This is a genomic window from Algoriphagus sp. NF (assembly GCF_028823735.1).
GTDB classification, from domain to species: Bacteria; Bacteroidota; Bacteroidia; order Cytophagales; family Cyclobacteriaceae; genus Algoriphagus; species Algoriphagus marincola.
The window spans coordinates 1-56,507 of record NZ_JAPEIB010000012.1 but is presented as its reverse complement, the minus strand read 5'-3'; the positions used below and the strand labels follow the sequence as shown (position 1 = coordinate 56,507).

The window sequence follows — 56,507 nt, the reverse complement described above, 5'->3', positions numbered from 1 at the left end:
GGAGATTAGTTGAAATTATTGAAAGGGCTAAATAATCATGATACAGCAAGAATCAAGACTAAGCGTGGCGGATAATTCCGGTGCCAAAGAGGTATTGGTGATCCGTGTTTTGGGAGGTACGCGAAAGCGTTATGCTTCCATTGGCGACAAGGTGGTTGTGACTGTTAAATCAGCCCTATCTTCCAGCAATATGAAAAAAGGTACCGTTTCTAAAGCGGTTATCGTCCGTACTCGTAAAGAAATACGACGTAAAGATGGATCTTACATTCGTTTTGAAGACAATGCTGCGGTATTGTTGAACAACAACGATGAGCCAAGAGGTACCCGTATCTTTGGCCCAGTTGCTCGTGAGCTCCGTGAAAAGCAATATATGAAAATCGTTTCCTTGGCCCCTGAAGTACTATAATCATGGCAAGTAAAATCAACAAGCAGACTAAACTGCACGTGAAAACCGGAGACACCGTAAAAGTGATCGCTGGTGATGATAAAGGGAAAACAGGCAAAATCCTGGCTATTGATACCCAAAAGCAAAGAGCATTTGTAGAAGGAATCAATATGGTGACCAAGCATGTCAAGCCTACTGCCGCTAAACCACAGGGTGGAATCGAAAAGAAGGAAGCTTCTGTACACATCAGTAACTTGATGCTAGTAGACCCTAAAAGCGGTGAAGCTACCCGAATAGGTCGCAAAATGGGCGACAACGGTAAATTAGTAAGATACGCAAAGAAAACTGGGGAGGTGATCAATGGCTAATCCTAGAATGAAAGATAAGTACCTGAGCGAAATCGTTCCAGGTCTAAAAGAGAAGTTTCAGTACAAGTCTGTGATGCAAGTTCCTAAGCTGAGCAAAATTGTTATCAGTAAAGGTATCGGAGCTGCAGTAGCTGACAAGAAGTTGGTTGACCAGGGTGTAGAAGAGCTTTCATTGATCAGCGGTCAGCGTGCCGTTGCTACGATTGCTAAGAAATCCGTATCCAACTTTAAGCTTCGTGAAGGAATGCCTATCGGAGCGAAAGTGACTTTGCGTGGCGACAGAATGTATGAATTCCTTGATCGTTTGATGACAGTGGCTTTGCCACGTGTACGTGACTTCAAAGGAATTTCTGACAAAGGTTTCGATGGAAGAGGAAATTATACTTTGGGAGTAACTGAGCAAATCATTTTCCCTGAAATCTCTATCGAAAAAGTAAATCGAATCTCAGGCATGGACATCACATTCGTGACTTCTGCACCGTCAGATGAAGAGAGCTTTGCACTTTTAAAAGCTTTCGGAATGCCTTTCGTAAACAAAAATAATCCAGAATAATATGGCTAGAGAGTCCATCAAAGCTCGTGAGAGAAAAAGAGAGCGCTTGGTAGCCAAGTATGCCCAAAAAAGAGCTGAGCTGAAAGCAGCTGGTGATTATGAGGCGCTTGACAAGCTTCCGAAGAACGCTTCTCCGGTAAGACTTCACAACCGATGCAAACTTACCGGTCGTCCGAAAGGATACATGAGAAAGTTTGGTATCAACCGTGTGACATTTAGGGAAATGGCATCTGCCGGTAAGATCCCTGGTATCACGAAGTCCAGCTGGTAAAATCACGACAGTAGTTTTTATTTAAAAAATCAATTCGTAACTTTGCACGCCCAAAAATAGGGTGGAGCTAGACTAAAATACCATGACTGATCCAATAGCTGATTACTTGACTCGATTGAGAAATGCCATCAAGGCTTCTCATCGTATCGTGGAGATCCCTGCTTCTAACATTAAGAAGGAGATCACCAAAGTATTGCATGACAAAGGATATATCCAAAACTATAAGTTTGAAGATAACGGACCTCAAGGCACAATTAAGATCGCTTTGAAGTACAATCCTACTACTAAGCAAAATGCAATCGTAAACCTGACTCGCGTAAGTAAGCCAGGTCTTAGAAAATATGCAAAACACGATGAGCTACCCCGCGTGATCAACGGTTTGGGTGTGGCCATCATCTCTACCTCTAAAGGGGTAATGACTGATAAAGAAGCTCGCTCCGAAGGGATCGGAGGAGAAGTACTTGCCTACGTATATTAATTTACTATCATGTCACGAATAGGTAAAAAACCAATAAATCTACCCAGCGGTGTTACTGTAGACGTGTCTGCTCATGGAGTAGTCACTGTTAAAGGTCCAAAGGGTACACTAGTACAGGAAGTCAATCCTGACATCAAAGTGACAGTAGAGGGAAATGATATTGTCGTTTCTCGTCCTACTGAATCCAAAAGACATAAGTCGCTTCACGGTCTTTACAGATCATTGATCAATAACATGGTCATCGGCGTGTCCGAAGGATATAAGAAAGAACTTGAGCTTGTGGGTGTAGGTTACAAAGCCACTAACCAAGGACAAGTTCTTGAGTTGAACTTAGGGTATTCACACAATATCTTCTTCGCTTTGCCGGAGACTATTAATGTGAAGACTGAGACTGCTAAAGGTAAAAATCCGATCATCACCCTCGAGGCAATCGATAAGGAATTGATCGGACAAGTAGCTGCTAAAATCAGGTCTCTTAGAAAAATCGAGCCTTACAAAGGTAAAGGTGTTCGATTTGTTGGTGAACAAATTAGACGTAAGGCTGGTAAAACTGCCGCTAAAAAATAATAGGTTATGGCATTTAATAAGAATTCCAGAAGACTTAGAATCAAGCAGGGTATCCGTAGAAAAATTTCCGGTACCGATTCCAGACCTCGTTTATCTGTGTTCAAAAGTAACACGGGTATCTATGCACAATTGGTCGATGACCTTAAAGGACATACGCTTGCGCATGCATCTTCCAAAGAATTGGGAGTTGAGCGTAATATCAATGTAGAGATTTCTAAGGAAGTAGGTAAGAAACTTGCTGAGAAAGCTACTGCAAACGGTGTAAGTTCTGTGGTTTTTGACAGAAACGGTTATTTGTTTCACGGTAATATCAAAGCCTTGGCCGATGGAGCCAGAGAAGGTGGCCTTAAATTTTAATCAGCGATGTCTCAACTAAGAAAAAAGCCTATCAGGGCTACAGATACAGAACTTAAGGAAAAAGTCGTTGCTATCAACCGAGTAGCGAAAGTAGTGAAAGGTGGACGCCGATTCTCTTTCTCTTCTATCGTGGTAGTAGGTGACGGTAACGGTGTAGTAGGTTACGGATTGGGTAAGGCCAATGAAGTAACTGATGCAATTACAAAAGGAATCGAAGATGCTAAAAAGAACCTCGTGAAAGTTCCGGTACTTAAGGGTACAATTCCTCACGAGCAAATTGGCAAATTCGGTGGTGGTTTGGTTCTTATCAAGCCAGCAGCAGCAGGTACAGGTGTAATTGCCGGTGGTGCGATGCGTGCAGTATTGGAATCAGCTGGCGTCACTGACGTTTTGGCTAAATCTAAAGGATCTTCCAATCCTCACAACGTAGTGAAGGCTACTATCGACGCTTTGATGAATTTGCGTGATGCTATTGCAGTATCTCAGCAGCGAGGAGTGAAAATGTCTAAAGTTTTTAACGGATAATCTCATGGCCAAGATAAAAATCACGCAAGTTAGATCTACCATCAAAAGACCAAAGGATCAAAAAGCTACGATTACTGCTTTGGGCCTTGGACGAATTAGTAAATCTGTAGAGGTAGAAAATACACCTCAGATTGCAGGGATGGTTAAGAAAGTCAATCACCTAGTAAAAGTAGAGGAGGTTTAATCATGAAATTACATACATTAAAACCAGCAGAAGGATCTACTAAAAACCGAAAGAGAATCGGTAGAGGTCCTGGTTCTGGACGAGGCGGTACCTCCACAAGAGGTCACAAAGGTGCTAAATCTAGATCTGGATATAAGAAGAAGCTTGGATTTGAAGGTGGTCAGATGCCACTTCAAAGAAGAGTTCCTAAATTTGGATTCAAAAGTTTGAATAGGGTAGAGTACAAGCCAATTAATTTGGATACCTTGCAGGCCCTTGCAGAAACTCACAATCTAGAAACCCTTGATTTTGCTACTTTGGTTGCACATGGAGTTGCTTCTAAAAATGACAGAGTAAAAGTTCTAGGTGGTGGTGAATTGAATTCAAAAGTTGCTGTTTCTGCACACGCTTTCTCGGCATCTGCTGTTGAAGCTATTGAAAAAGCAGGCGGTTCCGTCAATAAGATTTGATTAAATGAAAAAGTTTATTTCGACAGTTAAGAATATCTTTTCAATCGAAGACCTTCGGGTGAGAATTTTCAATACGATTGGGTTCCTAATTATTTTCCGATTAGGTTCCTTTATCGTTTTACCTGGTGTCGACCCCTCTAAGTTGGGAGGTCCTCAGGAAGGTATTTTCGGTTTGATTGATACGTTTCTAGGTGGTGCATTTAGTAATGCATCCATTTTCGGATTGGGTATCATGCCCTACATCTCTGCTTCCATCGTGTTGCAGCTTTTGACTGTCGGAGTACCCTATTTCCAGAAGATGCAAAAAGAAGGTGAATCTGGTCGTAAAAGAATCAATCAGATAACCCGAGTTTTGACAATTCTGATCACTATTGCTCAAGGTATCGGTTACGTTACTGCTACTATTTTGCCGACAGGCGCAGTTATGGTAAGTACCGGATTGTTCATGTTCAGTTCATTGGTATTGCTTTCTGCAGGTACTATGTTCTGTATGTGGTTGGGTGAGAAGATTACTGAAAAAGGAATTGGTAATGGTATTTCCATGCTGATCATGATCGGTATCATCTCTAGATTCCCAGGTGCAATTATCGCCGAGGTTCTTGAAAAGGGATCTTCTGGTCTACTTCTACTATTGATCGAGGCTGCCGTTCTCTTCTTCGTAGTTGTTGGGGTAGTGGCATTGACAGAAGCTACACGTAGAATTCCTGTGCAGTATGCTAAGCAAGTTGTAGGTGGTAAAGTATATGGTGGGCAGCGGCAGTACATCCCTATCAAGGTTAATGCTTCTGGTGTGATGCCAATCATCTTTGCCCAGTCATTGATGTTTGTTCCTGCCTTGATTGCTCAGATTTGGGCTGGCGAGAGTGATATTGCCAATTACATAGGTACTACCTTCTCTGATTTTACTTCTTGGCAGTACAATCTTGTATTCGCAGTGATGATCATCGTCTTTACTTTCTTCTACACCGCTATTACAGTTAATCCTGAGCAAATAGCTGAAGACATGAAGAGAAATGGAGGTTTTGTACCTGGTATCAAGCCAGGGGCTCCTACCTCTGAATTCATCGATGGTATCATTTCTAAGATCACGCTTCCAGGTTCTATCCTTTTAGCTGTAGTTGCCATTCTTCCTGCTCTTGCGATTATCGCGGGTGTTGGTGGTGAGTTTGCTCAGTTTTATGGAGGTACATCGCTCCTGATTATGGTAGGTGTGATTATGGATACGCTTAGACAGATTGAGAGTTATCTGCTAATGCGTCACTATGAAGGAATGATGAAGAGCGGTAATATGAAGAACAACGCTTCGAATTACCAAGTAGCTTAACATGATTCATTATAAAACCTCTGAGGAGGTTCAAAAGATAAAAGAGAGTGCTGATATCTTGGCTAAAGCCCACGGGGAAGTAGCCAAGCATGTCAAAGTAGGGGTAAAGACCTCTTACTTAGATAAAATTGCTGAGGAGTTTATCAGGGATCATCAAGCCGTTCCTTCTTTCAAAGGTTATGGCGGTTTCCCTTCTTCACTCTGTATTTCTGTGAATGAAGTAGTAGTTCACGGATTTCCCAGCGAGTATGAATTGAAAGATGGCGATATAATCTCGATAGATTGTGGAGTCTTTCACCAAGGTTTTCATAGCGATTCCGCTTATACGTATCCCGTAGGTGAAGTATCATCCCCAGTCTTAGATTTATTGCGCGCCACCAAAGATTCATTATATCTGGGAATTGAAAAGGCAGTTTTTGGCAATCGTATTGGAGATATTGGGAATGCCATTCAGAAGTTTGTAGAGGCCAAAGGTTATACCGTCGTTCGCGAGCTGGTGGGACATGGTCTAGGAAAGAATCTTCATGAAGCACCTGAAGTCCCTAATTATGGCAAAAAAGGTAGTGGTCCATTGCTTAAAGACGGCATGGTCATAGCTATCGAACCGATGGTCAATCTTGGTACACGAAATATCGTGCAAGAACGAGATGGTTGGACTATTCGGACTGCCGATCGAAAGCCGTCAGCACATTATGAGCATACGGTTGCGATCTTTGAAGATCGTACAGAAATATTGACTTCGCATAAGTACATAGAAGAGAACTATAAATTCTAATATGGCTAAACAAACCTCAATCGAACAGGACGGTACTATTATCGAGGCCTTGTCCAACGCGATGTTTAAAGTAGAGCTGGAAAATGGACATCAGCTCATTGCACACATATCTGGAAAGATGAGGATGAATTATATCAAGATCCTTCCAGGTGACCGGGTTAAGCTGGAGCTTTCTCCATACGACCTTTCCAAAGGCAGAATTGTATACAGATATAAGTAAAAGCAGTAAGGTCTGGCGTCAAACCAGGTTTTATATTGCCTTAAAAAAACAACTAATAAGCATATGAAAGTAAGGGCATCTATCAAAAAGAGAAGCGCTGACTGTAAGGTGATCAGAAGAAAAGGAAAGCTTTACGTCATCAACAAAAAGAATCCTAAGTTTAAACAAAGACAAGGTTAAGATTATGGCTAGAATTGCAGGTGTAGATATACCAGACCATAAGCGAGGCGAAATCGGGCTTACCTATATCTTCGGTATCGGTAGAAGCTCAGCCAGAGCGATCCTAAGTAAAGCTGGAATTTCCTTTGACAAAAAGGCTGGCGAATGGGATGACGACGAGTCCACTACTATCCGAAATATCATCTCGGAAGAATTCCGGACTGAAGGTGTTTTGAAATCTGAAGTTCAACTGAACATCAAGCGATTGATGGATATCGGTTGCTACAGAGGCTTGAGACACAGAAAAGGCCTTCCTGTGCGTGGTCAAAAGACCAAAAACAACGCCAGAACAAGAAAGGGTAAGCGTAAAACTGTTGCTAACAAGAAGAAGGCAACTAAATAAAACCTGAATTAGATTATGGCTCAGAAAAGAAACGATAAATCGAAAGGTAAAAAGCGAGTTGTAAAAGTTGAAGCAGTAGGCCAGGCTCATATCAAAGCCTCATTCAACAATATCATCATCTCCATTACCAACAATGCTGGACAAGTGATCTCTTGGGCGTCTGCCGGTAAAATGGGATTCAGAGGTTCGAAGAAAAACACTCCTTATGCTGCGCAAATGGCCGCTCAAAATTGCGGACAAGTTGCTTATGACTTGGGAATGAGAAAAATTGAGGTCTTTGTCAAAGGTCCTGGTTCCGGTCGTGAATCAGCTATTCGTACGTTGCAAAATGTGGGATTGGATGTGACTACCATTATCGACGTGACTCCTATGCCACATAACGGTTGTAGACCTCCTAAGCGTAGACGAGTTTAATTTTAAAAAAGAAAAAGAATGGCTAGATATACAGGTCCTAAATCCAAGATCGCCAGAAAATTTGGCGAGCCTATCGAAGGGCACAGCAAAGCACTTCAGAAGAAAAACTATCCTCCTGGACAGCACGGAAGAGGTAGAAGAAAGAAGCAGTCTGAATACGCAATCCAGCTTGCTGAAAAGCAGAAAGCAAAATACATCTATGGTGTATTGGAGCGTCAATTCGCCAAAATGTTTGACATCGCATCTCGTAAGGGCGGTATCACCGGTGAAAACCTTCTTCAACTCCTAGAGGCAAGACTTGACAACACCGTCTACAGAATGGGAATCGCTCCTACTCGTAGAGGTGCAAGACAGCTTGTTTCTCACAAGCATATCCTTGTGAATGGTGAGGTGGTTAATATTCCGTCTTACTCATTGAAGCCCGGAGACGTGGTTTCAGTACGTGAGCGTTCGAAATCTCTTGAAGCTATCACGAGTAGCCTTGCTGGCAACTCTGGTGCGCAGAGATACTCTTGGCTTGAGTTTGATAAGCCTACTTTGACGGGTAAGTTTGTTAGCATCCCTGTTCGTGACGATATTCCTGAGAATATCAAAGAACAGCTGATCGTCGAACTTTACTCTAAGTAATATTTCCTATTTTCAGCAAAAAACAACGAACAATATATGTCCATATTAGCATTTCAAATGCCCGAGAAAGTGGTAATGGAGAAAGCCGATGACTTCCATGGCCTCTTCACTTTTAAGCCACTAGAAAAAGGGTATGGAGTTACTATCGGTAACGCTCTGAGAAGGATATTGCTTTCTTCGCTGGAGGGTTATGCCATCACTTCCATCAAGATTCCTGGAGTGGTGCATGAGTTTTCTACCATCGAAGGTGTAGTGGAAGATGTGACCGACATTATTTTGAACCTGAAGCAGGTGCGTTTCAAGAAAGTTCACGAAGCTTTTGACGGAAAAATCACTGTGGAGGTAAAAAACCAGTCTGTCTTCACTGCTGGGGACATTGCCAAGTTCACCTCTTCTTTTGAGATCTTGAATCCGGATTTGGTAATCTGTCACATTGACGAGTCCAAAACTTTCGAAATTGAACTCACTATCGAAAAGGGTAGAGGATACCTACCTGCTGAAGAGTCCAAACCAAAGGAGCAAGTGTTCGGTCAAATCGCTATCGACGCCATCTTTACACCGATTAAGAATGTAAAGTATAGTGTAGAAAATACGCGAGTTGAGCAGAAGACTGACTTCGAAAAACTAATCTTGGAAGTTTCTACAGATGGATCTATCCACCCTGAGAAAGCACTTCAAGAATCTGCTAAAATTCTGATTCAGCACTTCATGTTGTTCTCTGATCAGACCATGGTCTTGGATTCAACTGGAATTGCTGAGCCAGAGCCAATTGACGAGGAGTTCCTTCACATGCGTAAGCTTCTTAAAACTTCATTGAGTGATCTTGACCTTTCCGTAAGAGCATTCAATTGTCTCAAAGCAGCTGACGTGAAGACCTTGGGTGATCTTGCTAAGTTGGAAATTTCTGATATGATGAAATTCAGAAATTTCGGTAAGAAGTCACTTGCAGAATTGGAGCAGTTGATCCAAGACAAAGGATTGACCTTTGGGATGGATATTTCAAAGTATAAACTTGATGAAGAATAAATAAAATGAGACACGGCAAGAAATTCAACCACCTTGGAAGAAAGGCAGCCCACAGGAAAGCAATGCTCTCCAATATGGCCACGTCCTTGATTCTTCACAAGCGTATCTCTACCACGCTTGCAAAGGCTAAAGAATTAAAAAAATACGTAGAGCCTCTTATCACAAGAGCAAAAGAAGATACTACTCACAATCGTCGAGTTGCATTTTCTTACCTTAAAAATAAGGATGGTATCAAAGCACTATTTGGTGAAGTAATCGCGAAAGTGGGTACTCGTCCAGGTGGTTACACTAGAATCATCAAAACTGGATTTCGTCTTGGTGATAATGCTGAGATGTGTATCATCGAATTGGTTGACTTCAATGAGCTAATGTTGAAAGACAGCAAGCCAGCTAAGAAGACTACCAGAAGATCTCGTAGAGGTTCAGGTTCTAAGGCTACTGAAACTGCATCTGCAGCTCCAGCGGCTGAGAAGAAGGAAGCAGCTCCAGCAGCTGAAACCTCAACTGAAGAGCCTACAAACGAGGCAGATGATGCTTCTAATGAGTCAAATGAAGAATCTGAGAAAAACTAAATGGTTGATCTCTGAATATAATTAAAGGATTGGACGTTAGTTCAATCCTTTTTTTATGCCCATAGATTCCTCACCTTCTCAGAAATATTTAACTTTGGCCAATCCTTCACATCATGATAAAAAAGAAAGCTACCCTATTACTTGCAGATGGAACAATTTTCCATGGCTCGCTGATCGGAAATCCAGGTACAAATGGTGGAGAAATTTGCTTCAACACCGGTATGACTGGATATCAAGAAATTTATACCGACCCATCCTACACCGGACAGGTGATTGTGACCACTACCTCCCATATTGGGAATTACGGTGTCCATAATGAGGAAGTAGAATCAGACCATCCAACGATTGGTGGTATTGTGGTGAATAGTTTTTCCGAGATCTACTCTAGACTAGATGGTCATGGTTCATTGCAGGACTATTTGGTTTCTAATGGCATCACCGGAATTGCAGATATTGATACCAGAAAACTCGTGAGACATATCCGTTCTCAGGGTGCAATGAATGCCATCATCAGTTCTGAGTATGAAGGAGATTTGGAAGGTCTTAAAGCTGAATTAGAAAAGCTTCCAGATATGAATGGGCTGGAACTTTCCTCTCAAGTCTGTACAAAGGAACCTTACTTTTTTGGAAATGAGGATGCTCTTATCCGCGTTGCGTGTCTGGATTTCGGAATCAAAAAGAATATTCTCCGAAACCTCGCTTCGCGTGGTGTCTACTGCAAGGTTTTCCCCGCTAAAACTTCCCTAGCCGAAATGGAGACTTGGGCACCTGATGCATACTTCCTATCCAATGGACCTGGTGATCCTGCTGCTATGGATTATGCAGTGGAAACTGTTAAGGATGTTTTGGCTACGAATAAGCCTGTCTTTGGGATCTGCCTTGGACATCAATTGCTTGCAGAAGCAGTAGGAATTTCTACATTCAAGATGCACCATGGTCATAGAGGCATCAATCATCCGATTAAGAATCTCTTTACAGGGAAAAGTGAAATTACCTCTCAAAACCATGGTTTCAATATCGTAAGAGAGGACGCCGAAAAACATGCAGAAGTTGAAATCACACATGTTCATCTGAATGATAATACCGTGGCTGGGATTAAGCTTAACAACAAACCCGCTTTCTCTGTACAGTACCACCCCGAGTCTTCTCCGGGACCCCATGATTCTCGCTATCTTTTCGATGACTTTATCGCATTAATCAATAAAAATTAATCTCAAACCTTTTAAACTATGACTTTGATTCAATCAATTCATGCTAGACAAATCCTCGACTCTAGAGGAAACCCTACTATCGAGGTAGACGTCGTTACTGAAAATGGCGCGTTTGGCCGAGCTGCAGTACCTAGTGGTGCTTCCACCGGTGCCAATGAAGCTGTAGAACTTAGAGACGGAGACAAAAATGTATATTTGGGCAAAGGCGTTCTAAAAGCCGTTGCCAATGTCAATGATATCATCGCATCCGAGCTTGTTGGCTTTGATGTCTTTGAGCAAAACTTGATTGATCAGATCATGATTGAGCTTGATGGCACTCCAAACAAAGGCAAATTGGGTGCAAATGCTATTTTGGGTGTTTCTCTTGCTGTGGCAAAAGCTGCTGCTATGGAGTCAGGACAGCCTTTATACCGATACATCGGTGGCGTAAATGCCAATACACTTCCAGTTCCAATGATGAATATCATTAACGGAGGATCCCACTCTGATGCACCCATTGCATTCCAGGAGTTTATGATTCGTCCAGTGGGAGCAGAAAGTTTCTCTGAGGCCATCCGAATGGGAGCAGAGATTTTCCATCACTTGAAGAAGATTCTTCATGATAAAAATTTGGTGACTGCAGTAGGGGATGAAGGTGGATTTGCGCCGAATTTCTCTGGTGGAACTGAGGAAGCACTAGGAAGTATTCTAGATGCAATCTCAAAAGCTGGCTACAAAGCTGGCGAGCAAGTCTCAATCGCTTTGGACTGCGCTGCTTCTGAGTTTTTTGTGGATGGCAAGTACGATTATGCAAAATTTGAAGGTCCATCTGGTAAAGTTCGTTCAAGAGAAGAGCAAGTGGCTTATTTGGCTGAGTTGACTGAAAAGTATCCAATCGACTCGATCGAGGATGGATGTGCGGAAGATGACTGGGAAGGTTGGGCAATGCTGACTGCCAAAATTGGTGATCGAGTTCAGTTAGTCGGTGATGATCTTTTTGTGACTAATGTGAAGTTTTTGGAGCGTGGAATCAAAGAAAAATCTGCAAACTCTATCTTGATCAAGGTTAATCAGATCGGTACATTAACTGAGACGATCAATGCAGTGAATATGGCTCATAAGGCTGGCTTTACCGCTGTGATGTCTCACAGATCTGGTGAAACTGAAGATTCTACCATCGCAGATTTGGCTGTAGCTTTAAATACTGGACAGATTAAAACCGGGTCTGCTTCTCGATCTGACCGTATGGCTAAGTACAATCAATTGCTAAGAATTGAAGAGCAGTTGGGCGAATCGGCTGTATTTAAGGGGCGCTTAAAGTAATTCTAACAAGTAATTTCCCTCTCCAATAAATATTGCTAGGAGGTGGCTTAACAAGAAAAAAGACGGCTTTTTTGCCGTCTTTTATTTTACCCCAAGTCCCTTAAAATTCTTCAAGTACTGGAAAAATAGATGCCCGAGCTTTTCAACTCGGGCTTTTCATTAGTTGTCCAATCCATCAATGGGTGGTGCACCCAATGCTTTTACCCTAGCAGCAAGTGCAGGGATTGTATTTCCTTTCATCTGCTCCAACTCTGCCTTAATTGGAGCAAATTCTGTTTTACCAGCTTCAAGAGCTCCTTTTTGCATGCCTGTTGGACCATAAGTTCCTGTTGCTCCACCGTATGCAGCATAGAGTCTATCAGTGACTGTTGGTGCTTTATTGTCCTGTAGCTCTCGCTTAGCCAGGTTTCCATTCATTTTGCTTTCCAGCATTTTCAAATCCATCTCAGCTTCGTGGAGATCCTTGACCAAAGCTGCATCCATTTTTTCAGACCTGCTGACGGCCACTTGCATTGCCTGAACTTGCTTGAGAGCTTTCTCCAGGTCGGATTCAGCCAAAGTCAATTCGTTGGCAAATTCACTTATCTCAGCTCGGAAGGCTTTTATTTCAGAAAGACTCTTACCAGGAAGGGCACCCTCACGAAGAGGTTTTACTTCGAAAGAGACGGGGGCTCCCATCGGGGTCAATTCCCCATCCTTGTAGGATACTAATTTGGCAGAGTAAGTGCCAGGCAAAGCCATCATACCACCAAAACCTCCTGCTCGAAGACGATCTGGATCAATGACTCCCTGACTAGCCATCGTCAGATCCCAAGTCATTCTATGAATGCCGGCAGCATTTTTTGCCTTCACCCGCTGTACAAAGTTTCCATCTGCATCATAAATTTCCAGATGGATCTCTGGTGTTTTCTCCATCATCTCTGATTCTATAGCATCAAAGCCTGGGAAAGGTATCGAGGCATCACCCATTTCTTTTTCGGCCTTCTGTCGATCGGCCTTTAGGGTACTCATGGCATCTTTGATAAAATAGGTGAAAGTAACCCCAAACTCAGGATTTGGAGCTGACCAATAGTCGTCACCCATATATCGTACAGCGTTTTTGGGTACGTACCAATAGCCATCTCTAGGAGTGAAAAGTTGTGCTTCCTGATCCAGCATCTCCTCTGAGATTTCTCTCAAGGCACTGTAATCATCCAACACGAAGAAGCCTCTTCCAAATGAAGCTCCTACCAGATCATTTTCTCTACGCTGTATAGTGATATCTCTGAAAGAAATGGTCGGTAAGCCACCATTCAGCTCCATCCATTTTCCTCCTCCATTGATGGAAAAGAAAACCCCAAATTCGGTAGCTAGGAATAAGAGGCCCTCTTTTTTATGATCCTGAACGATTCTCCAGGTAAGTAGTGGAGTAGGAAGACCATTTGTAATCAAAGTCCAGCTAGCCCCATAGTTGGTGCTCTTTGCGACATAAGGCTTGAAATCGCCTTCCTTATGATTATCTAAGACCACATAGACTGTGGCTTCATCAAATAAATCCGCACGGATATCGTTTACAAAGGCATTTTCAGGAACGCCAGGGATGCTACTGACAGGCACTTTGTTCCAGTTTTCTCCACCATCTGTGGTGTATTGAATCAGTCCATCGTCCGTACCTGCATAAAGGACATCGGGATTGATTGGGGATTCACCAAGCGAAGAAATAGTGCTGAATTCAGACATGGCATACATATCCCAGGCATGATCCCAACTTTGATTTTTACCCATGATGGGCTCAGTAATTCGATCCCTTCCAGTCGTCAGATCTCCGGAAATCGCCGTCCAGGAATCTCCTCGATCTGTGGATTTCCAGACTCTTTGCGAAGCAAAATAAATGGTGCTAGGTACATGCTGACTTGGCAAAATCGGAGAATCCCAGTTGAAACGCTCTTCCCCTTCATTCGGTCCAGGCTGTGGCTGGATGTATACCGATTCACCAGTGATTCGATCCAGACGATGTAGGTAGCCTTGCTGAGACTCAGCATAGCCGATATCAGGATTACCTGGCTCTACAGCAGACTGATGACCGTCACCACCCAGCACTCTTGACCAGTGGGCATTGCGAATTCCATTTTCATCGTCTGTTCTGGAAGGGCCTCCATGGGATCCGTTGTCTTGTGTACCTCCATAGACATTGTAGAAAGGTGCTGCATCATCCACAGCCACTTTATAGTATTGCGTCACCGGCAGATTTTTAATGTATCTCCAAGATTTGGTGCCGTCAAGCGTCTCGTAAATACCGCCATCTGTACCCAAAAGCATAAAGTCAGGCTCATCGGCAATGAAATTCAAGGAATGACTATCTGAGTGGGTGGCGTCAGTGTTCAAAATAGCAAAGGTTTTTCCATGATCGTAGGAAACCTGCATGCGAACATCGATCAAGTAAATCGCACCGAAGCGATGTGGGTCTGCAATTAGTTCCTGATAGTAGTGAGGGCCAGTGGCTCCAGATACGGTATCCGACATTTTTGTCCAGGAAGCACCTTGATTGGTACTCAAGAATACCCCGCCGGTTCTTCTAATCAATTCAATCGCTGCATATACATAATCTGGGTTTTGAGGGCTGATCGCCAAACCGATTTTTCCTTTGATTCCTCCAGGAATACCATTGGTCAATTCGGTCCAGGTTTTTCCCCCATCTATCGATTTGTGAACTCCAGATTTAGGTCCGCCGCCAAGATATCCGGCTACCGTTCTGTGTCTTTGCCAAGTGGCAGCATACACGACATCAGGATTTCTTGGGTCGATCACAGCATCCGCTACTCCTGTCCATTCCTCATCTCCAAGAGTCTTTTCCCAAGTTTTTCCCCCATCCTCTGAGCGATAGAATCCACGATCTCCACCGCTACTCCAAAGTGGACCCTGAGAGGCAACTAGGATTACGTCTGAATTTTCGGGATGAACGATGATTTTTCCAATGTGCTGCGAATTCTTCAGTCCCATATTTTTCCAAGTGGATCCACCGTCTTCACTGAGGTAAACCCCATCCCCGAAAGAGATGTGTCGACCGCCGTTGTTTTCCCCGGTTCCCACCCAAACACGGTTAGGGTTGACAGGATCAATAGTGACACAGCCAATGGCAAATACTGGCTGATCGTCAAAAATAGGAGTCCAGGTGGTACCTGCATTTTCTGTTTTCCAGACTCCGCCTGAGGCCACTCCCACATACCAGACATTACGGTTGTTTGGGTGAATAGCAATGTCAGCAATTCGGCCTGAGGTAAATGCAGGACCGATATTTCTCCAGGCAAATGCCGAGAAACTTTGAGAAGCGAGATCCTTAGCTTTCTCCTCGGAGTTTTTCTTTTGTGCAAAAGAAGGACTCCAAAGAAGCGCAAAGGACAAAATGATTAGATAAAGTTTACGCATGGTATTGTTGCTAGGTGAGTGATTTTTTTCATTAGCAATTAATATCGCTAAATTTTCTCAACCTAAATAATTCAATTCGCTAGGCGGTGATTTCTGATTGTGTTTTTGGAGAGCATTCATTAAAAAAAATACCGGATGCTCTTCTAAAGATCCTTCAAAAAACTATCAAGAATTGCCAGCAGCGAGATTGATTCAAGCTTGAAATCGGGAAATGAAAATTCTAGTAAAATGATAGAATGTCCCATTTTGAAGCTAAAACTGACCGCTTACGGGTGATTTTTTGCGAATTAAAGTAAAGATTACTTCGTAAAGCTCTTCGCCTCCGAATTCAATTTTTTATCATCGGGATGCTCTCCTGAGTAAAGCAAAATCCGGTATCGAAAGGTGACGGATTCTCCCGGGCTTAATTTGAAATCCAGAATATCTTTTCCACCACTCAGCTCTTTTTGACCCAAAGGATTGGCTGAAAAAAGTCCGTAGCCCCGAGCATGCCAATAGGTGGGATAACCCGGATTGTCAGGGTGATCCAAAATTACTACAGAGACTTTTTCCTGATCAATTTCCCCGTCCAGCGTCACCCATTCCCCTCGCGTTCCCCAAACCTCATCCCCTTCTTTTCCGGCGCTACTTCGATATTTTCCCATAACTCCTTCATTGTTTAGGGAGAGAACCGTGGTTGGATTGCCGTTTGCATCAGTGAATAGCTCGGGCTTGTCAGATGGATGCTCCAATTCCCTAGCTACACGAATTGCAAAGACACCTTCTTTGTTGTCCTTCATGAAAACTGGCTCTCCCTGAGCAGTCAGGGTAGAAATTCGGTCTATACCTCGTTTTTTTCCTTCGGAGAAAAATACAAACCGGGTTTTTTCTTTCAATAAAACTTTGCCATCGGGAGTTAACCAATCCATGGCCACCACTAACTCTGCGCTATTTTTATTTTCCTTTATCTCGGAGATTCCCGTATGCCTGATTGTTCCATACCGCTCTTTTTTATCAGCAGGTATAGCATCTGAATTATTCCAGAAGTCAAGTCCATTTACATCCCCATAATTCATCCAATGTCCAACATGATGAGGATGGTCAACTCGTTCTCCCGGTCTTGGAGCTATGGGAAATCCTCGGGTGATTTCCCTTCCTCCTGAGCTAATGATAGGGTATAATACTGGCTTTGCGATGGATTCTGGATAGTAGTAGCTGGTAAAAAGCTGGTCCCCAATTAGTACCTCCACTTTTTTCTCAGCATCCTTTTGGAGCAGTTTAATTTGATCTGCTTGTGCCTGAAGTGTTCCTTGAGTACCCCAAAAGAGGGACAGAAGTATGGCTGTCCCCCAGTTGATTTTTTTGATCCAAAGCATGGCCTAATATTGGAATGGTTTACCTCCTGCCAAGACCTCTTGCTTTTCCTCATCGAAGGTTACAAACTGACCAGTGCGAAGTGCAGCGGTGGTCATGATATTGGCGATGGAATGATTGTAGCCAGCCATGACATCTGCATTGGGCTTTTTGCGGGAGCGAACACATTCCATCCAGTTTCGCATATGAGCAGAAGTGAGATTATCTACACCCGTATTAGCACCTGTCTCCACTGCAGCAGCCTCTGCTAGGGACATTTCAGGAAGTAGATTTTCTTTCATCCCCATCCGTTTTGCATGATTTTCCCGTAGTCCGCCATTTGGAGTTATTTTATTTGTATCCAGATTGAGCTCTCCCGAATTGGAGTAATAAATCTCCTTCGTTCCGCCGGCCGAATTAGTGAATCGGGACGAATAAATTACCTGAAAGCCTTTACTGGCATCGTTTAAAGGCCCGTAATCAAATACAGCAGTCATAGTATCAAAATTTTCCCGTCCGTCTTTCCAAAGGTAAATCCCTCCATTTGCAGCTACACTTCTCGGGTGTGGCAGGTCTGTAAACCAATGCACGGTATCAATCTGATGAGCCATCCACTGTCCTGGAATCCCGGAAGAAAAAGGCCAAAAGAGGCGGAATTCCAAGTACTTTCGAGGGTCCCAGGCGACTTTAGGTCGATTCATAAGGAATCTATCCCAATCTGTATCTTCTTTGCGGATTTCCTGTGTCAATTCGGGTAGTCTCCAGCGGCCCGGTTGATTGACATTCCAGGTCATTTCCACTGCTACGATATCTCCGAATTTTCCGTCTTTGATAAATTTATTTGCAGCGTGGTAATTGGCGCCACTTCTTCGCTGAGAACCAACCTGTACTATTTTTCCGGTGCGGAGGACCGCCTCTTTTGCTGCCCGATTATCCGCCATTGTTTCGGCAAATGGTTTTTCCACATACACATCCCTTCCGGCTTCCACTGCTTCTTTGCAATGAAGAGCATGCTGAAAATCTGCAGTACTGATGATGACGGCATCCACATCTTTTCGATCGTAGAGTTCATCATTATTTCTACAGGCAGCAATAGACAAATCCGCCTTATCCTTCAGGTAAGCCTGGCATTCGTCTCGACGCCGACTCCAGATGTCTGATACTGCAGTAAACTGATAATTCATCTCTTTGGCGTGGACAAGCATAGCCGGTATCAAGGCATATTTGGCGCGGTCGGAAAAGCCAACTATGCCGACATTTACCCGATCATTTGCTCCAATGATTCGGCTGTAACTTTTCGGGGAAAAAGCCATCGCACCAAAGCCTATTCCGGCAGTGGTCAAAGCGGACTTTTTCAGAAAATCTCTTCTGGATTGATCGTTCATGGTTAGTATGGGTTTTGGTGTTTTGGGTTCTGATTTAATGATAAGGATATTGATCTATTTGACTAGGGCATTAAAAAGCTCGAGTTGCTCTCGTAGGGCTTCTATTCGGTCGGCTGGCTTGGTTCTGGCTTCGAGCAAAATCCAGCCTTCATAATCCATTTCCTTGAAAAGCCTGAATAAGTCCGGGTAGGGGTAATTCCCGACGTTGAATTCCCGTACATGCACGGTATCCCCAAACCACTTTTTCACTGAATGAAAATTGGCTTCCAGGCCAGGGGAAAGAAGATCCTCCTCATTGCAATTCCAGCAGATTTTCACATTGGGTTCGGTGACTTGGTCAAAAATCGCTTTCATAACCGGAAGCTCTTGCGTGTACTGTCCATGAACTTCCACCCGGATTTCCTGCCCATAATCCTGAGCAAATTTTCCTACTTCATTGAAGGAAGCAGCAATCTGGGAGATTGTCTTTTCTCGAGGGATTTCAGGGGGTAAATAGTTGGGCTTGACTTTGATGCCAGTGGCGCCGATATCATGACATAGCTGGATGTAAGCCTTGGTTTCTTCAATATTTTGCTTGAGCTTTTCCGGGTCAGGGCTGTGATACTCGTAATTGCTTCCATAACCTAAGCAAGTGACTGGGCTATCTGTAAATCGCTTTTTGACCTCCTCTCTTTGGGCTTTACTCAGGCTACTTTCTACACCATGGGCATGCTGAGTGCGGAGTTCTACCCCGAGTACGCCTGTCTTTTCACAATTGCTGATGAGGGTAGGAAGGTCCCAATCTTTGCCCCACTCATAGGTAACTAGCCCAAAGCGCATTTTGGACCGCTTTTCTGCCGATAAAGCCGGTGAAAAGGGAAGCAAGCCTAGAGATCCGGTGACCAAAACAGTATTTCTAAGGAATGTTCTCCGATGTATTTTTTCTACTTCCATGCATTTAAAATACAGATAAAAGAGAGGAGAATATTCCTAAAGGCCTGAAAATCTTCGGAATCGATTCGGGAAAATCGGGCTATTTATCATGCATGAGTCAGGAGCTATGATCAAAGAGATTGCGATTCTTTTTTCCACGATCTTTTAAAATTTGCATGAACTTTGCGCTCCTTTGTTTTAAATTGTAGCATCATGAAGAGATTTTTCAAACTCACCACCAATTTCTATTTCTTGGCAGGGGCTTTCTTTCTTTGCTGGATGATTTTTATCGACTCCAATAATTTGATCAATCAATTCAAACTGAGCAGAAAGCTTTCTGAATTGGAGGATAGAAAAGAGTATTACCTGGAGCGGAAAGAAAAAATTAAAGCTGAGCGGGAGGAATTGATGAGCAATCCAGAACTTATGGAGAAGTTTGCCCGTGAAAAATACCTGATGAAGAAAGAAAGCGAAGATCTCTATGTTATTGTCAAAAAATAAATTCCTGGCCATCTTCTTTGGCCTTTTTTTGTTTTCAAGCTTAGCTTTTGCGCAGCGCCCGATCTATAGCGACAGCACCTCATTCAAGGATAGATTGTATTTCGGAGGAAATTTCGGGATGCAGTTCGGAACTGTAACTTTGATCGATGTCTCTCCTTTGGCGGGGGTGATGATTACTGATAAATATTCAGCAGGTATTGGAATCACTTATCAATATTTTGACGACCGCAGATTTATAGGAGGATCCTCTTCCACTTATGGCGGGCGCTTGTTCAATCGCTACAATGTCCTCCCCAATATTTTCCTACATGCCGAGTATGAATCCATCAATTTTGAGAATTACAATCTGGCCTCTGAACGGTTTGAGCGCATTTGGGTAAATGGACTTTTTCTGGGAGGTGGTTATTTTGCACCCTTCGGAGGTGGAAGAGGCGGAGCCAACTTTACCTTTCTCTACAATGTTCTCCATGATAATCGACGCTCGCCATATGGTGAACCTTATGTGATTCGAGTGGGTTTTGTGTTGTAAATGCACATCAAGCCTATTCTATGAATTCATTTCTCGAAAAACTCCATCAATCTCATCAAGAATGCTCGGATTGCCCTTCCCCACAGGTCATCCAACAGTTTTTTGAAAGCTTATTGGGATTGCTTTTTCCAGAGCACTCTGTGCAGAAAATCAAGGAAAAATCCGAGCTCAAAGCCCGAATGGAGGAACTTCAGGAGCGGCTTTCAAAGATTCTTCAGAGAAATACCCATCTGCATGAGCAGGACGGACTGAAGCTAGGAAGACAGTTTTTCGACAATCTAGAGCGAATCTACGATTGGATCAATCAGGATGTGGACGCCATGTATGCAGGTGACCCTGCGGCCAAATCACGCACAGAGATTTTGAGGTCTTACCCAGGGTTTTATGCCATTGCTGCCTATCGGATTGCGCACGAGTTGCATCTTTTGGGGATTAAACTGATTCCTAGGATGATCACGGAGATCGCTCACAGTCGAACCGGAATTGATATTCACCCGGGAGCTCAAATTGGGCAACATTTCTGTATCGATCACGGTACAGGAGTGGTGATAGGGGAAACGACTATTATCGGAAATCATGTCAAAATCTATCAGGGCGTTACCCTTGGGGCATTGAGTGTGGACAAGGCCGATGCAGATAGCAAAAGACATCCAACCATTGAAGACGGAGTGGTGATTTATGCAGGGGCGACAATTTTGGGAGGGAAGACCGTCATCGGAAAAGATAGTACGATTGGTGGAAATGTCTGGCTTACCAAGTCAGTTGATCCGGGCTCAAAGGTCTACTACCAAGCCCAAATGCACCACGCCGACTCATCCCAAACGGATTTGTACATCTTTAAAAACGACTAGTATGAAGCTTTTTGAATTAATTGGAAATACACCTCTGGTGGAGCTCCAGCATATTCCTGTCAATCCCAAGGTCAAGATCCTCTGCAAAATGGAAGGTCAAAACCCCGGAGGAAGTGTGAAGGACCGAGCTGCTTTTAATATGCTGCAATCTGCCTTGGATAGAGGGGAGATCAAAAAGGGCGATAAATTGGTGGAGGCTACCAGCGGAAATACCGGAATTGCCCTTGCGATGGTGGCAAAGGTCTTGGGTCTGGATATGACTCTGATTATGCCTGATAATTCTACCCGAGAGCGGGTACTTTCCATGGAAGCTTACGGAGCCAAAGTCATCTTGACACCTGCTGCCAAAACCATCGAGTATTCCCGTACCCTTGCAGAAGAGATGAACGAGAAAGAGGGATATTTCATGCTCAATCAATTTGCCAATCCGGATAATTACCTGGCTCACTACAAAACCACTGGACCCGAAATCTGGAATGATACCCATGGAAAAGTTACCCATTTCGTCTCCGCAATGGGGACTACGGGAACCATTATGGGCGTTTCCCGCTACTTGAAAGAAAAAAATCCAGCTATTCAGATCGTAGGGACGCAGCCTACGGATGGCTCAAGTATCCCCGGCATCCGAAGATGGTCACCAGAGTTTTTGCCGGCAATTTTTGAAAAGGAACGGGTAGATCGGGTGATCGATGTGTCCCAAGAACAGGCTACGCAAATGACACGTCGAATGGCTAAGGAAGAAGGAATTCTAGCCGGCATGAGTAGCGGAGGAGCTTTGACCGTGGCTATCAAACTTTCCGAAGAACTCGAAGAAGGCCTGATCGTTTGCATCACCTGCGATCGGGGAGACCGGTATTTGAGTTCGGATTTGTTTGGGTGAGAGGAATTGGGAAATTAGAAGATTGAAAAATTTTGGAAAGCTCCATGCCCAGGTTCGTGTCTTCACGAACCGATAAACTTCCTATTTACGTCCACGTGAGTGGAGATACTCACATCGGCGAAAGGCTATCGGATTTCCTATCAGTATTGACAAAAAGAAGGCTTATTTTCTGCTGAAAAGATCCAAATCCGGAAGCTTCGCCTGCCAGCCGTGGCTGGGACTTCGGTCATCGGTCTTCCAACAACTCAAGCAAAGAAAATATGGCAAATGCATGATCAAGGATAAAAAGAAAAACAAAGAAAACCCTCGAGGTTTTTAAAACCCCAAGGCTTGGTGCTTTTTAAAAAAACTGCTTCATTTTTTCTAAACCTGTCCGGGCGACGACATCGGCATCCATGGCATATAGACTTGGATTGAAGAGCTCAAGGGAGAGAATCTTATTTCCGCCCATATTCTTTAAGGTCTGTGCCACTTCCGCCAATGGACCCACCCCATCCCCAGGAAAAACCCGATGCTTGTCCTCTTGCTCTGTTCGGGCCAGGGTGCCGGGGAAATCATTCATATGAAATACTTCTACCGCATTCCCACTGAGCAGTTTCAGCCCATCAAAACCGGAATCTCCACGGAAAAGATGATAAATATCCGGCAGCAATCGGGCATCCGCATCATTAGCCATGGCTGCGACCGCCAGAGCCTGCCCCAACTGATAAAAAGGTGGAAAGGCTCCCCAAAACTCCAATTGTGGCATACAGCCGGTTTTGCGGCCAAGCTCCAGAAGTTGAGCGTACTTTTCTCCAGCTTCAAATAAGTCCACCGGCGCTTCCGCACCGATTGCAGGAGCGGCGATGCGCTTGCAACCAATGGCTGCGAGCTGATTCATTTCCTTTTCGATTTGGGCAAAGCCTTTTTTGCTTTTCTCCTGGTCCTGCGCCATCCATGTCGCAAATCCAATGGCATTCACCGCTTCGATTCCCGCATCGTCCAATTCCTTTTTCAAGGCTTGGAGACTTTTTCCAGACTCCAAATAGGCATCGATTTCCATCATCCACAGTTCGATTCCATCGTAGCCTGCCCGTGCGGTGATAGTAATCATTTCTGAGAGGCTCAGCTTTTGCCCCCGTATAGTGGAGGTGTTCAAGGAAAATCGAAACTGCTGTAGCTTTTGGTCTTTTGCCTTCGTCTGTATAAGCGGGGCAGTTGCGGCTAAGGAAGTAATGGCGAGGGTCTTGAGGGCTTGTCGGCGATTGGTCATAATAGGTTTTTAACAATTTGGTGGAGGCATTTTCCCTTCTATCGATAAAGGAAGCCACTTAAAGATATTTTTAAAAATAGAAAATCTCGGATTAGAAACTCTTGTAATTTCGACCATGCGTAAAATAATTTTTTCTTTAGGTAGCTGGATATTTTTGACGGTTTCGTCATTCGGTCAAGCTGTCAGCGAGAATCTTCAAAATCTGGATAAGTACCAAGAGCAGCTTCCTTTCTTTCAGGAGTTGATCACGGGTGCGCAGTATCCGGAGCCTCCTAGAAATTATGATGGGTTTCCTTTTTTGGATACCCGTTCCTTCGAAAATGGGGGACTGACCATCAATCGGGTTTTTTATCCCGATGTACCTTTGCTTTATGATATTCGCTATGATCAGGTGATCACTTTTCATCCCCTCTTTTCGCAGAAGCTTTTGATCAAGCCCTCCAAAATTGACGGCTTTGTCCTGTCTGACGGGAAAGGGTTTGTGCAGCTGAGCGGTAATGAAGGATATCTGTATGACAAAAATGGCTTTTATGAAGTGATTGCCTCCGGAGATTTCAGGCTTTTGTCCAAGCATTACAAAGTCGATAGACGCGCAAGGGAATTGGGGGATTATATTGGCTATTACGATGAGTACGAAGATTTCTTTTTATACAAAGCAGGAGCTTTTTACCCAGTCAAGAAAAAGAAAGATGCGATTAAGGTGCTCGGAGTACAAAAAAAGGCGATCCGGGAAAATCTCACTCGCCAACGCATCTACTACAATAAAGATCGAAGAAAATACCTAGTCGCTTTGCTCCAGCTCGCCAACTCACCCAGAACTGATCAATGATGAAAGCGATACGAATATCACTTATTTTAATTCTTGGACTCGCTGTGACGCAGGTTTGGGCACAGACTTCGGCAAAGTTTACCGGCTTCTACGCAGGCTTGAGCTTTGAGCGATTTGCCGAAAAGATCGAGTCCGAGAGCGATTTTCGCTTTTATTTCGATCCCATATTGGTGGAAGGGATTACGGTCAATATTCAGGTAAATGAAACCGGGCTTTCGGATCTTTTGAGTAGCGTTTTGGAAGAAACGGATTTGGAATTTTCTATTTCTCCTGATGGAAAGGTTTTTATCACCAAGGGTGAAAAGCTCACGGTGGACTTCGCTAGAGGATATTTTGACCCGAAAGTAGATGTGGAAAGTGCCTCCGGGCAGAATGCTTCTGCCATGGGTGCCTTTGCGCGAAATATGCGCTTTGAAATTGGTAAGGAAAATGAAGATCCAGCAAAGAGAACGGCCGTCTTACGAGGGAAAATCACCAATATCGACAATGGGGAACCCATGTTGGGGACAGTAATCTTCGAAAAGGTGGATTACCAGAAAGCCATTACCGACGAAAATGGAATGTACCGACTGGAGCTGCCGAAGGGCCGACATACTTTGATCGTCCAAAATCCAGGAGGCTATCAAGAGCAGCGTCAAATCGAGCTCTTTGGGGATGGAGTATTGGATATGGAGGTGCAGGAGAATTTCCTTTCCCTAGACGAAGTAGTCGTGAGTTCGGGTGCTTTGAACAATATCAATAAATTGGATATGGGCGTGCAGGCTATCAGCATAGCCGATGTCCGGAAGTTACCTGCGATTCTGGGAGAGGTAGATATTTTGAGAGGTGTTTTGACCCTGCCCGGTGTGAATACCGTCGGAGAGGCCAGCGTCGGCTTCAATGTCCGTGGTGGTGCTGCCGATCAAAACTTGATTCTTTACAATCAGTCCACGGTCTTCAATCCTGCACACGTTTTTGGCTTTTTCTCAGCGTTCAATCCCGATATGGTTTCAGGAGTTGAGCTTTACAAAGGCTCCGTGCCAGTCAATTATGGAGGAAGGCTTTCTTCCGTGCTACAGGTGGAACCCAAATTTGGGCGAACTGATAAAATCGGAGGAAGCGGAGGTATTGGGATAATGACTGGTAGACTGAGTTTGGAAGGACCCATCGGAGAGAATACCACCTTCATAGTGGGAGGAAGAACTACTTACTCGGATTGGGCTTTGAATCTTCTGGAGGATGAAGCAGCCTTGGAAGGATCGAATGCTTCTTTTTATGATTTGAATGCCAATCTACGTCATACCTTCAATGACAAGAATCAACTCGAAATCACTTCTTACATCTCTCAGGATAATTTTGCTTTTGACGCGGATACGACCTATTCCTATCGCAATACTAACTTGGCTGCGACCTGGCGACACTACTTCAATGATCAACTGGAAGGTAGATTTACAGTGGGCTACGATGGCTATGAGTTTGGCATCATCGGAGAAGACAATCCTCTGAACGCCTACGAATTCAGCTTCGATGTCAAGCAATGGCACTTACGTGCGGATTTTGAATACAGAAAAGGAGAGAACCACTTGTATAAATTTGGGGTGCATGGTATTCAATATCAACTCAATCCCGGTACCAATCTACCTTTCGGCTCGGAGTCTATCGTGATTCCGGAGGATTTGGAAGATGAAAATGGGCGGGAGATTGCGGTGTATTTCGGAGATGAATGGACGATCAATGAGCGCTTTTCCCTGAGCTATGGTGGACGCTATATGTTCTATCAGCTTCTTGGACCTTTGACAGTCAATCAATATGTGCCTGGAGCTCCAATCACGGAGAGCAATGTGATAGGGGAGGAGACTTTCGGGTCAGGTCAGGTAGTTCAGACCTATCATGGTCCGGAGTTTAGACTATCGGGTCGATACACCTTGGATAATCAATCCTCAATCAAGGCAGGCTTTACCACCATGCGGCAAAACCTTCACCTGCTGTCCAATACCTCAGCGATTGCACCGACGGATAGCTGGAAGCTGAGTGACCGCTATCTAAAACCTCAAACCGGAGGTCAGGCTTCTGTAGGTTATTATCGAAACATGGCGCGAAATACCTTGGAGTTTTCCGGTGAAGTCTATTATCGATACATGAATAATCTGCTGGATTATCGGTCTGGGGCAGATTTGATTCTGAATGAAAATATTGAGCAGGATGTCCTGAATTCTATCGGTAAAGCCTATGGAGTGGAGCTTTTGATGAAAAAGACTTCCGGCCTTTTGACAGGCTCCTTGGCCTATACCTACTCCCGTTCTTTGCTGAGGACTTCCGATGAACCAAGTATCGAAAAGATCAATAATGGGGAATTTTACTCCAGTAATTTTGACCAACCCCATCATGTGGTCTTGGTGTCGAATTATGAGCTCAGCAAGCGGATCAACGTTTCTTTGAATGGAAATTACAGCACAGGAAGACCGGTGACTTTGCCGATTGCTAAGTTTGAATACGCGGGTTCGGAGCGAGTTTATTTCTCCGAAAGAAATGCTTACCGGATTCCTGATTACTTTCGACTGGATGCCTCAGTCAACTTAGAAGGAAATCATAAGGTCAAGAAACTGGCACATTCTTCCTGGTCCTTGGGCGTCTATAATTTGCTAGGACGAAGCAATCCTTACTCGGTTTATTACACAGCAGTAGAAGGGCAGCTCCAAGGCTATCAGCTTTCTATTTTCGCCCGACCTATTCCTTTTATTACCTACAATTTCAAATTCTGATGCGGTATAACTTTCTATATATTTTATTTTTCCTTGGACTGTTTTCGGCCTGTCGGGAGCCTTTCGAGCCCGAGATCGATCCGGTCGATCTGGATGTTCTCGTGGTGGAAGGATACCTGGACTCAGAGGGGATTCCCAGTGAGCTGTCTCTAAGCTTGACCTCCAATATTAAGAGTGATGGATTCACCAATAACTTGGTCAATGGAGCAACCATTTATTTGGAAAATACCTCGGGGGCTCGTTTCTCGCTCACTGAGTTGGGAGATGGTAAGTATGAATTTGCACATGATATTTCAGAATCGGATGTCTATCGGCTTCGGATCTTTTTGCAAAACGGAGCAAGCTATACCTCGGAGGAACTAAGACCCATTATCACCCCTGATATCATCGATGTGGGATTTGATAAGAATGAAGATGGGGTGGAGATTTTCCTGACCACACAGGGTGATGAAAATGCCGATGACTTTCTCTGGACCTACGAGGAAACATGGGCTTTCAGGCCTCCTTTTACATCTTTGGACAAATATGTACCAGAGACTGAAGAGATCGTGCCGCGTACCGAGGAGGAGCGAATTGACCGTTGCTACTTGAGTCGTCCCAATTCGGATCTTTTGTTGGAAACTTCTTCCCGATTCGAGGATCAGTTTGTTTTCCGGCAGGCTATCCGACAGATCAATCAAGGAGACGAGCGGCTTTCGCTTCGCTATAGTATTTTGATTTCCCAGAAAGCAATCAGCAAGGATGATGTGGAGTTTTGGGAGATTTTGAAGGAGAATTCGGATGATTTGGGATCAATTTTCAGCCCGCTTCCATCTATCATCGGTGGGAATATCACCATGGATCAAAATCCAGATGCGCCAGTCATCGGACAGGTCAGTTTGGGGGTGGTTAAGCAAAAACGTCTTTACATTGACATTCGGGAGGTAGCTCCTTGGACTGCAGAAGTGGAGGAATATTTTGGATGTGTCATGGAGCCGGATACAGTCTTGGTTGCTAATTATGATCAGTTTTTCAGGTCAGGGGGAAATATACCGACTACTCCGATTTTCCTTGAAAACGGCTTTGTTCCCATTGGCTACCGCTATGCGCGGGCTTCCTGTGTAGACTGTACACGCAGAGGGTCAAATGTGAAACCTGATTTTTGGGAGGACTTCTGATGAATAGATTCTATCGCTTGAAATATTTCGCAGCTATTTGCTGCTTGGTTTTCCTTCCGCTTTCTCTTTTTGCACAAAATGCCGTCCCTGAAACAGTAGATTTTTCAGTTCCCAAGAATATTTTCTTCACTGGGGAGAAAGTTTGGATTCAAGCTTCGGCGTATCAAAACGATAAGCCAAGTACCTCACAGGTTCTCTACGTGGAGCTCCTCAATCGGGAAAATCAATCCGTTTACTTGTCTAAATTCTTACTTGAAAAGGGGGAGCTTTTTCATTTCTTAGAAATCCCGAAGGATATTCCTTCTGACCATTATCTTTTGCGGGTGTTTACCCGAATTAGTCCTTTGGTGGACTTGGAAAAGGGGCTCAAACAGCAGTTTGTAACCATTTTCAATCCAAAAATCCCACCAGCGATAGCGGAAGATCATCCCGGGTTTTTTGAAAATCTGCCTAAATCTGATACCGATCTCAGCATTTCGAAGCCTCTTGCCAAAGCAGGAGAGGAGCTTAGTATTCGATCAAATGCTTTCAAAGAATCCACGAAACTTTTTGTGAAAGTTTACAATCCCTACCTGAAAGATTCTGAGGGTTTGCCTTCTTCAGCCATTTATTCCGGAAAGGCTCAAGGTGAATTTTTGCCTGAGCTGTTTGGGCATATAGTAGCTGCTCAGATTGATCCGAGAACGGTCGATACGACGAAGGTTTATTTCCTTTCAGTGCATGGAAGGGAGTCTGCTTTGTACACGGATAGACCTGATGAAAAGGGGAAATTGTATTTCGATATTGGGGGATTGAAGCATTGGGATTTTATGATTGCTCAGGCAGATCAAAATGGGGAAATGCTTGATTTTGAATTTCTCAGTCCTGCTGTGAGAACTGAATTTGCGAGTGGGTTTTCTTTTCCAGAATTGAAAATCAGTCCCAATGATCAGCCTTTCCTTCAGGATTTGTTGATCAGTAGTGGAGTACAGACATTTTACACCGAAAAGTATGAGCAAGAACCCATACCGGTCGTGACAGGCTTTGTGGCAGATCGGACTTTTCTCTTGGATGATTATACCCGCTTTGAATCGGTAGAAACAGTCATTAAAGAATACGTCCCGATGGTTTCGGTGCGTACCAGGCAGGGAAAAAAGGAGTTTCGATCAGTCAATGAGTTTGGAAATACCTTCACCGGAAATCCCCTGATGCTTGTGGATGGTATGCCGGTTTTTGACTCGGATCAGCTTGCGGCTTTTAATCCGAAGAACTTTGAAAAGCTGGAGATTCTGTCTCGAGTCTTCTATCTCAATGATCAGCGTTACGAGGGGGTGATGAGCTTCTCTTCCTATCAAAGTAATGTAGGAGGTTTCCCCTTACCTACCAATGCCTTCTTCAAGCAGACGCCTGGAATCCAAGTGCCGGTTCAATTGGAGCAAGAGACCTTCGGAGGTTCAAGCATAAATCGCGGTGATTTTAGATCCGTCCTTTTCTGGTCAAATGATCCGAAGGCTTCAAGATTGAATGGTGATGCACTAAACCTTAAAATCCCGGATTTGTCCTTGCCTTTTGAAGTGGAATTGCGGGAAAATGGGGAAGTGATCCGAAGGGCTTACTTCCGGGTTCAGTCTCCTGATTAATCCTTTTTCTTCAATTCATTCGATAGGAAATCGCCCAACTTCTTTTGGTAAGTGGCATCATCCGGATATTCGGGTACCAAGGATTTTTTCTCGGGGAAACTTTCCATGTGGAGAGTCTGAGTAGGAAATGCAAATCGTACACCAAGCGCATTGGCTAGTTTGACGGTGCTTATCAGGATTTCATGCCGAGCCCGGAGCTCTTCCGGCCAGGTAGGAACTGTAAAGAAAATATACAGCATCACGTCCTGACTGTATGCCGAAAGGTTATTGAAGTAAATATGAAAATAGTCCTTCCGAGTGTCGGGGTGAGCTAAAACGATTTCTCTAAGCCCTTTGACAAACTTCTCGATCAATTCCGGCGGGGTGTCGTAGGTCACAGTCAAAGTGGTGTAAAATCTTCGATAGACGCGTAGTCCATGATTGTCAAGGATGGCATCAGCCATTTTTCCGTTTGGAACGTACATCACGGAATTTCGGAAGGTTCGAACCCGGGTGGATCGAAATCCTACTTCCTCAACCGTACCGTCAATTTCTCCGGAAGTGATCCAATCCCCCACTTGAAAGGGTTTATCAATAAAGATCATGACAGAACCAAAGAAGTTTTTGATGGTGTCTTGGGCGGCAAGTGCAATGGCTACACCACCAATGGAAAGACCGGTCAAGAAAGGAATGATATCGAGATTAAACCCATCTTTTAGGATGAAAAGTGTACCAATGAGGACTACAAATGCTTTGAGGGTTTTTCTCAAAAGCGGAACGAGCTGATCATCGAGTGTGGACTCTGTTTTGGTAGCCAATCGGGCAAAGTACATAGCCAGGACATTGACCAACTTGTAAAAAATCAAGGTGATCAAAAGTGGCCTCAGCGTCCGTAGAATCACCACGAGCCATGACCAAATCTCTACCGGAAGCTGTAGCACCGGAAGTAAAATGGATAGGATTTGAACGATCAAAAAGTAACTAACCACCTTCGCAACAGGAAGGAGATAACTCTCTCCAAGTTTTTGAATATTTAGTTTTCGGAATAGGAAAACCAAACCTTTATCAACCAAGAAGGTGAAAAAGAAATGAGCAATAAAGACAAATAGAATAATGAAAAAGAGCCCTACTAATTGCCAGAGATAGAAGCCAAGGTATTGCTCGTTTCCAATCTTAGGCAGGAGATTAAGCAATCGATCCGTACCGTAAGGGTAGGTGCTCTTGTGCATCTCTTCGATCTGACTGACCGTAAATGCTGAAAACTGCCACTGAGAGCCTACTTTTTCCAGGAATACTCCCGGAAGCTTATTGCGGTCAAAATAGTAGATTTTCTCTGCGACTATTCCTGTTGTGTCCTGATAGTCGGCGATTCTTGGGATTTGACTTGCTCGGATAATGATCCCTTGTCCTTCAAAAATCTGCTTAAGCTTGATACTTAGACTTTCCCCTTCGTCCTTTGAAACATCCGAGAGATTTAGAGCTTTTGCAGCCTGCTCAGGAGCAAAATTGGAGTCCTCCAGATTGTAGAAAAAAGTCAGTGTGGTATGATAAGGCGTACTCAGGTTGGACCTTGCAGGATCGGTGATGGCTGCCGTATTATCCCGAATCAACTGCGCCTGAATCTGTAGGGAAATAGCAAATAGAAGGGAAAAACTTATAAATATTTTGCGAAACATAGCTCCGGTTTAGTTCTAATGTAAAATCCAATCAACTAGGCCGAAAGGAAATAAGTGATCATTTGATCACCCATGATGGTATGTATGGCGTACTGATTTGCCCTTTGGTCAAAACTAATTTGAATCGGACCTGAACTATCCAACGGCAAGTTGGTCAGCAGGTTACCCGAAAGATCATAGAGATAAGTGAAGTTTTGCAGAGGGTCTGTCACTGCAAAAATCTGTCTATCCGATCCAAAATCAAAATATTGATACACAAGTCTTTCTTCAGAGACGCGGATATTAAACAAAACCTCCTGCTTGGAATTGAAGACTTTGAGCTGGTTGAAGGTTTTGGAAAGGATGATAAACTGATTCTGATTTTGATCAGGGATTAACTTGAATTCGCTGTCTCGATCATCTTTTTCCAGTTGATTTCGATTGACCACCTCTCCGTTGAAACTCACTTCGATTACCTGGCCATCTGTGCTGACTCCGGTGAGGACAAATCGATTGGTGGTGGTAGATTTTCCAAAGAATAATTCAGACTGGAAGCTCGCGCTAAGGTCGAAAGGCGATCCGGATTGCTTTTCCCCTCTTCGATTGAAAAGATGAAGCTTGCCTGATGAAGTGAGCGTGCCCATGTAGTCCCCTACGCCCGGTACCCGGTAGTGTCGCGGACTTTGAAGGCTATTCTCCGAGATTGGATTTGGGTTCCATCCCTCCAGTTTATTTCCTGTTTTATCCAGTAAAAGGAGGTTCGCAGACTCCGTTGCTACAAAGTACCGATAGTCTCGGGTATTGTCATAATCAACCAACTGCAAGTGAGTAATCGATTCTTTGAGATCAAAAGGATAGCCGGTCAATGGATTTCCAAGCCGGTCAATTCCGTAAATTTTATCCTTGGTGGCAAGAAGCAGCTGGAGTTTTCCATTTTTGAAGTAGTCAACTTGAAAGGCATCACTGATAACGGGGCCAGATAGTGGATACCGATAGACTATTTCTCCAGCTGAGTTTATGAGGTATAGCGTATGGTCCTGGTCCTGAAGGATCAAATCTTTTGAGTTGTCCTGATAGTTGATGATCTCCTTTGGTCCCCAATTTAGCCATTGATTGAATCTCAGGACCTGATCTGATTGGAGATTGACTTGATTTTCGGCGATTTCTATTTCTGGTGCTGTCTCATCAAAAGTGATCAAAATGCTGCTTTTTGCTTCTTCCCCGATTTGATTTACCCGGAGTGTCAGATAAGGGAATGCACTAAATACTGGTCTGTATTTTTGGAAATAGGAACTCCAGGAACTGTTGGTTAAAGTGGTCCATTTATTCCAGATTTCCTTGATTCGATAGGTCTGCGAGAAACCAGCGCTTGGGCTTAATGCTGCCCTCAGATAATCTGGAAGTGCATTACTATCCCAGGTATAGCCTCTGTTAAGATCGTCAAGAAGCATTTTGACCGCTTCTTGCGAATTGGCAAATAGAATGATATTACCTCGACGAATCACAAAAGTCTGTGGAAAGCCCACAAACTTTCCTGAAAAAAGATAAGCGGGAAGCTCCTCCGTGGGAACGTAGAAAACTTCATCATTTCCATAAAAATCAGAATAGGTTTCACTTTCTTTTTGTAAGTAGTTTTTTAGAATATCGAGGGGCTCATTGTCGTTGAGGAGTCTCGCTACCAAGACTAGATTTGAGCTGCCATCAGCTCTCGATTCAAGTTCTTGTAGGTAAAATTCCCCACCAAACCCATCCAAAAATCCTTGATCAATTAAGTTTTGCTGTACTTCGGCTTGGATAGTGGATTTTGGGACGAAACCTCGATTTTCTAGCTGCTGAATTTCTGCTATCCCTTGTAAATTGAATTGGGTTAGAGAGACCGTTCTGGCAGAGATAGCTTTTTGAATTTCAGAAATATTCGCAGCAAGGGAGGGGGTGAAGGAAGGTGCTTCGCTGAAATCCAAATTCCCCTCAAATCTGATTTGATTAGCATCCAAAAAGAATTCGTAAGCGACAGATGCATCAAGATTTTCCAAAGCCCGAATTTGCTGACTTTCTCTTTCCTTAATTACTCCTTTCAGAAAGCTTGCAAGGCTTTTTCCTCTGAGCCAAAGCGTAGCCAAGCCTTTTTCGCCGGAAGCTGTCAAGTTAGCCGGGATCAATTCATCTGCGGGAACCTGAGACTTTCTAATTGCCTCCTCCACTAGAAATGATGATTCGGAAAGGACCAGAAGCCCATTTAAATAGGTGAAACTCATCAGTCGGGAGTCGGAGCCTTGGGTGACTTCAGTGATTTCAGTTTCAGAATAAGTTCTGGCTACAAGTTTGGTTTCTCCCGAAATATTGGATTTGATACTTGATAAAAGGTTTTCAAGAGAGGACTTATCCAATTGTAAAATATAGAGTAGATCAAAGCTTTCAGCTCCTGTGGGATGGTAGGAGATGGTTAGGTTGTTTCCATTGAGTAATCGGGATATGTGACCCTGGAATCCTGTGAGGCTGTCTAAGGTCGAGAGATTAGTGGCGATTTTTTCAAAGCTTGGGATGGTTTTGATTTTTTCCCAAAGTGGGTGATTGACCAGCTTATTCCAGCTTTGATCAGCTTGATCTGATTCTAGAACAAAAACGGCATTATCACTGATTAACTGCTTGTTTTCCAGCGTAGATGAGGAAAAATAATCGGAATAGAGCAGGTAGCCCGCAACTGTGGCAACCAAGATAATGGCGAGAATCAATGCACTTTTACCAATATTCAAGGGGCTGGAATTTTGTGGTTAAGGTACAAAAATTAGACCCGGAATGCAGCTTTTTCAAACTAGATCCCGGGTCTTTGAATTTAGAAGTTCAATTACTTGGACAAATTGTCAAGTACATGCATTACTTCTTTCACGTGGCCTCTGGAAACTTCCAAAAGAGCCTTTTCTTCTTCGTTGAGATCCAATTCGATTACTTTTTCGATTCCGTTTTTGCCGAGGATGACAGGTACGCCAAGATAGCAGTCATCAATACCATATTCGCCATCAAGCTTGATGCAGACTGGGAATACGCGACGCTGATTCTTAAGGATTGCCTCTACCATCTGAGCAGCAGCAGAACCAGGTGCATACCATGCGGAAGTTCCCATCAATTTTACCAATTCACCGCCACCGAATTTTGTTCGCTCGATGATTGCGTCCAATTTATCTTTAGCTACTAGCTCTGTCACAGGAATACCAGCAACAGTGGTGTAGCGAGGAAGTGGAACCATCGTGTCGCCATGTCCTCCCATCAAGATAGCCTGAATCTCTTTTGCAGAAACATTCAGCTCCTCTGCCAAGAAAGCTCTGTAGCGTGCTGTATCGAGAATTCCAGCCATACCCATCACTTTGGTACGTGGAAGGTTGGAAGAGAGGTGTGCCTGATAAGTCATCACATCGAGTGGATTAGATACTACGATGATGATGGCGTCAGGTGAATGCTTGATTACGTTTTCTGTTACAGACTTCACGATCCCTGCGTTGGTTTCGATCAAGTCGTCACGGGTCATCCCTGGCTTGCGTGGTAGGCCTGAAGTGATGACAACTACATCTGATCCGGCAGTTTTGCTGTAGTCATTAGTACTACCGACTGTACGCGGGTCATATTGATTGATCGGGGCCTTTTGCCAGATATCCAAAGCCTTGCCCTCGGCTACGCCTTCCTTGATATCTACCAAAACAATTTCTTCCGCGATTTCGCGATAGGCCAAAACGTCAGCGCAAGTTGCTCCTACGTTTCCAGCCCCAACTACGGTTACTTTGCTCATGATTTTATAAATTTTTATGAATGAATTGCCTAAAAAGCGCCGCTAAGTTAATTAACAATGACAGGATTAGAAACCCGAAAGGAAATACTTTGTTGGATGGTATTTGACTTAAGGATAAGCGGCTGTCAATTGTCACTCAAACATTTGCCGAAGGCTAAAAAATCCAAATGACTCCCGGTAGGAGCGAAAGAGGCGCTGATTGTTTTCGTTGTAATATTCTGCAAGCGCCGTCATCACCTTGGCTTTGATTTTTGGATTGCTTTCGAAGATCTCTTGAATAGCAAAATGCGGGATCACGATCAACTCTGCCTCATCCGAACTGACAATCGCGGTGTAGATTCGTTTGGTGTTTTGTAAAAGGGAGTTTTCTCCAAATGCCTGGCCACGATTGATTTCCATGATCATCTCAAAATTGTCCTTCACATCTATCGTCAGGTGCACTTGTCCTTTCTTGATCAAGTAGATGGCTTGACTAGGGTCTTTACTGAAAAAGACCACCTCATCTTTGACATATTTACGGACATGCATGGCCGGTAAAAAACGGGATAGCTCTTTATTTTTCAACTTTTCAAAAAATTTGATCGGCCTCATGAAATCAAAAGTCTGAAGCTCAGATTCTGTGTAGGATTTGGTAAAAGGATTTTGCATCAGTTTTTCTTTTTGAAATGTAAAGCAACCCGTGTAGCCTCGTCGCACTTGGCCCAGTCTGCAATCCGGTGGCCGATCACCCAGGCGATTTTTCCCTCCGAAATAAGCACTTTGACCTGATCTTTGTGCCAACGGTCTATTTTCAAATCTATCAAAAAATCAGAGACTTTTTTTCCGTTTTTCATCCCTAGAGGTATGAATTTGTCTCCCAACTCCCAAGTCCGGATAGTCAAGGGAAAACTCAGTCGATCCAAATCCAACTGGGCATTCTGACGGGACGTGTCAATTTTCCGGTCAAAAGGTTCTTTCAGTAATTCATAGGTGCCCTCCGGGAGTTCGAGTTCGATGTCTTTTTCATCTAGGATAACAGGATCAAACCGCTCTGAAATTGGCGCCAAAAGCAAGGCTTCCCGGTCTACTGTCAACTGATGAGATGCGCTGAAGAAAACTTTCCCGCTTTCCTGATTTTTAGCCGATTGGAGGGTTGATTCGGCTTGATCCGAGTTGAAGCCGTAGCGCCGAATCCAGTAAAAAAGCAATGTGGTAGCACCTGCCTGATTGATGAAGCTCCGAAAAGGCAAGCTTTCTACTTCTGAATCTTTTTGAAGGTTTTGCGCTAGCCAAATTTCTGATAATCCACCCAGCGCCTTACCGGCATCCTGTAAGCGGTTAAAACTTCTGAGGAGGTTTTGCTTAGCATCTTCACTTACCTCATAGAGGGCGGGGAGTGCTTCCAGCCTGAGCTTGTTTCGCTTATATTCTGTTTTTTGATTCGAAGCATCCTCACGCCAAGTGATTCCATTTTCTTTGGCGAAAGCCAGAATCTCTTCTTTTGAAAAAGGGAGTAATGGACGGATCAAGTAGCCCTTTTTATCCGCCATACCCTGTATCCCATCCAATCCGGTAGTACGCAGGAGATTTAGAAAGATCGTTTCCAACTGATCGTCCTGATGATGGGCAAGAACGATCCCATCCAAGGATCGCTTTTTTATTAAATCATCAAACCAAGCGTATCGAATATCCCTAGCGGCCATCTGTATGGAGATTTTCTCATCCGTGGCTTTACTGGTGGTGTCCGGGTGATGGCTATGGAAAGGAATGCTATTTTCCATGCTCCACTTTTCAATCGAGGATTCATCTGCATCGCTTTCAGCTCCTCTCAGTCCGAAATTCACATGGCCGATCTCAAAGGGGATTCCTATTTCCAAAAGCAAATGTGCCAAAACCATGCTGTCCACTCCTCCGCTACAGGCGAGTAGGTAGGTTTTAGAAGGAGACAAAAGGCCCCGTTTTTCGATATGCTCCTTAAATACTGTTAACATTGATCAAAAATAGCTTTTTCTACTAATTTTGCCCACTTGGACAAGTCTATGAACAGCCGCCTCAAATCATTTTGCCTGATAGCATTTTTATTCCTTCCGATTTTATTGGTTCGGGCTCAGGAAAACAATGCCTTGGAAATCCTTCGTGCAGACTCGCTAAAAGGTGCGATGGGTTTTGAAAGATTGCTTGGTTCTGTCCGAATGAAAAATCAAAGCACCTTGATCGAGTGTGATTCAGCTCATTTTTTCAGAGCAGATAATAAAGCCAAACTATATGGTCGGGTTTTTATCCGAAGTGAAGAAGATTCGGTGACCACCCGAAGTGCTTATGCAGAATATGACGGGAATACGAAACTGGCGAAACTCCGGACCAATGTAGTCTTCACCAATATGGAGACGACTGTTTACACTGATTATTTGGATTATGACCGAGCTGGAAATATCGCCTATTATTTCAATGATGGTCGGGTGGTAGACTCTACCAATGTATTGACTAGTGAGAAGGGGCGATATGAAGTGAATCGGGAACGAATTACTTTCACCGATGACGTGGTTTTGGTCAATCCTGACTACACGATGAAAACCAATTTTCTGGTTTATCTCACCATTCCCAAAACTGCTGAAACCAAAGGGCTAACCAATTTGATTTCCAAAGATGGAAATACCCTGGATGCTTCGAAAGGGAGTTTTTACGATACGCAAGCGAAAAATTTCAGATTCTTTGATGGCTTGGTGGAGACTGAGACAAGTCGGGTCAAAGCCGATGAATTGCTGTATCGGGAAAATGAGGCTTACTATGAGGGGAAGGGAGATGTTCGAGTATTGAACAAGGAACGGGAGGTCGAAATATTTGGAGATCAGGGACAATATTGGGAGGATCGGGGATATAGCCTAGTCCATGGCAAAGCCTTGGTCAGAAGATACTTTGAAACAGATACCCTGTACATGACTGCCGATACGCTGATTTCTCAGGATCATGAATCAGACTCACTAAAATACCTTTTGGCTTTTTCATCCATACAGTTGGTGAAGTCACAAATGTCAGGGATAGCTGATTCGCTGTCTTACAATTATTCAGATTCGACGATCCGCCTATTTCAAGATCCTGCTATTTGGGATAATAGAAGTCAGATTACCGCAGATTCTATGACGTTTTTCATTGAAAATGAACAGCTTCGGAAGCTTTTTGTAAAAAACAATGCATTTGCCGTCATGACTGACACCTTAGTCAATTTCAATCAAATGAAAGGCAGGTCTATGACGGGGCTTTTCGAAAATGGAGATCTAAATACATTGGATATCACTGGAAATGGCGAATCCTTGTATTATGCCTTAGAGGGTGACACCTTAGTGCAGGGAGTCAATAAGACCCTTTCTGCCACGATCAAAATGACCTTTGCAGAGGGAAAATTGAAAAAAGTTAACTATGGGGTAAAGCCGGAGGGAAAGTTTATACCTGTGCAGGATATCGGTGAAGAGGGAGGAAAGCTAGAAGGTTTTGTTTGGCGAAAAGAAGAAAAGCCTACTATGGAGAAAATATTTGCTTGGAGGTCTGTCAATGAGGTGGATCTGGAAGCCGAAAATCTTTTTGAAGTTCCGGAGGCAGAAATCCGAATGCCTTCTGATGAAGAAATGCAAAAGTCCCTAGAAAAGTGGGATACAAATACCAATAAAGGCGGTTTGATCCCATTGAAAAAGGTCAAAGATTTTTCGAACGAATAAAGGCCGGAAATATTTTATAAAGGTTAACAACAATTAACCGCAAATTTTCGTCCCAAGATTACCTACTGCGTATTTTTGTGAGTATATTACTTCTCGAAAGTATCAGACGACAGGCTTATCGAATAGAATTTTACATGAAAGTTTTCCTTAGAATTTTTGCATGGGTTTTTGTGACCCTTCCGCTATTGGCGGAAGCACAAGAGGTCCGTGTCTTAAGCGAGGGACTTTCATTCGATGGCGACATCGGTGCATCACAGCGGAAAACCATCATCCTTCAAAACGAATCCGAGGTTGAAAAAACCTACTTCCTGAAAAATATCAGTGGAGATATTGGTTCTTCGCAGGAGATGAAAATCTGTATCGGAGATGCCTGTTTTGATGCAAAGCGAGATTTAGCCAAAATAAAAGTAACGCTAGCTCCGGGAGAGATTATTACGGATCTTTATTTGGAGTTTTCTCTTGGTATCGCAGAGACTCGTGGAGCCTTTGATTTAATCTTTGTGAATACGTCTAATATTCGGGAATCATTTATTGTCCAAGCTCAATACGATGTCACTGACCCTGCCAAGAAAATCGATGAATCGGATTATGACGCAATTACCATTTCTGAGGTTTATCCTAATCCAAGCAATCGGGTAGCACAACTAGATTACAAGCTGAAAAAGCGAGAAACATTAGCTAAAATCACCATAAATAGCTTTATCGGAAACCCGGTAGCAGAATATGAGCTAGATCCTGAGCGCTCCTCTTTACTGATCAATGTTTCAGATTTCAACCCAGGAGTATATTTCTACACATTATTTGTTGACAATAAAAATATTGTCACCAAAAAACTCGTTGTGAAGAAGTAAACTGAGCCACCCTATCCATTTGAATACCAACTATTATCCCGTATATTTGCGGTCTTGAAAATGAATATGCGAAAAGTCCCCTTTATTTTACTTGTTTTTGTCACTCTTAGCCTCTCCTGTGGCCCATTTGCCAAGTTGGAAAAAAGTACCAACTGGGAGGAGCTCTACGAAGGTGCCAATGACTACTATCAAAAAGGAGAATACAACAAGGCAATCATTCTTTATGACAAAGTGATTCCTATCATCAGAGGTAGCGAAAAGGCAGAATTGGCGGATTACAATTACGCTTATTGTCATTTCAAAACTAAGCGATACATCGAATCTGCCGGTTATTTCAATAATTTCTACAGGACATACAATCGAAGCCCTTTGGCAGAAGAAGCTCTGTTTATGCATGCTTATTCCCTTTTTCTAGATGCTCCTGATTTCAATTTGGATCAGCAGAGTAGCCAAGAGGCAGTAGCAGCAATTCAGCAGTTTGTGACGAGGTATCCCGGCTCGGATAGTTATGAGCGAGCTTTGGAAATGTTGACCGACTTAGAGAAGCGGTTTGAGCAAAAAGCCTACGAAGAGTCGATGATGTACTACCGTTTGAAAGACGGCTTATTTCCAGGAGACTTTCTGAGAGCATGCATTGTCAATTTTCAAAATTTCGCAAAGGATTATCCTGAAAGTGAATACAACGAAGAGTTGGCCTACAAACTGGTAGAGGTAAGTACAGAGTATGCTGTAAACAGTATTTTCTCCAAAAAAGAAGAGCGACTCAACGATGTGTTCCAATATTCGATGAATTTCTATCGAAGATATCCAGATAGTAATTTCACGGCAGAGGTGAAAGACTATGAAAATACAGCCCGTGAAGAGTTGAATAGTCACCTAAAGGTGAAAAGAGATATTGCGGAGCGATCCGAAAAAGCTGCTGACACTACCTCAGTCAGCGCAATAAAACCAACAGAAGAAATTAAACAACGATAAACATGGCAGTTAATCCATCAATCATTACCCGAGATTTGGACAAAGTATCCGAGGAGACCGGGAACATCTATGAGTCTATCCACTTGGTAGGTCAGCGTGCAAAGCAGATTTCCAATAACCTTAAAGAGGAATTGAATGGCAAGCTTTCTGAGTTTGCTTCTACAGTAGATAACCTTGAAGAAGTTTTCGAAAACAAGGAGCAAATCGAAATTTCCAAGTTTTATGAGCGTATGCCAAAACCATCTACTTTGGCAATGGAAGAATATCTGGATGGGAAATTATATCACAGATATCCTGAAGAAGAAACTGAATAATGAATCTCGAAGGAAAGCGAATACTTCTTGGAGTCACAGGTAGCATTGCTGCCTATAAGTCCGCTTTCTTGGTCAGATTATTAGTAAAGGCAGGAGCAGAGGTCCAAGTCATTATGACGGCCTCTGCTCTTGATTTTATAGGCCCTTTGACCCTAGCTACCCTTTCCAAACATCCAGTTTTACATACTTTCCAAAAAGATGAAACGGGCACTTGGAACAACCACGTGGAATTGGGACTTTGGGCAGACTTGATGATCATTGCGCCTCTTTCAGCCAATACCCTTGGGAAAATGGCAAATGGGCTTTGTGATAATCTACTTCTAGCTACCTACCTATCAGCAAGATGTCCGGTATGGGTAGCTCCTGCGATGGATCTAGATATGTATCAGCATCCATCCGTCAGAAAAAATCTAGCTACTATTCAAGGTTTTGGAAACCGACTACTGGATGCCGAAAGTGGAGAATTAGCTTCCGGGCTATCTGGCCAGGGTCGGATGATGGAGCCTGAAAAGATTCTAGAAGAAATACAGCGATTTTTTGAATCCAAAGGTGATTTTTCCGGTAAAAAGGTAGCCCTCACCATGGGACCGACTCTAGAAGCGATTGATCCTGTTCGCTTCATCAGCAATCATTCAAGCGGTAAAATGGGACTAGCACTCGCCGAGGCGTTCTTGGAAAGAGGTGCGGAGGTTTGGGTGATTTCAGGTCCTGTGGCTATTCCTGTGAATAAAGAGAAGTTTCACTGGAAAGATGTGGACAGTGCAGAGGAGATGTTTCATGCAGCCTCAGCTATTCATAGTCAGATGGACATCGTCGTGTTCACGGCTGCGGTGGCAGATTATGCACCGGCTACCGTCGCTACCGAAAAAATCAAGAAGGATGAGGATGCTATGCAGATTCGCCTGAAGAAGAATGTTGACATCGCGAAAGAGTTGGGAAGTAAAAAGCAGCCCAAACAATTTCATGTAGGCTTTGCGCTCGAAACAGAAAATGAAGAGTTTCATGCAAAGGAGAAGCTTCAGCGCAAGAATTTCGATCTAATTGTTCTCAACTCCATGAAAGAAAGTGGTGCAGGTTTTCGTTTGGATACCAATCGGGTGACTGTTTTCTCCAAAAATGGAGGTCAGTGGAAATCTCCACTCGCATCTAAGTCGGAAATCGCCCAATTGATCCTGGATCATATCAAGCGGGAGAGCAGTTGGACGCTGATCTGATTTTTTCTTTATTGTATGAGAATGACAAAAATAATCAGCTTTCTATCCTTGTTTCTGCTGGCCGGAATTGTAAATGCCCAAGAGCTCAACTTTACAGTCACGATCAACAGTGAGCGCTCCAATCTTCAGAATACGGATATTTTTAACCAAATGAAGGCTAGTTTTGAGCAGTTCCTTAATGGACGATCTTGGACCACTGACGAGTTTCGGCCGGAGGAGCGGATCAAAGGAAATTTGCTGATTACCATCAATGAGGCCACAACCGTAGGGTCATTTTCTGCAACAGTCCAAGTGCAAACCGTACGGCCGGTTTACGGAACCAATTATGAAAGTCTCCTTTTCAATTTTGCCGATCGAACTTGGAATTTTGAGTTTATCGAATCTCAACCCCTGGAGTTTAATCGCTTTACCTTCCTTAATAACATCTCTTCGCTTCTAGCTTACTATGCCAATATCGCTCTTGGTTTAGATTACGATAGTTTTCAGAATAAAGGCGGAGATCCCTTTTTTGCAGTTGCCAATGACATTGTAAATAATGCCCAACAATCCGGTCGCGCAGGCTGGGGCCAAAGTAACTCCGACCGGAGAAATCGATTTTGGTTGATTAATGATATTTATACATCTTCTGTTTACTCCTCGATTCGAGAGGCGTATTACCTCTATCATAGACAGGGATTGGATATTTTGCAGATAGACCCTGAGAAGGCCTACCAAAATATGCTTGAAGCAATTCGTTTGGTGGCAGAGGCCAATAAAGCACAGCCTAATGGAATCTTCACGATTTCTTTTATGGATGCCAAAGGAGATGAGATTGCACAGGTATTAAAGAATGCCCCTTTTGAGATACGGACAGAAGCAGTAGAATTGCTGCTGGAAGTGGATCCAAATAATGCGAGAAAGTACAACGAGCTGCTGAAAAGCTAAGCTTGATTTTTTAGCTTTGTACAAACGTAAAATCCATGCTCAAATCCCTCAGTATATCCAATTATGCACTGATTGATGATCTGAAAATGCAACCTGGAGCCGGTCTGAATATGATTACTGGCGAAACGGGTGCGGGAAAATCCATCATGCTTGGAGCTGTAGGATTGCTACTTGGAAAACGAGCCGATACCAAAGTGCTCCTTCATGAGGATAAAAAATGCATTGTGGAAGGCTGGTTTGAACTTGGATCTTACGGTTTGCAAGGATTTTTTGAAGATAATGATTTGGAGTACGAAGAGCCTTGTATCATTCGTAGAGAAATCAGCCCTTCCGGTAAATCAAGATCTTTTGTCAATGATACGCCTGTATTATTGGACGTGCTGAAAAGTCTTGGTGAAAAGCTGATGGATGTACATTCTCAGCATGATACCCTTTTGCTCGGAGACGGAGCCTATCAATTGGGCTTGGTCGATGCCTATTCTCAATCAAATCGGGAGTTGAGTGCTTATCAAGGAGCATACCATGACTTTCGAAAAGCAAAAAAACACTTAGACCAACTCAAGAAGAAAGCTTTGGAGCTTCAGAAAGAGGCTGATTTCAATCAATTCCAACTGGATGAATTAAGTGCCCTTTCGCTTCAGGAAGGGGAGCAGACAGAATTGGAATCCAAGCAAGAAATCCTCGAAAATGCTGAGGAGATCAAGCTTAAGATTCAGGAGGCTAGTGGTCTTTTTGCAGATGAGCAGTTTGGGATTTTGCAGGGGATGGGGCAAATACAGCAGAACTTGCAAAGTCTGGAGAGACTGGCCCATACTTTTGGGTCTATTCGAGAGCGATTTCAGTCTGCCTTGATTGAGGTTAAGGATATTTTGGCTACACTCGAGGAAGAGGATGGACAAATCGAAGTGGATTTTGAAAAACTGGAAGAAATCAGGGAGCGTCTGAGTAAAATCTACCAACTTCAAAAGAAGCATGGGGTGCTTACCGTCGAAGAACTGATCGAGATTGAGCAGCAGTTAGCCGATCAGGTATTCGAATTTCAGAACTTGGATGAAAGCTTGGAAAAAGCTGAAAAGGACTTTGCAGAAGCAGAAAAGGCAATGCAATCTTTTGGAGAAAAGCTCACTAAGAAGCGTATAAGTTGTTTCTCCGACTTTGAAAAATCCATGAAAAGCCTCTTGCAAGATTTGGGGATGGAAAATGCGCAAATCAATTTTCAGCGACAGGAAATTAGCCCAAGTAGTACGGGGCTAGATCAGATTGAAATCCTTTTCTCCGCCAATAAGGGAGGCACTTTGCAGGCACTTAAAAAGGTCGCTTCAGGAGGAGAGTTTTCACGTCTTCTATTTGCAATCAAATATTTAATGGCCGACAAAATGGCTTTGCCTACCTTGATTTTCGATGAAATTGATGCAGGGATTTCTGGAGAGGTAGCCCTACAGATGGTCAGAATGATGAAAGATATTTCAGCGAATCATCAGATTATTTGCATCACTCATCTCCCTCAGGTAGCTGCGAAAGGGGATATGCATTATTTTGTGTTCAAAGACAATTCAGCCTCCAAAACTATATCAAAAATCAAGCTTTTGGATGAGCAGGAGCGTATTCAGGAGCTAGCCAAAATGATAGCTGGAGCTCAGCCTTCAGAGAATGCTTTGCAAAGTGCACGTGAGCTTCTGGCGAATTGAGGGGCTTTACCCAATTTTTAGCTATTTTTGCTAAGAATTTTTGAAATCAACCCAATAGAAATATGCCAGAAAACTTGCTAAAAGGTAAAGTCGGAATCATTACCGGAGCCTTGGATGAAAATTCCATTGCTTGGAAGACCGCGCTAAAAGTTAAAGAACAAGGTGGAAAGTTTGTCCTAACTAATGCCCCTATCGCCATGCGGATGGGTGCCATCAAAGAACTTGCAGAAGAGTGTAATACCATTGTCATTCCCGCGGATGCTACGGTTTTGGACGATATTGAGAAGCTATACGCTGAGGCGAAAGAGTTCCTCGGAGGCGATTTTGACTTTTTGTTGCATTCCATCGGTATGTCACCAAATATCCGAAAAGGCCGCTCCTACGGAGACCTTAACTACGATTGGGCGATGAAGTCTTATGATGTCTCCGCAATTTCATTCCATAAGATGATGCAGGTGGCAGAGAAAATGGATATCATGAAAGAATGGGGTTCGATTGTAGGCCTTTCTTACATAGCCGCTCAGCAGGTTTATCCATTTTATACGGATATGGCTGATGCCAAAGCCTTGCTTGAAAGTATCGCTAGAGGCTATGGATATAGACTAGGTAAGCTGAAAAATGTACGGGTCAATACCATTTCTCAATCGCCGACCAAGACCACTGCCGGTACAGGTATTGGAGGATTTGATTCCTTTTTCAACTTTGCCGAAAAGATGTCTCCACTTGGAAATGCTTCAGCTGAAGCTTGTGCGGATTACATTGTCACGATGTTTTCGGATTTGACCAGAATGGTGACCATGCAAAACCTCTTCCATGATGGAGGATATTCTCACACAGGTATTTCAGAGGAAATTATGGAACAGTTTAAGGATCTATAGTTATTCTGATAAGAATTGTTTTAAAAGTCCGGCTTCTGTCGGACTTTTTTGTTTGCCTTGTCCAAAAGTCATTTTTCCCTTTTGTTTTTTCGGCTAACTTATAGACTTGAATTAACCACCTAACCCAGAAATCATGCGGAAAATTATTCTTGGGCTGATTCTTTCAGTCTTTTCGCTTCATGCCTTTGCTCAAATCATGCCTGCTCCTGACCGGGAGGAGGGTGATGGACCCTATGATAGATTGATCATTCGAGGAGTGACACTCATTGATGGGACCGGGGCGCCTCCTGTCGGCCCTGTTGATATCGTTGTGGAGAAAAACAGAATTACCCGCATTCAAACAGTGGGCTATCCCGGATTACCAATTTCTGAAGGCCGTAGACCCAAAGCAGACGAGAACACGCATGTTTTAGACTTGGAGGGGCATTATTTACTGCCAGGCTTTGTGGATATGCATGGACACATAGGAGGTACAGGTCAAGGAACTCCAGCTGAGTATGTATATAAGCTTTGGATGGCACATGGAGTTACCACAGTTCGTGATCCATCAGCCGGAAATGGCTTAGATTGGGTTTTAAGTGAAAAGAAACGATCGCTTTCCAATCAAATTACAGCTCCTAGACTTTTGGCCTATACTTCATTTGGGCAAGGTGCTGAAAGTCCCATTACTACAGCTGATCAGGCCAAAGCATGGGTCAATGAAAATAAAGCAAAGGGCGCTGATGGCATCAAGTTTTTTGGTGCAAAGCCCGAAGTGATGCAGGCGGCGATTTCCGAAAACAAGCGAATAGGTTTACGGTCAGCCATGCATCATCAGCAGCTGGACGTGGCTCGTTGGAATGTACTCCATTCTGCGCGGGCTGGGCTAACTTCCATGGAGCATTGGTACGGTCTTCCAGAAGCACTTTTTGAAGATCGAACGATTCAGGATTTCCGATTGGATTACAATTACCAGAATGAGCAGCATCGATTTGCAGAAGCTGGGAAACTTTGGAAGCAAGCGGCAAAGCCCTATTCAGAGCATTGGAATAAGGTGATGAATGAGCTTTTGGAGCTTGATTTCACGCTGGATCCGACCTTCAATATTTATGAGGCAAACCGGGACTTGATGCGGGCTCGCAGAGCAGAGTGGCATGACACCTACACCCTACCTTCCTTATGGCGTTTTTACTCGCCAAGTAGACAGTCGCATGGATCTTATTGGTTTGACTGGACTACAGAGGAGGAGCTGCTTTGGAAGGAGAATTACCGTCTTTGGATGACTTTTGTCAACGAGTATAAAAATCGTGGAGGAAGAGTGACTACCGGTTCTGATTCAGGGTTTATCTACCAATTGTATGGATTTGCCTATATCCGAGAGTTGGAATTGCTTCGTGAGGCAGGCTTTCATCCATTGGAAGTGATTCGCTCTGCAACGATGTATGGGGCAGAGGCTTTGGGAATGGACAAGGAGATTGGAACCGTAGAAGTAGGGAAACTGGCAGATTTTGTGATTTTGGAAGAAAACCCACTTCAAAACCTCAAGGTTCTTTATGGAACTGGTGCGATTCGAATAGATGAAAATAACCAACCCATCCGTGTTGGGGGCGTTAAATATACAGTTAAGGACGGGATCGTTTACGATGCAAAGCAGCTTTTGGCAGATGTCAAGGAAATTGTAGATCAGCATAAGGCTCGCGAAAATGCTCGAATCACTCAGCCGGGATTAGATTGGTAGATTTTCACCCTAAAAAGGATTCAAATGCCGCAAATCGAAGCAAATGGAATTAAGCTCTATTACATCGACAAAGGAGAAGGAAAGGAAACGGTAGTTTTCTCTCATGGACTACTTTGGAGTCATAAAATGTTTAATGCTCAGATCGATGAATTGGCGAAGTCTTACCGTGTCATTGCGTACGATCATCGAGGCCAAGGCCAAAGCGAGGTGAAGGAGCCATTTGACATGGAAACCGTAGCTGAAGATGCAGCGGCATTGATAGAAAAGCTCGATTTGGGCAAAGTACACTTTGTCGGACTATCAATGGGTGGATTTGTAGGAATGCGTTTGGCTGCTAGAAGGCCTGATTTGGTAAAGTCTTTGACCCTTTTAGAGACCTCTGCGAATAGTGAGCCGGTAGAGAACCTTCCCAAATACAAAACCTTAAACGGAATAGTCAAATGGCTTGGAGTGATTCCACCAGTCGCCAATAAGGTCATGCCTATAATGTTTGCTCAATCCTGGCTGAACAATAAATCGAATTCGGAAGCGATTAAGAAGTGGAAAAGGGAACTTAGGTCCAATAAGAAAACTATCACTGGACCGGTAGAGGGAGTAATTTACCGAAGAGGCGTGGAAGCTGAATTAGGTGCCATAAAATGTCCTACTATGATTGTGGTGGGTGATGAAGATGTTGCGACAAAACCCGAAAAGGCAAAATTCATCCAAATGGGAATTGCTGGATCGAGGCTTCATATGATTCCCGGTGCAGGTCATAGTTCCTGCATTGAGAAGCCTGAAGTAGTCAATCAGCTGTTGAAAGACTGGTTGAGCGAAAATGCATAAAAAAAAGCCCCGCGGGGCTTTTTTTAATCAAACTGAAAGACTCTTATATAGTCCACAATCATGTGTTGTGGAAATGTTGTGCTATTATCCGGAGATCCGGGCCAGTTTCCACCGACAGCCACATTCATGATGAAGAAGAAATTTCTTCTGAACTCATCTAGTTCGGCAGGAGTGGTATCGATCTCATGATATTTCACATCGTCGATAAACCAGCTAATATTATTTGAGGTCCATTCGATTGAGTAGACGTGGAACTTATCGGCTAGAGTACCTGAAGGAATCTTATAAGAACCGCCAAATTCCGCCCGACTCCCATTATTATCCCAGTGAACTGTTCCATGGACTGTGTTTTCCCTTCCTTGTCCACCGACCATCTCCATGATGTCAATCTCTCCACATCTTGGCCATCCTACTTCAGGGAAGTTTGATCCAAGCATCCAGAGAGCAGGCCATAAGCCTTGTCCTCGAGGATTAACAGCACGTATATCAACCCTCCCGTAACGGAATTGCTGTTTATTCATCGAGATAATGCGTGAGGAGGTATACTCACTTCCTTGAAAGGACTCTTTTTTGGCTGTGATAATTAAATGCCCCCTTTCAACGGAAGTATTTTGTGAGCGGTAGTATTGAAGTTCGTTATTTCCCCAGCCATTGTTGCCAGTTCCTATTTCATGGGACCAATTGGCTGCATCTAGGCTATTTCCTTCAAAATCATCTTCCCAAACTAGTGTCATCCCAGGATAGGAAGTAGGGGAGGTGGCTCCACCGTCAGGAATTGGAACTTCAGAGACGTTATTACCGGGGTTTGAACCTGTGGGATTGTCCGCAGTTTCCGAATCACAGGAAAATAAAACTCCAATTAGAAAAAATGCGGAAAGGGTTTGGCTTGTGTAGTTAAAGATAGTTTTCATACTATTTTGGGTTAAAGAAAAAAAAGGCATCTGGATATTACCTTCCAGATGCCACATTATTAGATTATGCTGAAATCAGCTTGAAAGTCCACCAGATACCGTCTTGGATTTCGATATGAAGTGTCATTCGCTTTACGCCATCTGTTTCGGTCAGGCTTACTACTTGGTAAGTCACGTCAGCCGGAACTGCTACTCCCGCTGTGCTCAACTCTGCTCCGTTGATTACTTTAGAAAGAGCCAGATGAGCTCCTTCTCCAATTAACTTTAAGGAGCTGCCATCGAAGGTGAAGGTGTAGTCTCCTGAGCCATCATGTGGTGCTACAGGAGCGCCACAACCGTCTGCAGCGACACCTTGCCAAGTTTCAAGCCAAGTCTGATCGCCTAGATCATAAGAGTAGGTGCCATCTTCAGCGAATGTGTAGATATCGTCAAAGAAGCAGGCTCTGGTAGTCACATCGTCTGCGGAGTTAGCAAAAAACTCGGTGCTTCCAGCTGAAGGACCTACACCAAAGGCTCCTGCTATTGGCTCCATTTTCCAATTTCCGAAAATAGACGCAGATTCACCTCCGCCATTGTCAATTTCACCAGAAATCAGTTTGAAGTCCCACCATACACCAGAACCAGCTTCGATTCTTAGCGTCATTCTGCGGGTATTTCCGTCTACAACTGGGTCAACAATGGTGTATGTAATTTGGTCAGGAATAGCTGCTCCCTGAGAAACTTCACCAGCATTGTTCACCTTAGGAAGACCTAGATAAGCACCTTCACCAATCACAGTCAAAGTGGATCCAGCATAAGTATATTGATAGGTGCCTCCAGCATAAGGAGCTACTGGAGTACCGCATCGGTCAGAGTCAACTCCTTGCCAAGTTTCCAACCAAGTTTGATCTCCAAGGTCAATAACGAATGATCCATCGGCTCCAAAAGTATATGTGTCGTCATAGAAACAAGCTCTTGTGGATACTCCTGCTCCGTCAATTGCGAACCACTCCGTGCTTCCAGGGCTTGGTCCCACTGCAAGAGAAGCTGCCACTGGCTCAACCACCCAAGTACCAGTGATATCAAAGTCTGGCTGTGCTGAGGCCACTTCAAATGTAACATTATCAGTTGCTGTATTTCCATTGGTATCTGAAACTACAACGTCAAAGTTGTAAGTACCAGCATCAAATCCACCCGGAACACTAATAGTAACTGTCTGCTGATCACCACTTAGCGCCTCTGATCCAGAAGTAACTGTGGCTCCTCCTGAAGTGATGGTGTAGTCAAGGGAGGCAAGGGAGCTAATGGCTCCGTCATCCGTACCGTCATCCAGAGTTACGGAAATTCTAAAATCTTCTCCTTCAGTCAATCCAGAGGTGATGGATCCCAGAGTGATTTTTGGAGGAGTGTCGATCACATCAATGTCTGCGAAACCGTTGTCGCAGGCCCAGCTTACTACGAGCAGGGAGAGCATTGTGATAATTTTGGGAAAATTGTTTTTCATGGGTATTAGTTTTTTTCCCTAATTTCTTAAACCGATTCGCAGACCCCAAATAAAGAGCTTCTACAACTATTCATCAAATGTAGAATTTGGCTACATCAAAAACACATCAAATATTGTAAAAAACCCTTATAAACTAGTTTAAATCAATGTTTTGATCTGAAATTCTTTTCACACTTCCGGTTTTTATTTTCTCAGGTCAAAGACTTTTGAAAAGGCTCAAACTCAAGAAATCCGCTTCAGTTAAGGAGTTTTTTTCGGAAGTATGATTTCCACTTTTTCGCTCATTTAAGATAATTTTTTTCCAATTCGGAAACCTTTTAATATATTTGTATGTATATACATTAAATTCAATTGTATAAAAATGGGGAAGTTAGAAGAAGCCATCCAGCAGAAAGATTTTATAGATCCTTATCATAAGGCTGTGGTCAATTTATTATTCACGCATAGTTATGTGGTGGGCTATCAAAATGCTCTTTTGAAACCCTATGATTTGTCTCCAGAGCAATACAATGTATTGAGAATACTGCGAGGTCAAAATGGGAATCCCACTACTGTATCCTCTATTCAGGAACGGATGCTTAATAAAATGTCCAATGCATCTCGTCTGGTAGAAAAGCTAAAGGCCAAAGGTTTGGTACTGCGTGAAGAATGTCCAACTGACAGAAGGCAAGTGGATGTGATGATTTCAGCTGAAGGACTGAAGTTGCTGGAGAAGTTGGAGACACGGATTCAGGATTCGAATAAATATTACATCAAGCTCAGCGAATCTGAGGTTAGAAACCTCAATATGCTGCTTGATAAACTGAGAGGCTAAAAAATTTACGTTTATCTATGTATAAACACTAATTGTAAAAACAAATAATATTTCATTTCACTTAAATCAATAAAAATTATGAGTACAGCAAAATGGGTAATTGACCCAACACATTCAGAGGTATCTTTCAAAGTAAAGCACCTAGTAATTTCCACCGTAACTGGATATTTTAAAAAGTTTGAGGGAGCCGCAGAAAGTGAGTCGGATGACTTTGATGGAGCTAGTGTTTCCTTCACTGCGGATATTGATAGCATTGATACCAATCAGGGCGACCGAGACAATCATTTGAAATCAGCTGATTTTTTTGATGCAGCTAATCATCCTAAGCTTTCTTTCTCTGGAAGAATTTCAAAGAATGGAGGGGACTATCAATTGGTAGGAGACCTAGAAATCCGTGGAACCAAGAAAGAGGTAACGCTTGATGTAGACTTTGGTGGAGTAGCTGGTGACCCCTATGGACAGACTAAGGCGGGCTTCGAAATTGAAGGAAAAATCAACCGGAAAGAATTTGGACTTACTTGGTCGGCAGTCACAGAGGCAGGCTCGGTAGTTGTTTCTGATCAGGTTCGTTTAATGCTAAGTGTACAGCTCGTAAAGCAAGCATAAAAGCCTCCGAGGTTTTGTTTTAAAACCCCGAAGGCTATCCTTTGGGGTTTTTTGTAAAATCTTATTCATCTAAAATTTCAATCTTATGACCACAAAGCCATTAATTTCCGGGATACACCATATCACAGCGATAGCTGGTAATCCTCAGCAAAATATTGATTTTTATACAGGAATCTTAGGATTAAGACTTGTAAAAAAGACCATCAATTTTGATGCGCCGGATGTCTACCATTTTTACTTTGGCGATGAGTTGGGTAGGCCAGGTACAGTATTTACCACCTTCCCATTCAAAGGTGCTCGGCGCGGGACTAAAGGAACTGGTGAGTTGACCTATACAGCCTTTTCCATTGGGAAAGATTCACTTGCTTACTGGAGAGACCGCCTGAAGAAATTTGGAGTTGCCGTTTCAGATGATTTGACTCGGTTTGGAGATTCCCTTATCCGATTTGAAGATCATGATGGGATGGGACTGGAGTTGATCGCGAGTGATCGAGATGATCGAAAAGGATGGCCACAGGGACATATACCTGCTGAGCATTCAATCAAGGGATTTTTTGGAGCAACTCTTTACTTACAAGCCAAGGAGCCCACTGAGAAGCTTTTGACAGAGCTGATGAATTATCATTTTGTTGGGCAAGAGGGCAATCGCTTTCGCTATGCCACAGCAGAAAAGCCGGGCGATATCGTGGATATCCTAGTTGATCCAAATGCCCGAAGAGGGATGCAAAGCGCCGGGACGGTTCATCATATTGCTTTCCGTACGGATAATGAAGCCACCCAACTGGAAGTGCAGCACTTATTGATGCAAAATGGTTTGGGTGTCACCGAGGTAAAGGATCGGAATTATTTTCGAAGCATCTATTTCCGTGAGCCGGGAGGTGTGTTGTTTGAAGTGGCTACCGACGAGCCTGGCTTCGCAATTGACGAGGAAGAAGCGCATTTGGGTGAATTGCTGAAGTTACCCGATTGGGCGGAATCATCTCGGGAAGGAATAGAAAAAGCACTTCCAAAAGTTGAAGTAAACCTATCAGACTATGAATAAGCTAATCAATGAAGGACAAAAGCCCCAAAAAGGAAAAAAAGCAGCAATCATGATTCATGGTAGAGGAGCTTCTGCAAAAAGTATCCTCTCTTTGAAATCGTATTTGAAGTTGGATGATTTTGCATTGATGGCTCCTCAAGCTCCAGGAGGAACTTGGTATCCCTACAGCTTTATGGCACCTGACCATTCCAATCAGCCGGCATTGGATCAATCCCTGAGTCAAATAAAAGAAGCTTTTGATAGTTTGCTCACAGAGGGGGTGGAGCCAAGCGATATTTTTCTGATCGGCTTTTCGCAAGGGGCTTGCCTGAGCTTGGAGTTTGCCGCCCGAAATGCCCAAAAGCTCGGTGGCGTAGTGGCCTTTACAGGAGGTCTGATTGGAGAGCAGATTATTAGGGATAATTATCAAGGAGACTTTGAGGGTACGCCGGTTTTGATTTCCGGTAGTCAGCAAGACATGCACGTGCCCCTAGAGCGGATGAAAGAGTCGGGAATACTTCTCACCAAGCAAGGTGCAAATGTCAAATTGTTGAGCTTTCCTGATTCGGCTCATACGATTCGACAGGAGGAGATCGACTGGGTCAACCAGCATATTTTGGGCTAAAGGATTCTCGGGAAGGTTTTGGTTTTTGTCAAAAGTTAAATTCATACTTTTGAGGATGCAGACCAAAGCCTTCTCCTACTTATTTTCTATCTCCTACTTTGGTGCCCGCTTCAAGGGCTGGGCTATCCAAAAAGGACAGCCAACCATTCAGGGTAAATTAGAGCGTGTGCTGAGATTCGTTTTGGGTCATGACGATTTCACCTTGTTGGGCGGAAGCCGGACAGACTCCGGGGTGAGTTGCAAGCAGGGGTACTTTCAGCTTTTTCTTTCTGATAAAAATGATTTTGCTGAGGAAACCATATCTGCCATCAATGAAAACCTAGGAGGAGAAATTCAGATTCAATTCATGGGGCCTGTTCGCCGGGATTTTAATTTGATCAAAGCCTCAAAAAGGAAGGTTTATCGCTATTTTTTCACTGACACCAGCGACACTCCCGCTTTGCATGCTGCTTGGCTTCAGCTAGTTTTCGAAAAGCTTGATTTGGGTAAAATGAATGAAGCCGCCAAAGTATTTGTAGGGAAACATGATTTCAGAGCTTTTTGCACTCCTTCGCATACCAAGACGGATTTCGAGCGGGAAATTTCACGCTGTCAGATTTTGCTGGCGGATGAGATTCCCTACAAAAATCTAGCTGATCCGGTGTACTATCTGGAAGTGGTTGGAACCGGCTTTTTGCATCATCAAGTCCGGAAAATGATGCGGGCCATTTGGTATGTAGGCTCAGGGCAATGGGATTTGTCCGAAATCGAAAATAGACTAAAGAGGCCTTCAGAAGATTGGAAAAAAATCCCACCTGCTCCTGCGACGGGTTTGGTTTTGTGGGATACGGTTTTAGAAGTTTAAATCTAAGAGTGCTAGAAATGCTTCAGGTTGGAAGGTTGTAAAGTTGGAGGTCTCAATCTTGCAACTTTACAACTTTCTTCACTTTCCAACCCAATTTTACCTACCTTTGCACTCCAAATTTGAAGCGAATTCTGTGAAAGCGAGAACATTAAAGAAAGACAAAGTCAATATCATCACCATGGGTTGCTCCAAAAACCTGGTGGATTCCGAGGTCCTTTTGACCCAACTGAAAGGCAACGGGATCAATGCCAGTCATGAGTCCAGTTCGGATGATAATAACATTGTCATTATCAATACCTGTGGGTTTATCGATAATGCCAAGCAAGAGTCCATCGATACCATTCTCCAATATGTGGATGCGAAGGAGCGAGGCTTGGTCGAAAAAGTCTACGTGACAGGCTGCCTTTCACAGCGCTATAAGGATGACCTGGAAAAGGAGATTCCTCAGGTGGATGCCTTTTTTGGAACGCGGGACTTGCCGGCAATTTTGAAAAAGTTTAAGGCGGACTACAAGCATGAGCTGGTAGGAGAGCGCTTATTGACACATAATGCGCATTATGCCTACATGAAGATCTCTGAAGGCTGTGATCGGCCTTGCTCCTTCTGTGCCATCCCGCTGATGCGAGGAGGACATGTATCCCGACCGATTGAGGAATTGGTCAAGGAAGCACAGCATAAAGCCGCTCAAGGAACCAAGGAGTTACTTTTGATCGCTCAAGATTCGACCTATTACGGATTAGATTTGTACAAAAAGCGGAATCTTGCCGAATTGCTGAGACAGCTTTCTGATGTGGAGGGAATCGATTGGATTCGTCTGCACTATGCTTATCCTACCGGCTTTCCGATGGATGTGATTGAAGTGATGAAGGAGCGATCCAATATTTGCAACTATTTGGACATTCCTTTGCAGCACGGTTCTACAGATGTGCTAAAGGCCATGCGTCGCGGTACCACACGTGAAAAACAAGAGGAATTGATCTATAGAATACGGGAAATGATTCCAAAAATTGCGATCCGGACTACCTTGATTGCAGGCCATCCGGGTGAGGGAGAAAAGGAATTCCAAGAGATGGTGGACTTTGTGGAGCGAATGAAATTTGAGCGATTGGGTGTATTTACTTATTCGCATGAAGAAAACACCCATGCATTTGGGATGGAGGACAGACTTTCACAGGAAGAAAAGCAGGAAAGAGCCAACCATTTGATGGAGGTTCAGGAGCAAATCTCCTATGACCTGAATCAGGAGAAAGTTGGGAAAACTTTCAAAGTGCTTATTGACAAAAAAGAAGGAGGGTATTTCGTGGGCCGAACAGAATTTGATTCCGTAGAGGTGGACAATGAAGTGCTGATCGATGCCTCCAAGTTCTACTGTCGTGTTGGTGATTTCGTAAATGCCAAAGTGACGGAGACTACGGAGTTTGATTTGTATGCGACTCTTGAAAGTTAAGGTTATGCTGCTTTTCCGAAAGCAGCATTTATTTTAACCAAAGAACATACTCCGATCACAATCGGAGAGGAAGCAGGTTAGCTAGAAAAAAAGCCCGGTAATTTTGATTCTACCGGGCTTAGTTTCTTACTTTTTCAAAGGGATTTTTAAACCAACTTGAAGGGTCTTCCTCGTTCTTCTTTCATCGAAAACTACTCCACCGGTTTGCCCGATGGTCGCTCTTTCATTTTTTGACAAAGAAGTCAAGGTCCGATCAAGCTGGAACTCAATACTGATTATTTTGTAGTCAAATCCAACTCCCACAGTTCCGTTGATATAGAACGGACTAAAGCTATCGATCAAGGCACTTTGAAATTCCTGAATGGCCTGAGTGGCATCCCTGTTTTCTTGCTCTGAAAAATTCGATTCATAAACCGATGAAATGCTGGGATTGGAATTAAAAGAGAAAGTTGGTGAAACACCGGCAAATAGCCGCAGGTATTCAAAAAACTCCAATCGATGACCGATTATCAGTGGGATTTCAACTGCATTAGTTCTAACTCGCATATAGTGCCCCAGAACATCCGGACTAGGTAGATTGGCGGGCATTTGATATCCGATATCATCCTGCAGGAAGTTGAGCCCCGAGGAGAGGTAAAAACCTTCGAAATTTCTTCTGATAAATACTTTAAATGAAGGCATAGTAAATCTATAGTCATCT

59 protein-coding genes (1 of these 59 running past the window's edge) are annotated in these 56,507 nt (G+C 43.6%); 46 read left to right on the top strand and 13 right to left on the bottom strand.

Annotated features, from left to right (window positions below; translation table 11 throughout):
• The 22 genes from rpsQ to eno form a co-directional block, all read left to right on the top strand.
• Positions 1-35, top strand: partial view of a 30S ribosomal protein S17 gene (gene rpsQ / locus OU792_RS07760; RefSeq protein ID WP_024284776.1) — the 3' end only. 229 nt of this gene lie to the left of the window's left edge; only the last 35 of its 264 coding nucleotides appear in the window; its start codon lies beyond the left edge, outside the window; it ends in the stop codon at positions 33-35.
• A 2-nt stretch (positions 36-37) separates the two neighbouring features.
• Positions 38-406, top strand: coding sequence for a 50S ribosomal protein L14 (gene rplN / locus OU792_RS07755; RefSeq protein WP_024284777.1), 369 nt, complete (start codon positions 38-40; stop codon positions 404-406).
• Positions 407-408: 2 nt separating this feature from the next.
• Positions 409-753, top strand: a complete 345-nt coding sequence (gene rplX, locus OU792_RS07750; protein WP_024284778.1) for a 50S ribosomal protein L24 — start codon at positions 409-411, stop codon at positions 751-753.
• A complete protein-coding gene (gene rplE / locus OU792_RS07745; RefSeq protein ID WP_026945208.1) occupies positions 746-1,306 on the top strand; it encodes a 50S ribosomal protein L5 in 561 nt (186 codons plus the stop codon). The genes rplX and rplE overlap by 8 nt, the downstream gene beginning before the upstream one ends.
• Position 1,307: 1 nt before the next feature.
• Complete coding sequence (gene rpsN / locus OU792_RS07740; protein ID WP_024284780.1) at positions 1,308-1,577, top strand: 30S ribosomal protein S14; 270 nt, start codon at positions 1,308-1,310, stop codon at positions 1,575-1,577.
• Between the two features lie 82 nt (positions 1,578-1,659).
• Positions 1,660-2,055 carry a 30S ribosomal protein S8 gene (rpsH, locus tag OU792_RS07735; RefSeq protein WP_026945209.1) on the top strand — a complete coding sequence of 132 codons (396 nt, stop codon included), beginning with the start codon at positions 1,660-1,662 and terminating at the stop codon, positions 2,053-2,055.
• Between the two features lie 9 nt (positions 2,056-2,064).
• Entirely contained in the window at positions 2,065-2,622 is a 558-nt protein-coding gene (gene rplF, locus OU792_RS07730; RefSeq protein ID WP_026945210.1) for a 50S ribosomal protein L6, read from the top strand.
• A gap of 6 nt (positions 2,623-2,628) precedes the next feature.
• Positions 2,629-2,979: a 50S ribosomal protein L18 gene (gene rplR / locus OU792_RS07725; protein WP_024284783.1), complete on the top strand. Its 351-nt coding sequence runs from the start codon at positions 2,629-2,631 to the stop codon at positions 2,977-2,979.
• 6 nt (positions 2,980-2,985) lie between these two features.
• A complete protein-coding gene (gene rpsE, locus OU792_RS07720; protein ID WP_024284784.1) occupies positions 2,986-3,504 on the top strand; it encodes a 30S ribosomal protein S5 in 519 nt (172 codons plus the stop codon).
• Positions 3,505-3,508: 4 nt separating this feature from the next.
• On the top strand, positions 3,509-3,688 hold the full coding sequence (gene rpmD / locus OU792_RS07715; protein WP_024284785.1) for a 50S ribosomal protein L30: 180 nt from the start codon (positions 3,509-3,511) through the stop codon (positions 3,686-3,688).
• Between the two features lie 2 nt (positions 3,689-3,690).
• Positions 3,691-4,137, top strand: coding sequence for a 50S ribosomal protein L15 (gene rplO / locus OU792_RS07710; protein ID WP_024284786.1), 447 nt, complete (start codon positions 3,691-3,693; stop codon positions 4,135-4,137).
• A gap of 4 nt (positions 4,138-4,141) precedes the next feature.
• Complete coding sequence (gene secY, locus OU792_RS07705; RefSeq protein ID WP_274669901.1) at positions 4,142-5,461, top strand: preprotein translocase subunit SecY; 1,320 nt, start codon at positions 4,142-4,144, stop codon at positions 5,459-5,461.
• A gap of 1 nt (position 5,462) precedes the next feature.
• The gene (map, locus tag OU792_RS07700) at positions 5,463-6,236 is read left to right on the top strand and encodes a type I methionyl aminopeptidase (RefSeq protein WP_274669900.1); all 774 of its coding nucleotides are present in this window, start codon (positions 5,463-5,465) and stop codon (positions 6,234-6,236) included.
• A gap of 1 nt (position 6,237) precedes the next feature.
• Positions 6,238-6,456, top strand: coding sequence for a translation initiation factor IF-1 (gene infA, locus OU792_RS07695; protein WP_008202999.1), 219 nt, complete (start codon positions 6,238-6,240; stop codon positions 6,454-6,456).
• A 63-nt stretch (positions 6,457-6,519) separates the two neighbouring features.
• The gene (gene ykgO, locus OU792_RS07690) at positions 6,520-6,636 is read left to right on the top strand and encodes a type B 50S ribosomal protein L36 (protein ID WP_081701372.1); all 117 of its coding nucleotides are present in this window, start codon (positions 6,520-6,522) and stop codon (positions 6,634-6,636) included.
• Positions 6,637-6,640: 4 nt separating this feature from the next.
• Entirely contained in the window at positions 6,641-7,018 is a 378-nt protein-coding gene (rpsM, locus tag OU792_RS07685) for a 30S ribosomal protein S13 (protein ID WP_024284789.1), read from the top strand.
• A 15-nt stretch (positions 7,019-7,033) separates the two neighbouring features.
• The gene (rpsK, locus tag OU792_RS07680; protein ID WP_024284790.1) at positions 7,034-7,432 is read left to right on the top strand and encodes a 30S ribosomal protein S11; all 399 of its coding nucleotides are present in this window, start codon (positions 7,034-7,036) and stop codon (positions 7,430-7,432) included.
• An 18-nt stretch (positions 7,433-7,450) separates the two neighbouring features.
• Positions 7,451-8,059 carry a 30S ribosomal protein S4 gene (rpsD, locus tag OU792_RS07675; RefSeq protein WP_026945214.1) on the top strand — a complete coding sequence of 203 codons (609 nt, stop codon included), beginning with the start codon at positions 7,451-7,453 and terminating at the stop codon, positions 8,057-8,059.
• Between the two features lie 36 nt (positions 8,060-8,095).
• Positions 8,096-9,085 carry a DNA-directed RNA polymerase subunit alpha gene (locus tag OU792_RS07670; RefSeq protein WP_026945215.1) on the top strand — a complete coding sequence of 330 codons (990 nt, stop codon included), beginning with the start codon at positions 8,096-8,098 and terminating at the stop codon, positions 9,083-9,085.
• A gap of 5 nt (positions 9,086-9,090) precedes the next feature.
• Positions 9,091-9,657, top strand: a complete 567-nt coding sequence (gene rplQ, locus OU792_RS07665) for a 50S ribosomal protein L17 (RefSeq protein WP_133390639.1) — start codon at positions 9,091-9,093, stop codon at positions 9,655-9,657.
• A 113-nt stretch (positions 9,658-9,770) separates the two neighbouring features.
• The gene (gene carA, locus OU792_RS07660) at positions 9,771-10,868 is read left to right on the top strand and encodes a glutamine-hydrolyzing carbamoyl-phosphate synthase small subunit (RefSeq protein ID WP_274669899.1); all 1,098 of its coding nucleotides are present in this window, start codon (positions 9,771-9,773) and stop codon (positions 10,866-10,868) included.
• Positions 10,869-10,886: 18 nt separating this feature from the next.
• The gene (gene eno / locus OU792_RS07655) at positions 10,887-12,170 is read left to right on the top strand and encodes a phosphopyruvate hydratase (protein ID WP_274669898.1); all 1,284 of its coding nucleotides are present in this window, start codon (positions 10,887-10,889) and stop codon (positions 12,168-12,170) included.
• A gap of 159 nt (positions 12,171-12,329) precedes the next feature.
• On the opposite strand, the gene OU792_RS07650 is transcribed toward eno, so the two are convergent.
• The 4 genes from OU792_RS07650 to OU792_RS07635 form a co-directional block, all read right to left on the bottom strand.
• Complete coding sequence (locus OU792_RS07650; protein ID WP_274669897.1) at positions 12,330-15,575, bottom strand: sialidase family protein; 3,246 nt, start codon at positions 15,573-15,575, stop codon at positions 12,330-12,332.
• Between the two features lie 299 nt (positions 15,576-15,874).
• Positions 15,875-16,930 (bottom strand): DUF6807 domain-containing protein, encoded by a 1,056-nt coding sequence (locus OU792_RS07645; protein ID WP_274669896.1) that lies wholly within the window; start codon positions 16,928-16,930, stop codon positions 15,875-15,877.
• Positions 16,931-16,933: 3 nt separating this feature from the next.
• Positions 16,934-18,292 (bottom strand): Gfo/Idh/MocA family oxidoreductase, encoded by a 1,359-nt coding sequence (locus OU792_RS07640; protein ID WP_274669895.1) that lies wholly within the window; start codon positions 18,290-18,292, stop codon positions 16,934-16,936.
• A 54-nt stretch (positions 18,293-18,346) separates the two neighbouring features.
• The gene (locus tag OU792_RS07635; RefSeq protein ID WP_274669894.1) at positions 18,347-19,225 is read right to left on the bottom strand and encodes a sugar phosphate isomerase/epimerase family protein; all 879 of its coding nucleotides are present in this window, start codon (positions 19,223-19,225) and stop codon (positions 18,347-18,349) included.
• Positions 19,226-19,417: 192 nt separating this feature from the next.
• Here OU792_RS07635 and OU792_RS07630 point away from each other — a divergent pair, with 192 nt between their 5' ends.
• Genes OU792_RS07630 through cysM form a run of 4 tightly spaced genes read left to right on the top strand, consistent with a single transcriptional unit; the run spans position 19,418 to position 21,965 of the window.
• Entirely contained in the window at positions 19,418-19,705 is a 288-nt protein-coding gene (locus OU792_RS07630; protein WP_100628232.1) for an FtsB family cell division protein, read from the top strand.
• Positions 19,686-20,234 carry a hypothetical protein gene (locus OU792_RS07625; RefSeq protein ID WP_100628231.1) on the top strand — a complete coding sequence of 183 codons (549 nt, stop codon included), beginning with the start codon at positions 19,686-19,688 and terminating at the stop codon, positions 20,232-20,234. Before OU792_RS07630 ends, OU792_RS07625 begins: the two co-directional genes overlap by 20 nt.
• Before the next feature lie 20 nt (positions 20,235-20,254).
• Complete coding sequence (locus tag OU792_RS07620; RefSeq protein ID WP_274669893.1) at positions 20,255-21,085, top strand: serine O-acetyltransferase; 831 nt, start codon at positions 20,255-20,257, stop codon at positions 21,083-21,085.
• A gap of 1 nt (position 21,086) precedes the next feature.
• Positions 21,087-21,965, top strand: a complete 879-nt coding sequence (cysM, locus tag OU792_RS07615) for a cysteine synthase CysM (RefSeq protein ID WP_274669892.1) — start codon at positions 21,087-21,089, stop codon at positions 21,963-21,965.
• Positions 21,966-22,305: 340 nt separating this feature from the next.
• Here cysM and OU792_RS07610 read toward each other — a convergent pair whose 3' ends face one another.
• Positions 22,306-23,217 carry a sugar phosphate isomerase/epimerase family protein gene (locus OU792_RS07610; RefSeq protein ID WP_274669891.1) on the bottom strand — a complete coding sequence of 304 codons (912 nt, stop codon included), beginning with the start codon at positions 23,215-23,217 and terminating at the stop codon, positions 22,306-22,308.
• Between the two features lie 115 nt (positions 23,218-23,332).
• Between OU792_RS07610 and OU792_RS07605 the strand changes: the two genes are divergently transcribed.
• Genes OU792_RS07605 through OU792_RS07590 form a run of 4 tightly spaced genes read left to right on the top strand, consistent with a single transcriptional unit; the run spans position 23,333 to position 29,563 of the window.
• Complete coding sequence (locus OU792_RS07605; RefSeq protein WP_274669890.1) at positions 23,333-24,046, top strand: hypothetical protein; 714 nt, start codon at positions 23,333-23,335, stop codon at positions 24,044-24,046.
• Positions 24,043-26,787, top strand: coding sequence for a TonB-dependent receptor (locus OU792_RS07600; RefSeq protein WP_274669889.1), 2,745 nt, complete (start codon positions 24,043-24,045; stop codon positions 26,785-26,787). Before OU792_RS07605 ends, OU792_RS07600 begins: the two co-directional genes overlap by 4 nt.
• Positions 26,787-27,944, top strand: coding sequence for a DUF4249 domain-containing protein (locus OU792_RS07595; protein WP_274669888.1), 1,158 nt, complete (start codon positions 26,787-26,789; stop codon positions 27,942-27,944). Before OU792_RS07600 ends, OU792_RS07595 begins: the two co-directional genes overlap by 1 nt.
• Complete coding sequence (locus tag OU792_RS07590) at positions 27,944-29,563, top strand: hypothetical protein (protein ID WP_274669887.1); 1,620 nt, start codon at positions 27,944-27,946, stop codon at positions 29,561-29,563. The genes OU792_RS07595 and OU792_RS07590 overlap by 1 nt, the downstream gene beginning before the upstream one ends.
• On the opposite strand, the gene OU792_RS07585 is transcribed toward OU792_RS07590, so the two are convergent.
• The 5 genes from OU792_RS07585 to tilS form a co-directional block, all read right to left on the bottom strand.
• Positions 29,560-31,218, bottom strand: a complete 1,659-nt coding sequence (locus OU792_RS07585) for a mechanosensitive ion channel family protein (protein ID WP_274669886.1) — start codon at positions 31,216-31,218, stop codon at positions 29,560-29,562. The genes OU792_RS07590 and OU792_RS07585 overlap by 4 nt on opposite strands.
• Before the next feature lie 35 nt (positions 31,219-31,253).
• Entirely contained in the window at positions 31,254-33,950 is a 2,697-nt protein-coding gene (locus tag OU792_RS07580; protein WP_274669885.1) for a hypothetical protein, read from the bottom strand.
• Positions 33,951-34,042: 92 nt separating this feature from the next.
• Complete coding sequence (mdh, locus tag OU792_RS07575) at positions 34,043-34,978, bottom strand: malate dehydrogenase (protein ID WP_024284817.1); 936 nt, start codon at positions 34,976-34,978, stop codon at positions 34,043-34,045.
• A gap of 132 nt (positions 34,979-35,110) precedes the next feature.
• Positions 35,111-35,626, bottom strand: coding sequence for a Crp/Fnr family transcriptional regulator (locus tag OU792_RS07570; protein ID WP_100628219.1), 516 nt, complete (start codon positions 35,624-35,626; stop codon positions 35,111-35,113).
• Entirely contained in the window at positions 35,626-36,948 is a 1,323-nt protein-coding gene (gene tilS / locus OU792_RS07565) for a tRNA lysidine(34) synthetase TilS (protein ID WP_134201547.1), read from the bottom strand. The genes OU792_RS07570 and tilS overlap by 1 nt, the downstream gene beginning before the upstream one ends.
• A 48-nt stretch (positions 36,949-36,996) precedes the next feature.
• Here tilS and OU792_RS07560 point away from each other — a divergent pair, with 48 nt between their 5' ends.
• From OU792_RS07560 to OU792_RS07515, 10 genes are all read left to right on the top strand, one after another.
• On the top strand, positions 36,997-38,670 hold the full coding sequence (locus tag OU792_RS07560; protein ID WP_134201548.1) for an OstA-like protein: 1,674 nt from the start codon (positions 36,997-36,999) through the stop codon (positions 38,668-38,670).
• Positions 38,671-38,804: 134 nt separating this feature from the next.
• Positions 38,805-39,521: a T9SS type A sorting domain-containing protein gene (locus tag OU792_RS07555; RefSeq protein ID WP_134201549.1), complete on the top strand. Its 717-nt coding sequence runs from the start codon at positions 38,805-38,807 to the stop codon at positions 39,519-39,521.
• Positions 39,522-39,587: 66 nt separating this feature from the next.
• Positions 39,588-40,496 carry an outer membrane protein assembly factor BamD gene (locus tag OU792_RS07550; protein WP_134201550.1) on the top strand — a complete coding sequence of 303 codons (909 nt, stop codon included), beginning with the start codon at positions 39,588-39,590 and terminating at the stop codon, positions 40,494-40,496.
• Positions 40,497-40,498: 2 nt separating this feature from the next.
• The gene (locus OU792_RS07545) at positions 40,499-40,810 is read left to right on the top strand and encodes a DNA-directed RNA polymerase subunit omega (protein ID WP_024284823.1); all 312 of its coding nucleotides are present in this window, start codon (positions 40,499-40,501) and stop codon (positions 40,808-40,810) included.
• On the top strand, positions 40,810-42,024 hold the full coding sequence (coaBC, locus tag OU792_RS07540) for a bifunctional phosphopantothenoylcysteine decarboxylase/phosphopantothenate--cysteine ligase CoaBC (protein WP_274669884.1): 1,215 nt from the start codon (positions 40,810-40,812) through the stop codon (positions 42,022-42,024). Before OU792_RS07545 ends, coaBC begins: the two co-directional genes overlap by 1 nt.
• 15 nt (positions 42,025-42,039) lie before the next feature.
• Positions 42,040-42,948 carry a type IX secretion system protein PorD gene (gene porD, locus OU792_RS07535; protein WP_222584655.1) on the top strand — a complete coding sequence of 303 codons (909 nt, stop codon included), beginning with the start codon at positions 42,040-42,042 and terminating at the stop codon, positions 42,946-42,948.
• Positions 42,949-42,983: 35 nt separating this feature from the next.
• Complete coding sequence (gene recN, locus OU792_RS07530; protein ID WP_134201553.1) at positions 42,984-44,636, top strand: DNA repair protein RecN; 1,653 nt, start codon at positions 42,984-42,986, stop codon at positions 44,634-44,636.
• Positions 44,637-44,698: 62 nt separating this feature from the next.
• The gene (locus tag OU792_RS07525; protein ID WP_026945239.1) at positions 44,699-45,514 is read left to right on the top strand and encodes an enoyl-ACP reductase FabI; all 816 of its coding nucleotides are present in this window, start codon (positions 44,699-44,701) and stop codon (positions 45,512-45,514) included.
• A 133-nt stretch (positions 45,515-45,647) separates the two neighbouring features.
• Positions 45,648-47,231 carry an amidohydrolase family protein gene (locus OU792_RS07520; RefSeq protein ID WP_134201554.1) on the top strand — a complete coding sequence of 528 codons (1,584 nt, stop codon included), beginning with the start codon at positions 45,648-45,650 and terminating at the stop codon, positions 47,229-47,231.
• Between the two features lie 24 nt (positions 47,232-47,255).
• Positions 47,256-48,056: an alpha/beta fold hydrolase gene (locus tag OU792_RS07515; RefSeq protein ID WP_134201555.1), complete on the top strand. Its 801-nt coding sequence runs from the start codon at positions 47,256-47,258 to the stop codon at positions 48,054-48,056.
• Positions 48,057-48,079: 23 nt separating this feature from the next.
• Here OU792_RS07515 and OU792_RS07510 read toward each other — a convergent pair whose 3' ends face one another.
• Positions 48,080-48,967, bottom strand: a complete 888-nt coding sequence (locus OU792_RS07510) for a glycoside hydrolase family 16 protein (protein ID WP_274669883.1) — start codon at positions 48,965-48,967, stop codon at positions 48,080-48,082.
• A gap of 64 nt (positions 48,968-49,031) precedes the next feature.
• Positions 49,032-50,450, bottom strand: a complete 1,419-nt coding sequence (locus tag OU792_RS07505; protein ID WP_026945242.1) for an Ig domain-containing protein — start codon at positions 50,448-50,450, stop codon at positions 49,032-49,034.
• A 361-nt stretch (positions 50,451-50,811) separates the two neighbouring features.
• On the opposite strand from OU792_RS07505, the gene OU792_RS07500 reads away from it, so the two are divergent.
• The 6 genes from OU792_RS07500 (at position 50,812) to rimO (ending at position 55,807) form a co-directional block, all read left to right on the top strand.
• Complete coding sequence (locus tag OU792_RS07500) at positions 50,812-51,264, top strand: MarR family winged helix-turn-helix transcriptional regulator (RefSeq protein WP_026945243.1); 453 nt, start codon at positions 50,812-50,814, stop codon at positions 51,262-51,264.
• Between the two features lie 78 nt (positions 51,265-51,342).
• Positions 51,343-51,870, top strand: a complete 528-nt coding sequence (locus tag OU792_RS07495; protein WP_274669882.1) for a YceI family protein — start codon at positions 51,343-51,345, stop codon at positions 51,868-51,870.
• A gap of 85 nt (positions 51,871-51,955) precedes the next feature.
• A complete protein-coding gene (locus tag OU792_RS07490) occupies positions 51,956-52,912 on the top strand; it encodes a ring-cleaving dioxygenase (RefSeq protein WP_274669881.1) in 957 nt (318 codons plus the stop codon).
• Entirely contained in the window at positions 52,905-53,516 is a 612-nt protein-coding gene (locus OU792_RS07485; protein WP_274669880.1) for an alpha/beta hydrolase, read from the top strand. The genes OU792_RS07490 and OU792_RS07485 overlap by 8 nt, the downstream gene beginning before the upstream one ends.
• 55 nt (positions 53,517-53,571) lie before the next feature.
• Positions 53,572-54,360 (top strand): tRNA pseudouridine(38-40) synthase TruA, encoded by a 789-nt coding sequence (locus tag OU792_RS07480; RefSeq protein WP_274669879.1) that lies wholly within the window; start codon positions 53,572-53,574, stop codon positions 54,358-54,360.
• Positions 54,361-54,493: 133 nt separating this feature from the next.
• Positions 54,494-55,807, top strand: coding sequence for a 30S ribosomal protein S12 methylthiotransferase RimO (gene rimO, locus OU792_RS07475; protein ID WP_274669878.1), 1,314 nt, complete (start codon positions 54,494-54,496; stop codon positions 55,805-55,807).
• Between the two features lie 126 nt (positions 55,808-55,933).
• Here rimO and OU792_RS07470 read toward each other — a convergent pair.
• Positions 55,934-56,507: outer membrane beta-barrel protein (locus OU792_RS07470; RefSeq protein WP_274669877.1), on the bottom strand; the 574-nt coding region annotated here is incomplete at its 5' end.

Excerpts from the sequence above, each read along its gene's own strand:
- rplN (WP_024284777.1), top strand. The coding sequence starts at position 38 with ATGATACAGCAAGAATCAAGACTAAGCGTGGCGGATAATTCCGGTGCC.
- rplX (WP_024284778.1), top strand. The coding sequence starts at position 409 with ATGGCAAGTAAAATCAACAAGCAGACTAAACTGCACGTGAAAACCGGA.
- rplE (WP_026945208.1), top strand. The coding sequence starts at position 746 with ATGGCTAATCCTAGAATGAAAGATAAGTACCTGAGCGAAATCGTTCCA.
- rpsN (WP_024284780.1), top strand. The coding sequence starts at position 1,308 with ATGGCTAGAGAGTCCATCAAAGCTCGTGAGAGAAAAAGAGAGCGCTTG.
- rpsH (WP_026945209.1), top strand. The coding sequence starts at position 1,660 with ATGACTGATCCAATAGCTGATTACTTGACTCGATTGAGAAATGCCATC.
- rplF (WP_026945210.1), top strand. The coding sequence starts at position 2,065 with ATGTCACGAATAGGTAAAAAACCAATAAATCTACCCAGCGGTGTTACT.
- rplR (WP_024284783.1), top strand. The coding sequence starts at position 2,629 with ATGGCATTTAATAAGAATTCCAGAAGACTTAGAATCAAGCAGGGTATC.
- rpsE (WP_024284784.1), top strand. The coding sequence starts at position 2,986 with ATGTCTCAACTAAGAAAAAAGCCTATCAGGGCTACAGATACAGAACTT.
- rpmD (WP_024284785.1), top strand. The coding sequence starts at position 3,509 with ATGGCCAAGATAAAAATCACGCAAGTTAGATCTACCATCAAAAGACCA.
- rplO (WP_024284786.1), top strand. The coding sequence starts at position 3,691 with ATGAAATTACATACATTAAAACCAGCAGAAGGATCTACTAAAAACCGA.
- secY (WP_274669901.1), top strand. The coding sequence starts at position 4,142 with ATGAAAAAGTTTATTTCGACAGTTAAGAATATCTTTTCAATCGAAGAC.
- map (WP_274669900.1), top strand. The coding sequence starts at position 5,463 with ATGATTCATTATAAAACCTCTGAGGAGGTTCAAAAGATAAAAGAGAGT.
- infA (WP_008202999.1), top strand. The coding sequence starts at position 6,238 with ATGGCTAAACAAACCTCAATCGAACAGGACGGTACTATTATCGAGGCC.
- ykgO (WP_081701372.1), top strand. The coding sequence starts at position 6,520 with ATGAAAGTAAGGGCATCTATCAAAAAGAGAAGCGCTGACTGTAAGGTG.
- rpsM (WP_024284789.1), top strand. The coding sequence starts at position 6,641 with ATGGCTAGAATTGCAGGTGTAGATATACCAGACCATAAGCGAGGCGAA.
- rpsK (WP_024284790.1), top strand. The coding sequence starts at position 7,034 with ATGGCTCAGAAAAGAAACGATAAATCGAAAGGTAAAAAGCGAGTTGTA.
- rpsD (WP_026945214.1), top strand. The coding sequence starts at position 7,451 with ATGGCTAGATATACAGGTCCTAAATCCAAGATCGCCAGAAAATTTGGC.
- OU792_RS07670 (WP_026945215.1), top strand. The coding sequence starts at position 8,096 with ATGTCCATATTAGCATTTCAAATGCCCGAGAAAGTGGTAATGGAGAAA.
- rplQ (WP_133390639.1), top strand. The coding sequence starts at position 9,091 with ATGAGACACGGCAAGAAATTCAACCACCTTGGAAGAAAGGCAGCCCAC.
- carA (WP_274669899.1), top strand. The coding sequence starts at position 9,771 with ATGATAAAAAAGAAAGCTACCCTATTACTTGCAGATGGAACAATTTTC.
- eno (WP_274669898.1), top strand. The coding sequence starts at position 10,887 with ATGACTTTGATTCAATCAATTCATGCTAGACAAATCCTCGACTCTAGA.
- OU792_RS07650 (WP_274669897.1), bottom strand. The coding sequence starts at position 15,575 with ATGCGTAAACTTTATCTAATCATTTTGTCCTTTGCGCTTCTTTGGAGT.
- OU792_RS07645 (WP_274669896.1), bottom strand. The coding sequence starts at position 16,930 with ATGCTTTGGATCAAAAAAATCAACTGGGGGACAGCCATACTTCTGTCC.
- OU792_RS07640 (WP_274669895.1), bottom strand. The coding sequence starts at position 18,292 with ATGAACGATCAATCCAGAAGAGATTTTCTGAAAAAGTCCGCTTTGACC.
- OU792_RS07635 (WP_274669894.1), bottom strand. The coding sequence starts at position 19,225 with ATGGAAGTAGAAAAAATACATCGGAGAACATTCCTTAGAAATACTGTT.
- OU792_RS07630 (WP_100628232.1), top strand. The coding sequence starts at position 19,418 with ATGAAGAGATTTTTCAAACTCACCACCAATTTCTATTTCTTGGCAGGG.
- OU792_RS07625 (WP_100628231.1), top strand. The coding sequence starts at position 19,686 with ATGTTATTGTCAAAAAATAAATTCCTGGCCATCTTCTTTGGCCTTTTT.
- OU792_RS07620 (WP_274669893.1), top strand. The coding sequence starts at position 20,255 with ATGAATTCATTTCTCGAAAAACTCCATCAATCTCATCAAGAATGCTCG.
- cysM (WP_274669892.1), top strand. The coding sequence starts at position 21,087 with ATGAAGCTTTTTGAATTAATTGGAAATACACCTCTGGTGGAGCTCCAG.
- OU792_RS07610 (WP_274669891.1), bottom strand. The coding sequence starts at position 23,217 with ATGACCAATCGCCGACAAGCCCTCAAGACCCTCGCCATTACTTCCTTA.
- OU792_RS07605 (WP_274669890.1), top strand. The coding sequence starts at position 23,333 with ATGCGTAAAATAATTTTTTCTTTAGGTAGCTGGATATTTTTGACGGTT.
- OU792_RS07600 (WP_274669889.1), top strand. The coding sequence starts at position 24,043 with ATGATGAAAGCGATACGAATATCACTTATTTTAATTCTTGGACTCGCT.
- OU792_RS07595 (WP_274669888.1), top strand. The coding sequence starts at position 26,787 with ATGCGGTATAACTTTCTATATATTTTATTTTTCCTTGGACTGTTTTCG.
- OU792_RS07590 (WP_274669887.1), top strand. The coding sequence starts at position 27,944 with ATGAATAGATTCTATCGCTTGAAATATTTCGCAGCTATTTGCTGCTTG.
- OU792_RS07585 (WP_274669886.1), bottom strand. The coding sequence starts at position 31,218 with ATGTTTCGCAAAATATTTATAAGTTTTTCCCTTCTATTTGCTATTTCC.
- mdh (WP_024284817.1), bottom strand. The coding sequence starts at position 34,978 with ATGAGCAAAGTAACCGTAGTTGGGGCTGGAAACGTAGGAGCAACTTGC.
- OU792_RS07570 (WP_100628219.1), bottom strand. The coding sequence starts at position 35,626 with ATGCAAAATCCTTTTACCAAATCCTACACAGAATCTGAGCTTCAGACT.
- tilS (WP_134201547.1), bottom strand. The coding sequence starts at position 36,948 with ATGTTAACAGTATTTAAGGAGCATATCGAAAAACGGGGCCTTTTGTCT.
- OU792_RS07560 (WP_134201548.1), top strand. The coding sequence starts at position 36,997 with ATGAACAGCCGCCTCAAATCATTTTGCCTGATAGCATTTTTATTCCTT.
- OU792_RS07555 (WP_134201549.1), top strand. The coding sequence starts at position 38,805 with ATGAAAGTTTTCCTTAGAATTTTTGCATGGGTTTTTGTGACCCTTCCG.
- OU792_RS07550 (WP_134201550.1), top strand. The coding sequence starts at position 39,588 with ATGCGAAAAGTCCCCTTTATTTTACTTGTTTTTGTCACTCTTAGCCTC.
- OU792_RS07545 (WP_024284823.1), top strand. The coding sequence starts at position 40,499 with ATGGCAGTTAATCCATCAATCATTACCCGAGATTTGGACAAAGTATCC.
- coaBC (WP_274669884.1), top strand. The coding sequence starts at position 40,810 with ATGAATCTCGAAGGAAAGCGAATACTTCTTGGAGTCACAGGTAGCATT.
- porD (WP_222584655.1), top strand. The coding sequence starts at position 42,040 with ATGAGAATGACAAAAATAATCAGCTTTCTATCCTTGTTTCTGCTGGCC.
- recN (WP_134201553.1), top strand. The coding sequence starts at position 42,984 with ATGCTCAAATCCCTCAGTATATCCAATTATGCACTGATTGATGATCTG.
- OU792_RS07525 (WP_026945239.1), top strand. The coding sequence starts at position 44,699 with ATGCCAGAAAACTTGCTAAAAGGTAAAGTCGGAATCATTACCGGAGCC.
- OU792_RS07520 (WP_134201554.1), top strand. The coding sequence starts at position 45,648 with ATGCGGAAAATTATTCTTGGGCTGATTCTTTCAGTCTTTTCGCTTCAT.
- OU792_RS07515 (WP_134201555.1), top strand. The coding sequence starts at position 47,256 with ATGCCGCAAATCGAAGCAAATGGAATTAAGCTCTATTACATCGACAAA.
- OU792_RS07510 (WP_274669883.1), bottom strand. The coding sequence starts at position 48,967 with ATGAAAACTATCTTTAACTACACAAGCCAAACCCTTTCCGCATTTTTT.
- OU792_RS07505 (WP_026945242.1), bottom strand. The coding sequence starts at position 50,450 with ATGAAAAACAATTTTCCCAAAATTATCACAATGCTCTCCCTGCTCGTA.
- OU792_RS07500 (WP_026945243.1), top strand. The coding sequence starts at position 50,812 with ATGGGGAAGTTAGAAGAAGCCATCCAGCAGAAAGATTTTATAGATCCT.
- OU792_RS07495 (WP_274669882.1), top strand. The coding sequence starts at position 51,343 with ATGAGTACAGCAAAATGGGTAATTGACCCAACACATTCAGAGGTATCT.
- OU792_RS07490 (WP_274669881.1), top strand. The coding sequence starts at position 51,956 with ATGACCACAAAGCCATTAATTTCCGGGATACACCATATCACAGCGATA.
- OU792_RS07485 (WP_274669880.1), top strand. The coding sequence starts at position 52,905 with ATGAATAAGCTAATCAATGAAGGACAAAAGCCCCAAAAAGGAAAAAAA.
- OU792_RS07480 (WP_274669879.1), top strand. The coding sequence starts at position 53,572 with ATGCAGACCAAAGCCTTCTCCTACTTATTTTCTATCTCCTACTTTGGT.